The organism is Halopseudomonas aestusnigri (assembly GCF_002197985.1).
Classification (GTDB): Bacteria; Pseudomonadota; Gammaproteobacteria; order Pseudomonadales; family Pseudomonadaceae; genus Halopseudomonas; species Halopseudomonas aestusnigri.
The window spans coordinates 1-55,879 of sequence record NZ_NBYK01000001.1 but is presented as its reverse complement, the minus strand read 5'-3'; the positions used below and the strand labels follow the sequence as shown (position 1 = coordinate 55,879).

Here is a 55,879-nt window from a genome sequence, read left to right as displayed (position 1 = left end):
CTGCTCGAGACTCTCGCGGGTGCGCTTGCGGGTCATCTGCACCAGCCCCAGCTCGGTGATGCCGATGATATTGGTCTTGGCGTGATCGCGCTCCAGCTGCTTTTCCAGCGTGCGCTGAACCTGGCGCTGATGCTCCTCGTCTTCCATATCGATGAAGTCGATGATGATGATGCCGCCGAGGTTACGCAGCCGCAGCTGACGGGCAATGGCGGTCGCCGCCTCCAGATTGGTCTTGAAGATGGTTTCCTCAAGGTTGCGGTGACCCACGAAGGCGCCGGTGTTGACATCGATGGTGGTCATCGCTTCAGTCTGATCGATCACCAGATGCCCGCCGGACTTGAGCATCACCCGGCGCTCCATGGCCCGCTGAATTTCATCCTCGACACTGTAGAGGTCGAAGATCGGTCGCTCGCCCGGGTAGTGCTCCAGCAATTCTTCGACCCCAGGCATCAGCTCATGGACGAACTGCTCGACCTTCTGAAAGGTCTCCCGCGAGTCGATGCGAATCTTTTCCAGCCTGGGGTTGGCCAGATCGCGCAGGGTGCGCAGGGCCAGCGGCAAGTCTTCGTAGATAACCGAAGGGGCAGGCGCGGAGCCCATCTGCTGGCTTATCTGCTGCCACAGGCGGCGCACGTAGCGGATATCGACCAGGATATCTTCCTGCCGGGCGCCCTCGGCGGCGGTACGCAAAATATAGCCACCGGCTTCCTGAATCCCCTCCTGCTCAAGCGAGTCGGCAACCACCTGCTTGAGCCTTTCACGCTCGGCCTCGTCCTCGATTTTCAGGGAGATACCGACATGCGGTGTCCGCGGCATATAGACCAGATAGCGCGAGGGCACCGACAGATGGGTGGTCAAGCGTGCACCCTTGGTACCGATCGGATCCTTGGTAACCTGCACCACCAGCGCCTTACCCTCATGCACAAGTGCACTGATCGGCTCGACCGCCTGGCCCTCACGGTCGGAAATTTCCGAGGCGTGGATAAATGCCGCACGCTCAAGGCCAATATCGACGAACGCTGCCTGCATGCCAGGCAGCACACGAACCACCTTGCCCTTGTAGATATTGCCGACAATACCGCGGCGCTGTGTGCGCTCGATGTGGACTTCCTGCAGCACGCCGTTCTCGACCAGCGCAACGCGGGTCTCCATCGGCGTGATATTGATCAGAATTTCTTCACTCATGGGCTCTACCACTCCTGTTCTGTCACCAGAATACCGGTGATCCGAGCCCTGGAACAGCCGCGTCAGAAGCGCTGCCAGCAGGGGATGCCAAAGGATTTGAGTAACGTCGCGGTTTCCTGCAGCGGCAAACCCACCACGGCGCTGTAGCTGCCCTCGATACGCTCGACGAAAATCGCGCCCAATCCCTGAATGCCATAACTGCCTGCCTTATCAGCCGGCTCGCCGGTATCCCAGTAAGCAGCAATCTCATCAGCCTGCAACGCCCGGAAGCGGACCCGGGTATCCACTCGAACCAGCTCGATGCGTTGATCGCAACCCACTGCCACTGCGGTCATGACCAGATGCTCGGCCGCGGACAGGGCGCTCAGCATCTGCAGTGCATCGGCGCGATCAACCGGTTTGCCGAGAATCCGATCGCCCAGCACCACCGCCGTGTCGGCCGCCAGGACCACCCGCCCCGGCGCGGCCTGAATCGCGGCGCGGATCTTGTCACGGGTTACGCGTTCAACATAGTCCACCGGAGCCTCGCCCGGTCGGACCTGTTCATCAACGCTGCAGAGCAGGCGTGCTGTTGGCACCCCAATCTGTTCGAGCAGTTCGCGCCGGCGCGGGGAGCCGGAGGCCAGCAACAGTTCAGTTGACATGGAATCGCCGCCTTACCCCGCGTAACAGGGAGAAAACCCAGGGCCACAGCACTGCGCTGACCACGGCCGGGAGCAAAAACAGCAGCGTCGGCGGGCGATTGCCACTGAGGCTGTTGAGCCACAGCAGAACCATCTGGGCGATGCCAAACACCGGCAGCATCACCAGGCTCTGCTGCCATAGCGGGAAGCGCCGGATGCGCTGGTACAGCAGCAAAACCATCCAGACCACCAGTGTCATGACCAGCGCATTCTGGCCGAATAGCTGACCGAAAAGCACGTCTGACACCAGCCCGGTCAGCCACGCAGTCAGCAGACCAACCCGGTGAGGCAGCGCCATGACCCAGTAGGCCAGCACCATTGCCAGCCACATGGGCCGCCCCAGGCTGACTGGATCAGGCATCGGCATGACACTCAGCAACAGCGCTACCAGAATACTCAGGATAATGGCCAGACTAGTCTGCATTGCCTGCCTCCTCCGCTTCAGCATCCGTTGCAGATTCGACGTCCTCGGCAGCGTCCGGGGCGTCATCAGGCAACAGCTCGAGCGCCGGCAACACGTCGCCATAGCCACTTTCCGGACTGAACACCAGCAGCAGGTAACGGCTGCGGTTGAGCTGAGCCGAAGGTGTCACGCGCACCTCGGCAAAGGACTGGGCCGGGTGACGAATCACCGAATGCACCCGCCCGACCGGGTAGCCCGCCGGGAAGCGTTGCCCCAGCCCGGAGCTGACCACAATATCGCCCTCGCGCACATCGGCGGTATCACCCACAAAGCGCAGCTCGAGCCATTCGTTACGCCCGGTCCCGGCAGCCAGGGCGCGCAGACCGTTGCGATTGATTTGCACCGGCAGGCTGTGGGAGGCGTCCGTAATAAGCAGTACCCGGGCACTGTGCGGCAGCACCTCGACAACCTGTCCCATCAGACCGGTTGCATCGAGCACCGGCTGACCGAGGAAGACACCGTCAACCTCGCCCTTGTCAATCAGAATCCGCTGGGTAAAGGGGTTGGGATCGACGCCGATCAACTCGGAGACCAGCACCCGTTCGTCGACCAGAGAGGAGGAATTGAGCAATTCGCGCAGGCGCACGTTCTGCTCCGTCAGCGTTGCCAACTTCTGCAGCTTGCGCTGGGTCAGCAGCGCTTCGGCGCGCAGGCGCTCGTTCTCGGCAATCAGCTGAGCCCGACTGGTGGTCAGCTCGGTTACCGTCTGCCAGGCGCGCACCGGCATTTCAGCAGCAGAATACAGCGGTGCGACCAGCAGGCCGAGCTGGGCACGCAGCGGTTTGAGGGCATCGAAGCGGGCGTCCACCACCATCAGGGCGATGGACAGCACCGTCAGCACAACCAGGCGAACGCCGAGCGACGGTCCCTTGATGAATAGCGGTTTGATGGCAGGCTCCTCGCAGCCACAGGTTAGTTGCCGTCAGCGGCAAGCCGGACAGAGCCGGCACTCCCGTCCCGCGCGGCTTGCCACCAGCCTGATCACTCGGTCGACAGCAGATCCATGGTGTGCTGGTCCATCATTTCCAGCGCCTTGCCGCCACCGCGGGCAACGCAGGTCAGCGGATCTTCGGCGACGATCACCGGCAGACCGGTTTCCTGGGTCAGCAGCTTGTCCAGATCTCGCAGCAGCGCGCCGCCGCCGGTCAGAATCAGGCCACGCTCGGCGATATCGGAAGCCAGTTCCGGCGGCGACTGTTCCAGCGCGCTCTTGACCGCCTGAACGATGGTCGCCAGCGACTCCTGCAGCGCCTCAAGCACTTCAGTCGAATTCAGGGTAAAGCTGCGCGGCACACCCTCGGCCAGGTTACGACCGCGCACATCCACTTCCAGCGTTTCACCGCCGGGGAAAGCCACACCAATTTCCTGCTTGATACGCTCGGCAGTGGATTCACCGATCAGGCTGCCGTAGTTGCGGCGCACGTAGGTCACGATCGCCTCGTCAAAGCGGTCACCACCAACGCGGACGGACTCGGCGTAGACCACGCCGTTGAGGGAAATCAGCGCGATTTCAGTGGTACCACCACCGATGTCGACCACCATCGAGCCGCGTGCTTCTTCAACCGGCAAGCCGGCACCGATCGCCGCGGCCATCGGCTCCTCGATCAGATAGACCTCACGAGCACCTGCACCCAGAGCCGACTCACGAATGGCACGACGCTCGACCTGGGTCGATTTGCACGGAACGCAGATCAGCACGCGGGGGCTGGGCTGAATAAAGCTGTTTTCATGAACCTTGTTGATGAAGTACTGCAGCATCTTTTCACAGACGCTGAAGTCGGCAATGACACCGTCCTTCATCGGACGAATGGCCTGAATGTTACCGGGTGTACGACCAAGCATGCGCTTGGCGTCGGTACCGACGGCGACGACACTTTTCTGATTGCCCGCAGTGGTACGAATCGCGACCACAGACGGCTCGTCCAGTACAATACCGCGATCCCGGACGTAAATAAGCGTGTTGGCTGTACCCAGATCGATGGACAGATCACTGGAGAACATGCCACGAATTTTCTTGAACATGCGTTGACTAGACCCCGAAGACACGTGGGTTAATTGGAAGAAAGCACGGATAAGCCACCTGAACCCGAGCCCGGCCCTGAAAAACGAAAATATGGCCAAAGGCCTTGACTGACGGCCTTCTGCGAACTGCCTGCAGGTGACTGATCGGTACTTTCAGAAGTGTCGCAACTCTAACAATGGCGGGGTTTTTGGGCAAGGCGCGACTGTGGTAAATTCGCGCCTTTGCCCGCATTTTCCGTGGCGAACCACCAAACGGCGCCCGTCGCCAGCATACGACCGGAAATCACCGGCAACATGGAGCATACGTACATGTCCCTGGACCGCACCGATGTGGAAAAGATCGCGCATCTGGCCCGAATCGCCCTCAGCGAAGACGACATCCCGGCAACCACCGCCAAACTGTCCGGCATTCTTGAGCTGATCGACAAGATGCAGGCGGTGGATACCAGCGCCGTCGCACCGCTGGCCCATCCGCTGGAAACCACCCAGCGCCTGCGCGCCGACGAGGTAACCGAAAGCAACCAGCGCGAGGCCTACCAGGCCATTGCACCGGCCACTGAAGCCGGCCTGTATCTGGTTCCAAAGGTCATCGAATAATACTGCCGCGCCCAGACAAGAGACACATCCATGCACGAGAAAACTCTGGCCGAACTGTCACAGGCCTTGCAGAACAAGACGCTTTCCAGCGTCGAGCTGACTCAACACTACCTCAAGCGCATTGAGCAGCTTGATGGCAGCCTCAACAGCTATATCACCGTTACCGCCGAATCGGCCCTTGAGCAGGCCGCAGCAGCGGATGCCCGCATCGCCGCCGGCAACGCAGGGCCGCTGACCGGCATCCCGCTGGCGCACAAGGACCTGTTCTGTACCCAGGGCCAGCGCACCAGCTGCGGCTCGAAGATGCTCGACAACTTCATTTCGCCGTACGAATCCACCGTCACCCAGCGTTTTCTGGATGCCGGCGCGGTCAGCCTTGGCAAGACCAACCTCGACGAATTCGCCATGGGCTCATCCACTGAGTCCAGCTTCTACGGCCCGACCCGCAACCCGTGGGACACCGATCGCGTACCCGGCGGCTCCTCCGGCGGCTCCGCTGCCGCTGTTGCCGGCCGCCTGTGTGTCGCAGCAACCGGCACAGACACCGGGGGCTCGATCCGCCAGCCCGCCGGCTTCACCGCCCTGACCGGTCTGAAGCCGACCTACGGACGGGTTTCACGCTGGGGCATGGTGGCCTACGCTTCGAGCCTGGATCAAGGCGGCCCGATGGCCCGTACCGCCGAAGACTGCGCCCTGATGCTGCAGGTCATGGCCGGTTTCGACGCCAAGGATTCCACCAGCGTCGAACAGCCAGTCCCGGACTACAGCGCCAGCCTGAGCGACTCGCTCAAGGGGCTGCGCATCGGCCTGCCGAAGGAATACTTCGCCGCCGGCCTGGACGCAGCGACCAGCGACGCCATCAGCGCCGCGGTCAAGCAATTTCAGGCGCTCGGCGCCGAAGTCAGGGAAATCAGCCTGCCGAACGCCGAGCTGGCGATTCCCGCCTACTACGTCATCGCCCCCGCTGAAGCCTCCTCCAACCTGTCACGCTTTGACGGCGTGCGCTTCGGCTACCGCTGCGACCACCCGGCCGACCTGACCGACCTTTACAAGCGCTCGCGTGCAGAAGGTTTCGGCGCCGAGGTCAAGCGCCGCATCATGGTCGGCACCTACGCACTGTCGGCCGGTTACTACGATGCCTATTACCTCAAAGCCCAGAAGATCCGTCGCCTGATCAAGAACGACTTCATGGCCGCCTACGAACAGGTCGATGTGATCCTCTGCCCGACCTCGCCGACCCCGGCGTTCAAGATCGGCGAGAAGATCGACGACCCGGTCAGCCTTTACCTGACCGACATCTACACCATTACCGCCAACCTGGCCGGCGTCCCGGGCATCGCCCTGCCCGCCGGGTTTGCCAACGGTCTGCCGCTGGGCATGCAACTGCTGGGGCCCTACTTCAGCGAAGCCCGTCTGCTCAACATCGCGCACCAGTACCAGCAGGTTACCGACTGGCACCAGCGCGCTCCGGCCGGCTACTGAGAGGATTGACAGCAATGCAATGGGAAATCGTCATCGGGCTGGAAATCCACGCCCAGCTCACCACCGCGTCGAAGATCTTCTCCGGCAGCGCCACCACCTTCGGCGCCGAGCCCAACACCCAGGCCAGCCTGGTTGACCTGGGCATGCCGGGCACCCTGCCGGTGCTCAACGCCCAGGCCGTGCGCAACGCAGTCAAGTTCGGCCTGGCGATCGACGCCGAGATCGGCATGACCAACGTGTTCGCGCGCAAGAACTACTTCTACCCGGATCTGCCCAAGGGCTACCAGACCAGCCAGATGGATCACCCCATCGTCGGCAAGGGCTATCTGGACATCACCCTGGAAGACGGCACCGTCAAACGTGTTGGTGTGACCCGCGCGCACCTGGAAGAAGACGCCGGCAAGAGCCTGCACGAAGACTTCCACGGCATGAGCGGCATCGACCTCAACCGTGCCGGCACCCCGCTGCTGGAAATCGTTTCCGAGCCGGACATGCGCAGCGCCAAGGAAGCCGTCGCCTACGCCAAGACCATCCACTCGCTGGTGCGTTATCTCGGCATTTGCGACGGCAACATGGCCGAGGGCTCGCTGCGCTGCGACTGCAACGTCTCGGTGCGCCCCAAAGGCCAGACCGAGTTCGGCACCCGCTGCGAGATCAAGAACGTCAACTCGTTCCGCTTTATCGAGAAGGCGATCAACACCGAAGTCCAGCGCCAGATCGAGCTGATCGAGGATGGCGGCAAGGTGGTACAGGAAACCCGCCTGTACGATCCGAACAAGGACGAAACCCGTTCCATGCGCAGCAAGGAAGAAGCCAACGATTACCGTTACTTCCCCTGCCCTGACCTGCTGCCAGTCGTGCTGGAACCGAGCTTTATCGAAGAAGTCCGTGGCGAGCTGCCAGAACTGCCGCAGCAAAAACGCGAACGCTTCGAGAGCCAGTTCGGCCTGTCGACCTACGACGCCAGCGTCTTGAGCGCAAGCCGCGAACTAGCGGACTACTTCGAGCAGGTTCAACAGACCTGCGGCGACGCCAAGCTGGCCGCCAACTGGGTGATGGGCGAGCTGTCCAGCCTGCTCAACAAGGAAGGCCTGGAGATCGAGCAGTCGCCGGTCAGCGCTGCGCAACTCGGCGGCATGATACTGCGCATCAAGGACAACACCATCAGCGGCAAGATCGCCAAGATGGTGTTCGAGGCACTGGCTGCCGGTGAAGGCGACTCTGCCGATGAGATCATCGAAGCCAAGGGGCTCAAGCAGGTCACCGACAGCGGCGCGATCGAGGCCATGCTGGACGAGGTATTGGCAGCCAATGCAGCACAGGTCGAGCAGTACCGCGCGAGCGACGAAGCCAAGCGCGGCAAGATGTTCGGTTTCTTTGTCGGCCAGGCGATGAAGGCATCCAAGGGCAAGGCCAACCCCCAGCAGGTCAACGACCTGCTGCGCAAGAAGCTGGAAGGCTGAACCGGGAGGCGGCGGCGCGGTCATACAGGCTCCGCCGCCTAACCGGACTTCACCCCATGCTGCGCTTTCTGTTGACCGCCCTGACTGCGCTGATAACGCTGAGCGCCAGCGCCGATGCGCTAACGCTCGGCGATCCGGGCTGGACCCAAACCGGCAAGGCCTCCTACTACTCCTCACGCCTGCACGGCAAACGCACTGCCAGCGGCGAACCCTACGATGAAACCGACCTGACAGCTGCCCATCCGGCGTTGCCATTCGGCACGCTTATCAAGGTCACCAACACCTACAACGGTCTCAGTGTGGTCGTGCGAATCAATGATCGCGGCCCCTTCGTCGGCCACCGCATCATTGATGTTTCCCAACGCGCGGCAGAGCAGCTTGGCATGATCCGCGCCGGCAGCGCCCGCGTACGAATCGAGCTGCAGGACCCGGACCAGTCCAGCGACTGAGCGGAACTTTTCCCCTTCTCGTACCCTCCACTGACAGTCGACGACTGAACACGCTGGCCGAACGTCCGGCCTGTCGCACGCTCAGCGTGGCCTGTTCAGCGCCTAACTGGAGCAGCCGGTCCATCGGACCGGCGCACGCAGGACAAGGAGATCTGCATGACTGACGTCAAGCGTGGCTGGCAATCAACCGTTCTGGTTCCGGTCTTTGCCCCTGCCGTTATCGTTACCCTGCTTTTGGTGATCGGTACCATCAGCAATCCGGAGCTGGCCGGCAGCCTGTTCTCCAGCACCCTGAGCTATATCACCACCACCTTTGGCTGGTTCTATATGCTGGCCGTCGCCAGCTTTCTGCTGTTTGTGGTGCTGGTCGCCTGCAGCAGCTGGGGCAACATCCGGCTGGGGCCGGATCACGCCGAGCCGCAATACAGCTTCCCGGCCTGGTTCGCGATGCTGTTTTCGGCCGGCTACGGGATCGCCCTGCTGTTCTTTGGCGTCGCCGAGCCGGTGACCCACTTCGCCAGCCCGCCTGCCGGCGCCCCGGAAACGCTGGACGCGGCCAAGCAGGCGATGCAGATCGCCTTCTTTCACTGGGGTTTTCATATCTGGGCGATCTACGGCCTGGTCGGTCTGGTACTGGCCTACTTTGCCTTTCGGCACGGCCTGCCCCTGTCCATGCGCTCGGCCCTCTACCCGCTGATTGGCGAGCGCATTCACGGCCCCATCGGGCACGCGGTCGACGTGGTCGCCATCCTCGGCACCCTGTTTGGTATCGCCACCACCCTGGGCCTGTCGGTCGCGCAGATCAACGCCGGGCTGAACTACCTGTGGCCGAGCATTCCGGTAGCCAGCAGCGTGCAGGTGATTACCATTGCGGCAGTCACCGCTCTCGCCCTGTTTTCAGTGGTAGCCGGGCTGGACAAGGGGGTAAAGAACCTGTCGATCCTGAACATGGTGCTGGCGGTGACGCTGATGCTGTTCGTCTTTCTGGTCGGCCCATCCATCTTCATCCTCGAAGCCTTCCTGCAGAACACCGGTAGCTACCTGAACAACATTGTCGAGCGCACCTTCAACCTGCAGGCCTACACCCACAGTGACTGGATCGGCAACTGGACGCTGTTCATCTTCGGCTGGACCATCGCCTGGGCGCCCTTTGTCGGACTATTTATCGCCAAGATCAGCCGCGGCCGCACCATCCGCCAGTTCGTCTTCGGCGTCATGCTGGTACCAACCATCTTCACCTTCCTCTGGTTCTCGGTGTTTGGCGATACCGCCTTGCACCTGATCATGAACGAGGGCTACACCACGTTGATCAGCGAAGTGCAGGCAGACAAGGCGATTGCGCTGTTCAAGCTCTTCGAGCATCTGCCACTGACCAGCATCGTGTCGTTCGTCACGGTGGTGCTGATCGTCACCTTTTTCGTCACCTCATCGGACTCCGGTTCACTGGTGATCGACTCGCTGGCCTCCGGCGGCGTGCTGCAGACACCGGTATGGCAACGCGCCTTTTGGGCGATCCTGGAGGGGGTGGTTGCCGCGGTATTGCTGATCGCCGGTGGCCTGAGTGCCCTGCAGACCATGACCATCGTCACCGCCCTGCCCTTCGCCATCATCATGATCATTGCCATGCTCGGCATGTGGCGCGCGCTGGTCATCGAAGGCCACCGTGACGTCAGTCTGCTGCATCACATGCAGGTCAGCCGCTACAGCGACAACAGTCTGGCTGCCAACTGGAAGAAACGTCTGGCCAGTATCGTCAACTTTCCCGATCGCGCGGCGGTGGAGGGCTTTATCCACAACACAGCCATGCCCGCCATGCAGCGCCTGAGCCAGGCACTGGTTGCCCAGGGCTGGCCGGCAGAAGCGGCCCTGGATGCCGATAACGGCCGCGCCTATCTGCAGATCAGCAAGCCCGACCAGCTGGACTTCGTCTACGAAATACGCCTGCGCGAATACCTGCGGCCGGACTTCGCCTACCCGGAAATGCGCCGCACCGACGATGATGCTCAGCAGCATTACTATCGGGCCGAGGTCTTCCTGCGCCGCGGCGGGCAAACCTATGATGTTTATGGCTATGATGAGCAGGAAATCATTGGCGACATCCTCGACCACTTCGAAAAATACCTGCATTTTCTGCACATCTCGCCGGGCGTCCTGCCCTGGAACATGGCCGAGCACGACGAGATGCTGCAACAACCACCCACCTGAGTGGGCCGAAGGCAAAAAAAACCGGCACATGGCCGGTTTTTTTGTTCAGTCGCACAAGCCTTACTGCTGCAGCACCTGAAGAATCATCGGGTCCTGGAACACCCGAGTCAGGGCATCACTCATCACGTCGGTAACCAGCTTGGTATTGGTTTCCTGGTTAGGCGCGTAGCCAAAACGCTGCTGCAACGAGGAGCTGAAACGTCCCTGATAATTACGGTTCATATTGCTGGCTTCGGCAACGAAGGTCGCGCTGATATCCGCCTGGGTCACATAGACCGAGCTCTTCGGCGACTGATAGCGCAAATCTGCCAGATTCAGCGTCAAGCGGTTCGCATTTGGCGTGCCCTCCGGCACGACACTGAAGCCCAGTTGCCGCAGCGCCTGCTCAACCTGCTGACGAATCACCGGCAGCGCACTGTCGCTGATAGTGATGTTGCTGGAGTCGGGGTAAATGCCGCCGCGGGTTCCCAGCACCTTGTTCTGCCGGGTGTCCTGCACCTGCACACTGACCGGCTGCTGGCGGGCAACCGGGCTGAGCGGCTTGTTGATCTGGGGCTGCACTGTCAACTGCTGAGGACTGTGGGCACAGCCCACCAGCACCGCGGCCATAAGAGCCAGCAGCAACATGCCTGAACGCTTGAGCATAAGAACCTTACTCCTGCCGTCTGTCGGGATTAAAAAAGGAAAAGTGGTCGGTGCCACCTTGGACAGGCGCAGCATACTCCGGTTCCGAAAGCGCCAACAGAGGGCCAGGTGAACTGTCATCAGGCTGACATCTCGATGGGCGATGCTGCGCGCAAAGTCGCAGAGGAAAAATTGTCATGTTCGCCAATCTGTTCGCGCGCCGCCGCTATTACGCCCAGCTTGACGACCAGGGTGTCTGCGTTGCGGTGTGGGCGCTGTCGCAACAGCCGCAGCAGGGCTGCTGGGTCGAGATCAACGAGCTGCAACCACGCTGGATCGGCAAGCCGCTGCCGGCAGCTGCCCGTGTCAGCCGGCGCGAGCCCCGCGCCGGCTGGAGAATGCTGCCGGCTTAACGGGCGCCTGCTGCTTCCAGGGCCGCGACGTAGTCTTCGGCCTGCGCGTGTTCACGCACGATGGCCAGGAAGGTACGGCCATCGGCACCTACGGCATTCAGGTCGTGCCCGGCAGCCTTGAACATCACCAGAAAGCGCTCGAAATCTTCCACACGCAGGCCGCGATAGGCGCGCACCAGCAGATGCAACTCAACCGATTCGTCGCTGTTGTAGGGGCGTGCGTTCAGAAATACCGCAACCTGTTCGTCGGTCATCGGCTCACCGATCACCTTCTGCTTGTCTTTACGCATGAAACGTCCTCAGAGAGTTCAGGGCCGGCATTGTAACCATCCCCCGAGCGTCCCACCAGTTCGGGACTCAGTCCGCAGCCGGGACCGGAGCAGAATGGAGATCGGCCCAGATCAGACCGTTACCGTAGAACCGCCCCTGCACGTAATCCGTGCCGGGGCTATCGAGCATTTGCCGGATAGCGGGCAGCAGGGCCAGCGGGTAGTTGATGACGAGCAGAGCACCGTCATCGGCAAGGCGTGCGCCGCGCTGCCCACCGACGCCATCGACAAACTGCAGGCGCGCCCGCTGCACCGGCGAACTGGGCAATACGCTGCGGCCCTCCAGCAGAAGCGAGACGCTGGCCTGCGCATCATTCGGGCGAGCCCCCGGGCGCAACTCGCTGGCAACCGTCAGACTGTAGCGCTGCACCTCGAACAACACCTGCTCGGGCTTATCCTGACGCTGACCGTAAAGATCTTCCGGCAGATATTCATCGTGCGGCAGCGCCACCGGGGCAGCGGCAAGCGGCTGCACCAGCAACGCCCCCAGGGTCAGCGCAACCGCCCGACGCATCATGCCTCAGTGCCCCTTGAGGGCAAAAATGCCGGCCGCGTTGCGCCAGTAGCCCTTGTAATCCAGACCGTAACCGAAGATGTAGCGATCCTCGACATCCAGCCCGGTAAAGTCGGCACGCATGCCCGGATAGGCCTTGCGGTCGTGCTGTTTGTCGAGCAGCACAGCCGTATAAACATTCTCGGCACCGGCATCCCGGCAATACTCGACGATGGCGGCCAGGGTATGACCTTCATCCAGAATGTCATCGATGATCAGCACGGTACGGCCGACCAGTGAATGCTCGGCACGCGCCTTCCAGAACAGTTCACCACCGGACAGTTTGTTGCGATAGCGGGTCGCGTGCAGATAACCCACTTCCATCGGGAACGGCAGCTTCGGCAGCAGCTTGCCACTGATGATCAGGCCACCGTTCATGACACTGTAAACAATCGGGTTGCTGTCGCTCAGACGCGCCCTGATCTCGGCTGCCATGTTGTCCAGCGCACCCTCAACATCGGCCTCGGTAAACAGGCAATCGGCCTCTGCCATAACCTGCTTGATGTGATCCAGTTCTACCGCCATGCATGACCTCCGCCGGTCCCGGTATGGAAAAAGGGGCGAAAAATACCCATGTCGCCGCGAAAGCACAAGTATAGAGACGGTTTTCCGACAGACGAGCCCCTGCTGTCAACGCCAATGCTGTGCCATAATTGCCGCGCCCTTCCACGCAAGAGAGAAGTTCCAGCATGAACGTGAAAGAAATCCGCCATCCTTTGATACGACACAAACTGGGCCTGATGCGCCGCAGTGACATCAGCACCAAGAATTTTCGTGAGCTTGCGCAGGAAGTTGCCGCGCTGCTGACCTACGAAGCAACCCAGGACATGGCGGTCGAGACCCACACCATACAAGGCTGGTGTGGCGATGTGGAAGTGGAAAAACTGAGCGGCAAGAAAGTTACCGTGGTGCCGATTCTGCGCGCCGGTCTCGGTATGCTGGACGGCGTACTCAGCCTGGTGCCCAGCGCCAAGGTCAGCGTCATCGGTCTGGCCCGCAACGAGGAAACCCTCGAAGCCGACACCTATCTGGAAAAATTGGTCGGCGAGCTGAACCAGCGTATGGCGCTGATCATCGACCCGATGCTGGCCACCGGCGGCTCCATGGTGGCTACCATCGACATGCTGAAGAAGGCCGGCGCGCGCGAGATTCGTGCCCTGGTACTGGTAGCAGCGCCCGAGGGAATCCAGCGCGTCAACGACGCCCATCCCGACGTGCAGATCTACACCGCATCGGTGGATCAGCGTCTGAACGAGCACGGCTACATCATCCCGGGCCTGGGCGATGCCGGCGACAAGATTTTTGGCACCAAGCAGAAGGATATCGTTTGATGGAAGGCGTTCAGACCCACGGCTGGCGCACTGCGCTGGCAGGTTCCCAGATGCTGTTTGTAGCCTTCGGCGCACTGGTGCTGATGCCGTTGATTACCGGCATGAACCCCAGCGTTGCCCTGTTTACCGCCGGTATCGGCACCCTGTTGTTCCAATTCACCACCCGCCGGCAGATTCCAATCTTCCTGGCCTCCAGCTTCGCCTTCATCGCTCCGATCATGTATAGCAACCAGACCTGGGGCTTGCCCGCCACACTCGGCGGTCTGGTCGCCGCCGGCGTGGTCTATATCCTGCTCAGCCTGCTGGTACGCCTGTGGGGCCCAGGCTTCATTCAGCGCCTGCTGCCACCGGTTGTGGTAGGACCGGTGATCATGGTCATTGGTCTCGGCCTGGCGTCGGTTGCGGTCAACATGGCCATGGGCAAGGCCGGAGACGGCAGCGCGCAGCTGGTCGAATACAACACCGCCATTCTGATTGCCGGCGCATCGCTGGTCACCACCATCATCGTGGCCGTGTTCGCCAAGGGCATTTTCCGTCTGGTACCCATTCTGGCCGGCGTATTGGTCGGCTATGCCCTGTCCTGGCTGCTGGGCGTCACCGACTTCACCCAGGTTGCCGCAGCGCCCTGGCTGGCGGTGCCGGATTTTGTTACCCCCGAATTCCAGCTGGCCGCCATACTGTTCATGATCCCGGTAGCCATTGCTCCGGCCATTGAGCACATCGGTGACGTGCTCGCCATCGGCGGGGTAACCGGCAAGAACTATCTGGAAAAGCCCGGCCTGCAGAACACGCTGCTCGGCGACGGTATCGCTACCTCGGCAGCAGCGTTCTTCGGTGGCCCGCCCAACACCACCTACTCTGAAGTAACCGGCGCGGTCATGCTGACCCGCAACTTCAACCCCAATGTGATGATCTGGGCAGCGGTGTTTGCCATCGTCCTGGCCTTTATCGACAAGTTTGGTGCAATCCTGCTGGGCATGCCGGTACCGGTCATGGGCGGTATTCTCTGCCTGCTGTTCGGCTCCATCGCAGTGGTCGGCCTCAACACCCTGGTACGCCATCAGGTTGACCTGTCCCAGGCCCGCAACCTGTGCATCGTCTCGGTGACACTGGTGTTCGGTATCGGCGGCATGGTGATCGGCAACGACAGCTTCAGCCTGCAGGGCATCAGCCTGTGCGGCGTGGTTGCCATCCTGCTCAACCTGATCCTGCCCAAGGCCGACGAAGCAGCACCTGCTGCTCACTGATCAGCCTCAACGACGCCAGCAGAGCGCATCTGCTGGTGTCCGTTGCCCCGCCTGATTCAGACTGTAGGAGGCGCAGACGTCTCCGGCCATGATCCCCCCCGCTTCGGCCACCGCCGTCAGCACAAAGGTTTGCGCCTGCCGCTGCACCGCCAGTCGATATACGGCGCGTCCACGGACCGGACTCTGTCCATGCAGCCCAGTCACCTCCCCCTGATCATAGCGCCCGCCGCTGGCGTAAAGACGCTCGAGCCGCTGCGCATTCTCCATCAGTAACGCGCTCACCTCGACGCGCTGCGCCTTGCGCACGTGATTGAGATAGGACGGATAGGCGAGGCTGGCCAACAGGCCGGCCACAACCAGCGCAATCAGAAGCTCAAGCAGGCTGAAGCCGCACGGAGCCTTCATTGCAGTTGCCGCCAGTGGATACGGGTCAGTTGGCACTGCCCCTGCGCCAGCAACTCGGTCACACCGGCACTGCCCGCCACCCGATAGCGCTCGCCCTCGCACCCGGCCGTCTGCAGCGGCTCTGTGATCTGCCCGCGTATCATCTGCAACCCGAGCGGCAAACCGATATCCAGAAACAGGCCGGCGGCAGGCGGGTCGTCATCATCCACTCGCCGATCATGATTACTGTCCAGGGTGGCTTGGGGCGGCATGGCACCGTCATCCAGGGTCAGCATCATCAACCAGCCGCCCGCCGTCGAAACACAGGGATCACTATGCTGCGTTTGTGATATCACCGTGGTAAACACAACCCGGCCACCCTGCACCATCGCCGGGGAAATAACCCGCTCCGCTGATTGTGCGCCAACCGACAGCGGCAGATACCAGCCCGCCTTGAAACGCCAGTCCACGGACTCGCCGGAGGCCTGCCGCACGCCGGACTGCGAACCGCCCAGCAGCCGCTGAGCATGCAAATCGCGGGGGGACAGGGTTTGCCCCGGCTCGGCGGGCTGGCGGCGCACCGCATAAAATGCCTGCTCCTCAGTGCTGCCGGGATCACTTACATCCAGCAGTCGACCGCTCCCTATCAACAGCAAATCGGCACGAGCCGCTGCGCTGTAGGACAGGACCGGCGCCGCCGTCAGCGGCTGGCCGGGCTCCGCACGAAACAGGGGGGCGCCCTGATTGCCGATCTGCCAGTCAGTCGGATCATCCGCCGAGAGATCGAACTGCCAGAGCTGGCCATGCAGGTCGCCACCATAAGCGGCGACAGGACGTCCCTGACTGTCACGTTCCAGCATCAGCGCCGACAGACCATTGTCACTGCCAAGGCCCGAACGAGCGGGCAGATCAAGCTGGCGAACCAGCTCGCCGCTCAGCGCATCAATCACCAGCAGTGCCGCCTGCCCGCCAGCGCTGCCGTAACCGTTCCCGGTCAGCAGCAGATCACCGCTGTCGCGATCCAGTAACAGAGGTTCAGCGTAAACATGACCGAGCGCGGCCCACTCCGGCTCGCTGGCATCATGCTCCCAAAGCGCCTCAGGGTAGGTTTGCCCCGGCGCCTCAGCAAACAGTCGCAACATGATCAGCCCCCGACCACCGGCGCCAAGCCCCGCAGCAGCGAGCGTGTGCCAGTCACCATCATGCTGCAGATCAGCCAGCGCAATGCGTCCGTCAACACCTGCGCGATGGGATTGTGACGCAGGATAATCCACTGCAGCCCAGGCTCGCAGTGAGGGCAACAACGCGCCCGCGAAATAGCTGAAGAGGCGCTCGCCCCCAACCCCGATCACATGCAGGAAGCCGTCGTTGCTGCCCATCAGCAGCAGATCGCCAAGCTGTGCCCGCTCGCCTAAATAGTCCGCGTAGCCGCCATCCGCTGAGGTGTTCAAGGGCGCCCCGGCCGGCAGCAGGACCGGCCCGTAGCGTCCGGGATCGCCAAGCAGGCTCTGCCGTAAGCGCAGGCCGGCAACCGGCTCGCCACGCAACCAGTTCAGCATCTGCTGGCCGCCGCCTGCCGAATCGCCAAGCAAATCCGTCGCCATCTCCTCCAGCAGCTGCCGCTGCTCTCTCCCCAGAGCAGCATAGGTTGCCTCATCCAGCGCCAGTGCGCCCGCCGAGCCGGCTTCCCGCCGCCAGGTCTGCAGTCGGCCGCGCGGAGCGTCGCGGGCGTAGGCCTGCTCAGTGCTCCAGTGGAGCTGCGCTGGCGCTCCGGCAGCACCAAGGGTCCGGAGCTGGACCTCACCACCAGCACCGTCCGCTGACTGGTAAATGTGCAGCAGCAGCGCCTCATCAACCTCGCTATCGGAAGACGTCAGATCCAGTCTCTGACTCAACAGCAGACGCGGCTCCGACGATTCGCTGATCATCTGGGTCAACGCAACCCCGAGTTCGCCTGCGTCCTCAACCGTCCGATACAACCCACCGCCAGCCAGTGCTGCAGAGCGCAATCTTACGTCGTCGATGGCAAACCCCAGCACATGGGTACGCAGGGACTGACGCGGGTAAAGCGGGTCATCCCAACTCGCACCGGCGGCATCCTGGCCGCCGCTGCGCAGATCCAGATCGCGGGCAAAGGCAGCCATATCATCGAGGTAGAAGGTGCTGCCAGGCTGATGCAACGGCTCACCATTTGCATCGTTGTCGGCATTGCCGTCCCAGTCGGGCAACCCGTAACGGCCACCCGAAGCAGACAGCAGGGCGGCCGGATCCTGATCCCCCGAGGTAGGGAACTGGCTGTCGTAGGTGGGCAAGCCATCGGTAATCAGCAGCGCAGCGCTTGGCTGGCAGCGCCACTGAAGGGGGCTGCTGTAGGCAGCCTGCGCGGGGTTGTAAAACGAGTCCATGCCACGCAGGTAGCGGCTGATTTCGTAATGGGTTTCCGCCAGTGGCGTCCAGGTATAGAGGTCAGGATTGGTGCCGGTGTCAGGTGCCAGAGCGTCCAGAGCCTGCTCCAGCCGGCGCAGATGCTCCTCACCGGCAATGCCGGGCGAGATACCAGCCACCTCAACCAGCAACCGGCCGCCTGCCGTGTCCCGCGCAGCATCGATACCGCTGGACGAATTGAACGCAAACAGACCAAAACGCGTGTTGCGCTGCTGATGCAGCAGTCGCCGCACCGCCTCGCGGGCCACCTGCAAACGGCTCTGCTCACCCATCATGGTCATCGCCATGCTGCTGGAGCTGTCGAGCAGGATAACCACGTTGGCCGGTACCGCCGCTTGCGCCCTGTACGCCCGGCTCATAGGCTCAAAGCCGGCAGCAGGAGCACTCAGAAGCAGGCCGAAAACAACCCCGGCAAAGCTGCTGCTAGCGTAAGGTATAGGCATAGATCGCCTCCAGTTGCCGGCGGCTGCGCCCCAGCCTTGCGTCGACCTGAAGCCGGTAAACACGGCTTTCGCCGCTTACCGCCAGCTGAGCAGGCATACGGCTGGTACCCAACCACTCAATCCGGTAACGAACATTTTCCGCACCAGCAGACTGCCGCCGGCGCCAGCCATCCTCGTCCGGATTCGGCACGGAGGTACACTGCATTCCGTCACAGGGCTGCGCAGGGACCTCAAGCACGCCTGTGGCCAGCTCGCTCTCAAGCTCGCGCATGGCGCTTTCCGCCGCCTGAAAACACCGTGCCGCCACCATCAGATTGGCCGCCTGTTGCTGCTGAATACGGGCCGAACTGCTCGCCGCCAACGCACCGATTGTCAGGGCCAGCAGACAGATCAGAGTAATGGGCAGCACACTGCCCGACTGCCGGCTATTCATTGACGAACCCATCCGGCCGATTGCGCAGACGCGTGACCTGGCGAAATACCTGCCCGCGACCAGAGTCCACACTCACATCAGAGGCGCCAGGCTGCAGCGCCAGCTCGATACGCACACTGCGCAGACGCGCCTGCTCAGCGCTGCTGAGCAGGCCCTGATAGTGCCCCGATACACCCGCGGCGCCGATATTCTCGGCCAGTGCAAACCCCGGTTCGAAGCGTGCAACGCGCTCGATCAGCGTTTCAAAGTTGCCGACACCATTGACCCGAACCTGAATTCGCTCTCCCTGTTGCCGGTAGTCGAGCTGACGCAGCGGCACCAGCCAGTCTCCCGGCAGGACCGTCAGGGGCTGCTCCTCGCCCAGACTGACCCGCTGCCGGCAGTCGCCCGCCAGCAGCCAGCGTGCGCCATAATCGGCGGCTCGAACCGTTTGTGGTGTCTCAAAGACAGGCTGCACAGGTAAACCGGTAATCAGCGTCAGCACTCCCTGCTCAAAACGCACCGGCCGGGCCAGCACGTCCGGCAGTCCTCCCGGTAACGCCTGCTCCAGATCCAGACAGCCGTAACTGCCACTGGCCCGCAGGTCACGGGACAGGCGCCCCAGCACATAGCGTGCGTCTTCCTGCATGCGCGCACTCTGCTGCTGCCACAACCAGGTTTGCCGGCTGCTTGCAAGGTACTGGACCAGCGCCAGCACCAGCGTCAAACCGAGCAGCATCGCGACCATCAGTTCAACCAGACCGAACCCGCGCACAGATCCCGTCATGCCCCACCGCCCATCTGCACGGCGAGCACCAGTTCATCGTCCGTGCTGCCCTCGATGCGCGCCTGTGACCAACTGACACGCACGCTCACGGCCTTGCCATCCACCGTTATCCGCGCGCGTCCCTGCGGCAACTGACAGGTCACGCTACTGGCGAAGTCGATCCGATCCTGTTCCAGCACCGACAGCGGCGGGTCGAATTCCTCTGCGCACTCGCCAGCGATGCTGCCGGCGTAAAGCGCGCGCTGATCGGGATTGGCACGCATGCGCTCCAGCAGATCGGTTACCAGCAGGGCCGCCTGGGCACGATAGGCGCTGTCCTGGGTGTAGCGCAGGGCATTGAGCTGAAGCGCCGCGGCCCCAAGCACGCCCAGAGCAACCAGCAGCAGGGCAATCAGGACTTCAATGAGAGAAAAGCCGCGCTGGCCGCCGGCAGCGGCAGCGGCAGCGGCAGCGGCAGCGCGAGAGTGGTAAGCCATGACGGCTGAATCCTTGAGCCAAATCCATTTGGCGGATCTGCCGGACTGCAGCTACGCGGCGAACGTCATCCGTTGACGGCCCCATCCTAGGATGATCAACCCGCAACAACCTCACCCCTATGGGTGAGCCAGGCCCGTCTGGTGTGATCGCTATAACATCCCGTCAGGGATTGACCTGACGTTGTGGCCGACCGGAAACAAAGCTGTGCAGATTGGCTTCCAGCTGCCCGACGATACGTTGACGGGCCTCCCGACTGCCCCAGGCGCTGTGCGGGGTGACGACCAGATTCGGTATGCTGTTATCCAGCAACGGGTTTCCGTTTACCGGCGGCTCAACCGTCAGGACATCGCAGGCGGCGCCAGCCAGCTGGCCATCGCGCAAGGCGGCGGCAAGCGCCTTCTCGTTTACCAGGCCTCCGCGTCCGGTGTTGATCAGCAGGCTGCCGGGCTTCATCAGGGCAAGTTCAGCTTCACCTATCAGATCGCGGGTTTGCTCGGTCAGCGGACAATGCAGGCTCAGCACATCGATCTGCGGCAGCAAATCGGTGATTGCAGAACGTCCGCTGCGCTCGCGGCCGGGCAAGGAGCCAACCAGCACGTTCATGCCAAACGCCTCGGCCAGACGACCTACCGCCTGCCCCAGTTCGCCATAACCCAGAATGCCCAGCGTTCGCCCTGCCAGCTCGCCGATCGGGTAATCCAGCAGGCAAAACTGCTGGCTGCGCTGCCACGCACCGTCACGCACCGCCTGACGGTAGGACTCGAATCGGGTGATCAGCACCAGCATCAGCATCAATGTGTGCTGCGCTACCGCCGGCGTGCCGTAAGCCTGGCAATTGCAGACCACGATACCCAGCTCCCGCGCCGCCTGCAGGTCGACATTATTGGTGCCGGTTGCGGCGATCAGGATCAGCTTCAGCTGCGGGTTGGCCTGCATCATTGCCCGGTCAATCACCACCTTGTTGGTAATGACGACCTGCCTCCCCGCAAGCCGTTCGGCCGTCTGCTGCGGGCTGGTCCGGGGGTAGCTGGTGAAGGATGCGCAGGCTTGCTCCAGTGCTGTCAGGTCAAGATCGCCCAGATCCAGCGTGGCGCGGTCGAGAAAGACTGTAGAGAGTTCGTGTTGCATCTTGACTGTACCTGTCTGCTGGCGCGTTGGACGGGTAAACTCAACGCTCCAAGGAGAACGCCCATGTACCTGAATGAGTTTCTGCTGGTGGCGCTGGTCCACCTGCTGGCGGTGATCAGCCCAGGCCCTGACTTTGCCGTCGTCATCCGCAACAGCGTCAGCGCAGGCCACCGCATTGGCCTGTATACGGCAACAGGCATTGGTCTCGGCATCTTTGTGCACGTAGCCTATTCGCTGTTGGGCATTGGCCTGATTGTGTCGCAGTCGGTGTGGCTGTTCAATCTGATGAAGCTGCTGGCGGCGGCGTACCTGCTCTATATCGGCTTTCGCGCCCTGCAGGCCAAGCCGGCTACGGCGGACAGCGCATTGTCCGAGACCAGCCGTTTATCGGCACGACAGGCATTCGTCCAGGGCTTCATTACCAACGGCTTGAACCCCAAGGCCACCCTGTTCTTCCTGTCCCTGTTCACGGCAGTCATCAGCCACGACACGCCGTTGCTGGTGCAGGCGGGCTACGGGGTTTATCTGGCGTTCGCGACCGGCGCCTGGTTCTGTCTGGTCGCCATGCTGTTCAGTCGAGAGGTCGTACGCCGTACCTTCAATCGGTTGGGCCACTGGTTTGACCGGCTGATGGGAGGTGTGCTGATCGGGCTTGGACTGCATCTGGCCCTGTCACAGTGGCTGAAGCGCGACTAGCGCGCCTCGCCACTGCCAGACTGGGGCCACCGCCAGCTCAGGCCAGCGCAGGCGTCTCACGCGCCCAGTCGGCCAGCACGTCGATCCACTGCGGCTGATCGTTGAGACAGGGGATCAGTACCAGCTCCTCGCCACCCGCTGCAATAAACTGCTCACGGGCGCGGTCACCGATCTCCTCCAGGGTTTCGATGCAGTCGGCAACAAAGGCCGGACAGGCCACCAGCAGGCGCTTGACGCCCTGTGCGGCCAACTCGTCAATACGCGCTTCAGTGTAGGGCTCAATCCACTTGTCACGCCCCAGTCTGGACTGGAAGGCCTGTGACCACTGCGCCGATTCCAGCCCCAAGGCAGCCGCCAGTTCCCGGCTGACATGGCTGCAGTGGGCCCGATAGCAGGTTGCCGTGGCTGCAGACGCCCGTTCGCAACAATCGCCGCTGGCCAGACAATGGGAGCCGGTCGGGTCAGCCTTGCGCAAGTGCCGCTCCGGCAGGCCGTGGTAGCTGAGCAACAGATGATCAAATCCCTCTGCCAAATAAGGCTGCACCGACTGCGCCAGCGCGGCGATGTACTCCGGCCGGTTATAGAATGCCGGCACCACGTTGAGCTTGAGGTCCAGCCCGTGTTTGGCGATCACCCGCTTGGCCTCTTCAACCGAAGTGGTGATGGTGCTGTCGGCATGTTGCGGATACTGCGGCATGAACAGCACCTCGCGCACGCCTGGCCGCTGTGCCAGCGCCAGCAGCCCCTGCTCGATCGAGGGCTCACCATAGCGCATCGCCAGTTCGACCGGCATGTCGAGCCGCTGCTGCAGTGCCTGCTGCACCCGACGACTGATGACCACCAGCGGTGAACCCTCATCCCACCAGATGGAGGCATAGGCGTGCGCAGATGCCTTGGGCCGGGTAGCCAGAATCAGGCTGACCAACAGGCGCCGCAGCGGCCAGGGCAGGTCAACGACATAGGGATCCATCAGAAACTGGTTCAGATAACGCTTCACATCGGCGACCTGGGTGCTGCTCGGCGAGCCCAGGTTAACCAGCAGTACCCCACGATCAGACATCAATTCACTCCAGCAGAGAAAAACAAAGAAGGGACACTCCGCTCACTGCAGGACATCCGCCAGAGCGGTCTCCAGATGACGGAACCTAAAACAGAACCCGGCTTCCTGCGCTCGCGCCGGCACCACGCGCTGACCAGTCAGCAACAGCCGTGACATTTCCCCCAGCACCAGCTTCAGCGCCACTCCCGGCACGGGCAGAATGGTCGGCCGCCCGAGCACCTTACCCAGCGTTTTGGTGAACTCCAGGTTACTCACCGGGTTGGGCGCAGTGCCGTTATAGACGCCGCGGCAGTCCGGCGATTCCATCAGCCACTGCAGCATCGCCTCGATATCCTGATGGTGAATCCAGGACATGTACTGCTCCCCCGAACCAAGCCGACCACCCAGTCCCAGGCTGAAAGGCAAGCGCATGCGCTGCAAAAACCCGCCATCCGGTGCAACGACAAGACCAATGCGCAGCACACACACACGAATACCGTATGAGCCCGCGCGCTTGGCAGCCTGCTCCCATGCATCACACAACGTGTGGGTATATTCTACCTGCGGCGCACTGGCTTCCGTCAGCAATTGATCTGCGCCATCGCCATACCAGCCAATGGCCGATGCACTGACCAGCACCTGCGGCCGCTGGCTCCGCGCGCCCAGCCAGCGCACCAGCTCCTCAGTCAGAGACACCCGGCTTTCCCAGAGCAAGGCCTTGCGCGCCTGGGTCCAGGGCCGGTCGGCAACGGGTGCGCCGGCCAGATTGATCACCGCATCCAGCGCCTCCTGGTCCAGCTGATCCAGGCTCGCGATGCCACGCACCGCCTCGCCGCACAAGGCCGGGACCTGGGCCGGACGCCGGCTCCACACCACCAGTTCGTGGCCAGCCTCAAGCAACTGGCGGCACAACCGGCGACCGATCAGCCCTGTCGCTCCAGTCAGCAATACCTTCATCTTCGACCTCCCCGCCGCACCCGGCTCAGTTGGTACCCCGGCACGGACATCCGCACGGCAGGGGTACTATCGACGAAAACAGCATGACACACGCTATCCTCGAACGGCCCACAATGCTATACAAATGAAAAAACTTGTATAGCCTTTTGCACAAGTTTGCCTATCATCGATCACGAACCCCAAACCAGGATCCAGTATGTCCCTACCTACCAGCGTAGCCATAATCGGCGCCGGCATGGCCGGTATCAGTGCCGCCCGTGCACTCGACGAAGCCGGTATCACCGTTGAGCTGTTCGACAAAAGCCGCGGTACCGGCGGCCGCATGACCAGCAAGCGAACCGATCATGGCGAGTTCGACATCGGCACCCAGTATTTCACCGCACGCCACCATGCATTCCGCGCCGAGGTTGAGTCCTGGCACGAAAAGGGATGGGTAGCGCGCTGGCAACCCCGCCTGTGTCGCATCGATGAACAGGGTATCCACCCCTCTGACGACGAGCAGGACCGCTATGTTGGCAGCCCGCGGATGACCGCCCTCAGCCGCGGGTTGCTGGGCAACCTGACGCTGCACGGTTCGGTGCGCATTACCAGGCTAGAGCAGCACGATCAGAGCTGGATGCTGATTGACAGCGAAGAGGGCCAATACGGGCCGTTCGACCGGGTCATAGTCGCAACCCCGGCACCGCAGGCCGCGCCGCTGCTGGCCGCCGCACCGCAGCTGGCCCGCGCCGCCGAACAGATGGCCATGGAACCGGGCTGGGCAGTCTCAATCGGCTTCGACCAACCGCTGAACATCGATGTGGATGCCGCCTTTGTGCGCACCGGCCCGCTCGACTGGATTTGCGCCAACCACAGTAAGCCTGGACGCGCCGAAAACTGTAACTGGGTATTGCAGTCCACGCCGCAATGGGCGCAGCAGCATCTCGATACGCCTCCGGCCGAGGTTGCCGGCCTGTTGCTGCACGCACTGGGCGAAGCTTTGCAGACGCCGTTGCCCCCTGCGCAACTGCTGCAGGCCCACCGCTGGCTATACGCGCGGCCCGCCGAGGACTGCGACTGGGGCGCGCTGGCGGCACCCGATCTCGGGCTTTATGCCTGCGGCGACTGGTGTCTGGCAGGACGGTTGGAGGGTGCGTGGCTGAGCGGTCGCCATGCAGCTCAAGCGGTATTGGGCCACCACTGATCAGTGGCAGACCGTTCGTCAGCAGAATCCACTGACGGACGGTCAATAAACTTGTACAAAAATACTTGAATCGGGCTTATCCTTGTACAAACAGAAAATTGTTGTACAGGAGAGCAGCCATGCAACCCACATCCAGTGCACGCATCCCAGTCGGTATCAGCCAATGTCTGATTGGCGATCCCGTCCGCTTCAACGCCGGCCACAAGCATTCACGTCTGTGCACTGATCAACTGGGCGCCCTCTTTGATCTGCGACCGGTTTGCCCGGAAGTGGCCATAGGTCTGGGCACACCGCGCAAGCCTATCCGGCTGGTCGGCGACCCCACGGCTCCCCGTGCCGTTGGCACGGTTAACCGTGACATGGATGTTACCGAGGCACTGCAACACTACGCCGACGAAGTTCACGCGGGCAGCAATGAGCTGTGCGGCTTTATCGTCATGCAGAAATCCCCTAGCTGCGGCATGGAACGCGTCAAGGTTTATGAAGAAAACGGCCACCCCGCATCAGCGACCGGCCAGGGCGTTTTCACCGCTCGCCTCATGCAGCACAACCCGCTGCTCCCGGTGGAAGAGGAAGGCCGCCTCCAAGACCCGGTACTGCGCGAGAACTTCGTCAACCGTGTAATCGTCTACGCTGACTGGCAACAGTTGCTTCGCGACGGCCTTAGCGCCAGCAACCTGCTGGCTTTTCACGCCAAACACAAATACCTGCTGATGGCCCACCAGGCACCCGGCTACAAGCGCATGGGTCAACTGCTGGCCAACCCGGGGAAGGGCGAGCAATTGGAACAGACTGCAACAGCATACTTCAGCGAATTGATGACGGCGCTGCGTCGCCCGGCCAGCCGTCGCGGCCACAGCAACGTGCTGCAGCACGTTGCCGGCCACTTCAAGCGGGTGCTCAACCCGCCGGAAAAAGCCGAGCTGCAGCAACTGATTGTGCGTTATCGCAACGGCGTGGTGCCGCTGGTGGTACCCATGACCCTGCTGCAACACCATTTGCTGCGTCACCCGGACCCCTATCTGCTGCAACAGGCCTATCTGCAGCCGCACCCACCTGAGCTGAGCCTGCGCAACGCCATTTAGTAAAACCAGCAAAGCGGGGCGGAAGTCCGACCCGACCGACAGGAGAGTGATTTGAGCAACAACCTGCAACTGTGCTGGCTCCGCGCCGACTTGCGCATTACCGACAACCAGGCGCTCTGGCATGCCAGCCAGAGCGGACCGGTGGTGGCGGTTTTTATCGTCACCGCCAACGACTGGCGCGCCCATGACGACGCGCCAGTCAAGGTCGACTTCTGGCGCCGCAACCTGCAGGCGCTGGCCGCTGAGCTGTCACAACGGCATATCCCGCTGCAGATTCTGCACGCCGACGCCTGGAGCGACTGCCCGACACTGCTGCTGGAGCTGGCCCGCAAGACCGGTGCCGGCGCCCTGCACTTCAATGATGAGTATGGTGTTCACGAACAACAGCGTGACGACGCCGTCAGCGAGGCCTTTGCCGCTGCCGGCCTGACCTGTCAGCGCCATACCGACCAACTGCTGTTCGCGCCGGGCAGTCTGACCACTCAAAGTGGCGGCATGTACAAGGTCTACAGCCAGTTCCGTCGTCAGGCCTACACCCGACTGCACCAGCAACTGCCCAGCCTGCTACCGGCACCCGCCGAGCAGGTGCCGCTGACACTGCAGAGTACGTCGATACCCGAGCACTTCGGCGACTTTGCTCCTGCCGAACCCGCGCTGCAGCAACGCTGGCCGGCTGGCGAGCGGGCTGCAGCAGAGCGCCTGCAGCTATTCTGCAATCAGCTCATCGACGACTACGCAGAAGATCGCAACCGTCCTGATCTGGACGCCACCAGCCGGTTGTCGCCCTATCTGGCCGCTGGCGTACTGTCGCCCCGTCAGTGCCTGCACGCAGCGCTGCAGGCCAACGGAGGCGAGTTCGACACAGGCAGCAGTGGTGCCGTGAGCTGGATCAACGAACTGCTCTGGCGTGAGTTCTACAAACATATTCTGGTGTGCTATCCGCACGTTTCGCGCCACCGCGCGTTCAAGCCGGAGACCGAAAACGTCGCCTGGCGCGACGATCCGCAGGGCCTGGCCGCCTGGAAGGAAGGCCGAACCGGTATTCCGCTGGTCGATGCGGCCATGCGCCAGTTGCTTGCCACCGGCTGGATGCACAACCGACTGCGCATGGTCAGCGCCATGTTCCTGACCAAGAATCTGCTGATCGACTGGCGCGAAGGCGAGCGCTGGTTCATGCAGCACCTGATCGACGGCGACCTCGCCGCCAACAACGGCGGCTGGCAGTGGAGCGCATCGACCGGCACCGACGCGGCCCCCTACTTCAGAGTGTTCAATCCGGTCAGCCAGTCCGAGAAGTTCGATCCCGATGGCAGTTTCATCCGTGAATGGGTCCCGGAGCTGGCGCACCTGCCAGCCAGCCAGATACACCTGCCGCCCGCCGCTGACCTGTTTTCTGCCACCGCCTATCCGCGTCCGATTGTGGACCTGCGCAGCAGCCGCCAGCGCGCAATCGACGCCTTCCGTAATGCAGGAGAGACGGCATGATTGACCGCAGCCTGATCGCCAATTTTGCCCAACGGTTCGCCGCCATCGACCGCGACAACCTGGATATTCTGGAGCAGATTTACCACTCGGAGGTCCACTTCAGCGACCCGATCCACGACGTCTTCGGGCTCGCTGCCTTGCATGGCTACTGCGCCAATCTCTATGAAAACGTCAGCGCCCTGCACTTCGATTTCACCCAGCTGAGCCCGATCGACGACGAGCAGGCGCTGCTGTGCTGGACCATGACCTATCGCCACCCCAGGCTGGCCGGCGGCCGTCCCATCCAGGTACCCGGCGTCAGCCAGGTCTGGTTTCGCGAGGGCAAGGCCTACCGACATATCGACCACTACGACGCCGGCGCCCTGCTGTACGAGCATGTGCCGGTGCTTGGCACGCTGATCCGATGGCTGAAGAGGCGAATGACATGAACCTGCAACGCAGAATCTGGCTCACCGGCGCGTCCAGCGGTATCGGCCTGGCACTGGCGGAACTGCTGGCGGCCGAGGGCCACCGTCTGGCCTTGACCGCACGCCGACGTGAACCCTTGCTCGAACTGGCAGCCCGTTACCCGGGACAAATACTGGTCATCACGGCCGACCTGACCGACCGCGATGCGATTGGAGAAATCGCAGAACAGATCGACGCGGCCTGGGGCGCTCTGGACTGGGCCATTCTCAATGCGGGGGCCTGTGAATACATGGAGCTGCCCGCGTTTTCCGCCAGCCTGGTCGAGCGGGTCATGCAGGTTAACGTGCTGGCGACCGCCAACTGCATCGAAGCCGCCCTGCCCCTGCTGCGCCGTGGAACCCAGCCACGTCTGGTTGCGGTTGGCAGCAGCGTCACCTATCTGCCGCTGCCCCGCGCCGAAGCCTATGGTGCGTCCAAGGCCGCTCTGCGCTACCTGATGCAATCGCTGGAGCTCGATCTGGTCGACGAAGGGATCGCCACCACCCTGGTCAGCCCCGGATTCGTCGAGACGCCCATGACAGCCAACAACGATTTCCCGATGCCCATGCAACTGACCAGCGCCCGGGCCGCCCAGCGCATCCTGATCGGGCTGGAACGGGGCAAACGCGAAATCCGCTTCCCCGGTCCATTTATTGCCATTCTTCGTCTGGTGGCAGCGCTGCCAGGCTGGCTGCGCGTTGCGCTGACCAAACGCAAGACCGGAGCAGCCTCACAACATCAGGAGACCAACTAATGCGCATTGCAATTGTCGGCAGCGGTATTGCCGGCCTGGTATCGGCCTATCTGCTGTCCCGGCGTCACGAAGTCACGGTGTTTGAGGCCGGCGACTGGATCGGCGGCCATACCCACACCGTCGATGTCGAAATCGACCAGCAGCGTCACGCCATCGATACCGGGTTCATCGTCTTCAACGATTGGACCTATCCCAACTTCATCCGCCTGCTTGAACAGCTTGGTGTTGAGTCCCAGCCGACGGAAATGAGCTTCTCCGTCTGCGATCCGCGCAGCGGCCTGGAATACAACGGCAACAATCTCAACACCCTGTTCGCCCAGCGCAGCAACCTGCTGTCACCCGGTTTTCTGCGCATGCTGATGGATATCCTGCGCTTCAACCGTGAAGCCATCGCGGACCTCGAGGCAGGCGGCCTGCATGGCCAGATGACGCTCGGCGACTACCTGCAGCAGCAGCGCTACAGCCAACGCTTCATTGACCATTACATCGTGCCCATGGGCTCGGCGATCTGGTCGATGTCGCTGAAGGAGATGCTGAGTTTCCCACTCGCCTTCTTCATCCGTTTCTTTCACAACCACGGCCTGCTGTCGGTGAATGATCGCCCGCAATGGCGGGTTATCAAGGGCGGCTCACGCAGCTACATCCCGGCTCTGAGCAAGCCCTTTGCCGACAACATTCGGCTTGATTGCCCGGTGCAGCGCATTCGCCGTGACGAGACAGGCGTTACCGTGCTCAGCCGCCAGGGAGAGGAACGCTTCGACCGGATTGTACTGGCCTGCCACAGCGATCAGGCCCTGAAGTTGCTGGAGCAACCCAGCCCCGAGGAGCAGGCGATTCTCGGCGACATTCGCTATGCCGACAACGACGTCGTGCTGCACACCGACACCCGCCTGCTGCCCAGCCGCAGGCTGGCCTGGGCCAGCTGGAACTATCGACTTGGCGGCGACCCGGAGCAACCTGCAGCGCTGACCTACAATATGAATATCCTGCAGGGTCTTGATGCCTCGCGCACCTTCTGCGTCAGCCTTAACCAGACCGATCAGATTGACCCTGCACAGATACTCGGCCGCTTTACCTACGCGCACCCGCAGTTCAGCGTGGCCGCCAGCGCGGCGCAAAAGCAGTGGCAGACGCTGCTGGGCAAGCAGCACACATTCTTCTGTGGCGCCTGGTGGGCCAACGGTTTTCACGAGGATGGCGTCGTCAGCGCACTGCGCGTGGCGTCGCACTTTGGCGAGGTACTCTGATGGCACTGCAAAGTGCTCTGTACAGCGGGTTGCTCCAGCATCGACGGCATCAGCCGCGCGCGCATCAATTCCGTTATCGCAGCAGCCTGCTGTTGCTTGATCTCGACGAGCAGCAGCAGGTATTCGGCCTCAGCCAGCTCTGGTCGGGCCGCTGGTGGTCACCCATGCGTTTTCGTGAAAGCGACTACCTGCGCGCCGAACGCCAGCCGGGAGAATCCCTGAAAGCCTGTGCCCAGCGTCTGATCAGGGATCACCTGCAACTGGAGCTCAACGGTGCCGTGCAACTGCTGACCCAGGTTCGCAGCTTCGGCATGCTGTTCAATCCCGCCTCGTTCTTCTATTGCTACGACCAACAGGGCGCACTGCGCGCCATCATCTGCGAAGTGACCAACACGCCCTGGGGCGAACACTTCTGTTACGTCCTGGAAGCCGATCCGAGCCAACAGCAGCAGCAATTTACCCTGCACAAACGCTTCCACGTATCGCCGTTTCTGCCGCTGCAGGCCGACTATCACATGCGCTTCAACCGGCCCGGCGAGCGGGTGCAGGTGCAGATTGCCCACCAGCAGGGCGATCAGCGCCTGTTCGATGCCACCCTCAGCCTGCAACGCAAGCCGCTGAGCACTGCCCTGCTGCGCCGCGAGGCCCTTTCGTTTCCGTTTATGGTGCTGCGTACCCTGACCGGCATCTACTGGCAGGCCCTGCGCCTGCTGATCAAACGTATTCCGCTGTTTGACCATTCGCCCACCAGCCAATCGGTCGCAGCGCACCCATTGCGCCCCGTCAAGGAGTCCCGACATGAAACCGAGCAGATCTGAACTAACCTGCAACAGCGACTACCGCGAGCGCAGCGGCTGGCTGCAACGCCTCTGCCGTCAGGCAGTGCTGCGCCAGCTGCAGGCCATCAAGCGCGGCACATTGCGGCTGCAGACCGATGATGAGGAACTCAACTTTGGCCTACCTGACAGTGACGGGCTGCACGCAGAAATTCGTCTGCATGACCCGGCCGCCTGGACCCAAATCGCCTGCAACGGCAGCGTAGGTGCCGGTGAAGCCTACTTCAACGGCTACTGGAGCAGCCCCGACCTGACCGCCGTGACCCGTCTGTTTGTCCGCAACCTGGACGTCCTGGATGCCATGGAGACCGGGCTGGCCCGGCTTGGACAACCTGCCCTGAAGTGGCTGCACCGCCTTAACCGCAACAGCCTCAAGGGATCACGCCGCAACATCAGCGCCCACTACGATCTGGGCAACGAGCTGTTCTCGCGTCTGCTGGACGACAGCATGATGTACTCGGCGGCAATCTTCCCGCCGGACAGCGACGATCTGCACCAGGCCCAACTCAACAAGCTGGATCGGATCTGCCGCAAGCTGGAGCTGAGCCCAGACGATCACCTGCTGGAAATCGGCACCGGTTGGGGCAGCATGGCAATCTACGCCGCCCAGCACTATGGCTGCCGGGTAACGACCACTACGCTGTCGCAGGAGCAGTTCAACCATACCGAGCAGCATATCCGCGATGCCGGCCTGCAGGACCGCATTACCCTGCTGCTCAAGGACTACCGCGAGCTGGAGGGTCAGTACGACAAACTCGTTTCGATCGAGATGATCGAGGCGGTCGGTCACGAATACTTTGCCACCTACTTCAAGGCCTGCGCCGCGTTGCTCAAACCCGATGGACTGATGCTGCTGCAAGCCATCACCATGCGCGACCAGCGCTACGAGCAGGCACGTCGCAGCGTCGACTTTATCCAGCGTTATATCTTCCCGGGCGGTTCGCTGCCGTCAGTGAGCCTGATCGGGGAACTGACCCGCCGCCACACCGACCTGGCAATGCTGCATCTGGAGGACATTGGCCTGCACTACGCCCGTACCCTGCGCCACTGGCACCATAACCTGCAGCGCTACCGTGGAGAGCTGGCACAACTCGGGTATGATGACGTCTTTTTCCGGCTCTGGGAGTTCTACCTCTGCTACTGCGAGGGTGGCTTCCGCGAGCGCGGTATCGGCACAGCGCAGATTCTGCTCGCCAAGCCCGACGCCCGCCCCGCCGAGAGCACCTGCGTCATAGGAGCCTGACATGCCTGACCGCCGCCTGATCGCCAACGCCGTGCTGTTCCAGCTCAGCTGGCTTGCCTGCGTACTGGGCGGCAACAGCTACTGGCTGACAGTGCCGGCGGTCGCATTGCTGATCCACTTTTTCTGGGTGAGCAGCTGGGCAGCCGAAGGCAAACTGGTGGTATCAGTGATGCTGGCAGGGGCTGCGCTCGACTCCTTCCTGCTGCAGCTGGGGGTATTCACCTTTGTCGGCCAGGAGCTGCTGGCGCCGCTCTGGCTGGTCATGCTCTGGGCGATGCTGGCCACAACGCTCAATCACAGCCTGGGCTGGACCGCCCGCCCGATCTGGCGAGCCGCCCTGCTGGGTGCCATAGGCGGTCCGCTGAGCTACGTAGCCGGTGCAGAGCTGGCGGGCGTCGGCCTGCCATTGGGGGAGCGCAACAGCGCACTGCTGCTGGCCGCCATCTGGGCGCTGGTCATGCCACTGCTGCACGGCTTTGCCCATCTGTACCGGGAACAATATCGCGTACAGCAGCTGGCCAGACGCCGCTCCGGCGCCTGAGCCGCAGACCTACAGCGGGTAGCGGAAATACACCGCCGATTTATTGATGCCCGAATTGGGCTGTTTGATACCCGCGTTGGAGTAGTGATACCAGCGCACGCCCAGCTCGGCACCGGATGCAAAGCGCAGGCCGGCACCAATACGGTCTTCGAACTGGAACTTTGAACCCAGATCTCGGCGATCAGCCAGATTGGTCTCGGTAAAGACCGCAGGCCCGATGCCGCCCTCAATAAACGGCGTCACCGCGCTGTTACCGGGGAAATTCAGCGTGAATACCGGAGTCAGACTGATGGTTTCGGCATCCAGACCACTCCAGTGGGTGTAGCCGGCATCCCAGAAACCGGTCAGCACCGCGCCGCCGCCATCGCTCTGCCACAGGGTGCGCCCGAAATCGAACTGCACTCCCACGCGCCACACATTGGTCGACTCACTGCTGTCACCGCCTTCTACGGTGATGCCATCCAGCGCAAACACTGAAGGGCTGAGGGTCATGGCCGCAAATACGGTACCGATGATCAAACCTGAACGTCTCATGGCGTTTTCTTCCTTATGTCGTCAACACGTACCGTCTGATAGACAGATTTATAGCTGATAGTTCGCCACCACGCCTCAAACCGGCAGCTTGGACACGGCACCGGCGCTGCCCCACAACACCGGCAGCACTGCTGCCATCAGCTGTGGATCACCACTGCTCCAGAAGCGTACATTGCCTGTACCATCAGAGGCCTGGCGGCCGCTTTCGTTGAGTCTGGCCTGCAGCTGACGCGCTACCGCCTCGCCGGTATCGACCAGTTGCACGCCCGCCGGCAGACACTCCCGCAACACCGGTTTGAGAAAGGGATAATGGGTACAACCGAGGATCAGAGTGTCGCACCCGGCCTGCAGCAGGGGATCGACATAGCGTTTCAGCAGCGCGCGTACCTCAGGCCCCTGGAGCTCGCCCCGCTCGACGCACTCGACAAGCCCCGGGCAGGGCTGAGTCAACACCTGTACATCGCGGGCAAAGCGGTCCAGCAAGGCCGCGAACTTGGCGCTCTGCAATGTACCGGTGGTCGCCAGCACGCCGACCTTGCCGTTGCGGGTAGCCGCTGCTGCCGGCTTGACCGCAGGCTCCATGCCTATGATCGGCATGTCGAAAGTGCTGCGTAATTCGTTGACCGCAGCGGCGGTGGCCGTATTGCAAGCCAGCACCAGAGCACGGGCACCCTGTCCGATCAGAAACTCGGCAATCCGCAGGCTCCGCTCGCGAATCATCTCCGGCGGCTTTTCACCATAGGGCACGTAGCCACTGTCGGCGACATACAGCAGATTCTCGCAAGGCATCAGACGGCGAATTTCGTGCAATACCGACAGCCCGCCCACACCGGAGTCGAACACACCAATGGGCGCACTCATGCAGCCGCTCCGCAGCAACTGCAACCCGGGTCCCGGCGCACACGCAGCTCTCGGAAGCGACTGTCGAGGGCATCAATCAGCAACAGGCGTCCAACCAGCGGCTTGCCAAACCCGGCCAGCAGCTTGAGCGCCTCCAGCGCCTGCAGGCTACCGACCAGGCCAACCAGCGGACCGACTACACCGGCTTCGCTGCAGCTGAGCGCCTGCTCGTCGCCATCACCGTACAGGCACTGATAGCAGGGGCTGTCGTCACGGCGCGGATCAAACACACTGAGCTGGCCTTCCAGCCGAATCGCCGCGCCCGACACCAGCGGCTTGCCGAGCCTGACACAGGCAGCATTGACCGCGTGGCGCGTGGCGAAGTTGTCGGAGCAGTCAAGCACCAGATCGACGTCGGCCACTGCGGCCAGCAATGCATCATCAGCCAGCGCGACCGGCAGCGTGCGGCAATGCACCTGCGGATTGATCGCGGCGACGCGCTCTGCTGCCGACGCAACCTTGTCACGACCGATGTCGGCCGCGTGATGAATAATCTGCCGCTGCAGGTTGCTCAGATCAACCTGATCCAGGTCTGCCAGCACCAGCTCACCAACGCCGGCAGCCGCCAGATACAGCGCAACCGGCGAGCCCAGCCCGCCAACGCCGACAATCAGCACCCGGCTGTCGAGCAGCCGCTGCTGACCGCCAATATCGATCTGCGGCAGCAGAATCTGCCGGCTGTAACGCAGCAGTTGCTGATCATCCACGCCATTGTCCTCCGGTTACCCGTTGCTGACCGCCAAGATCGCGCCAGCTTTGAACCTGTTCAAACCCTCTGTCGCGCAGCAACTGCGCGACCGCATCAGCCTGCTGCCAGCCGTGCTCAAACAGCAACCAGCCAGTGGCCTGCAGATGCGCCGGCGCGAGCTGCACCAACGTGCGAATATCATCCAGCCCGTCGGCACCGCTGACCAGCGCACTGTCCGGCTCAAAACGCACATCGCCCTGCTGCAGATGAGGATCATCGGCAGCAATGTAAGGCGGGTTGGAGACAATCAGATCAAAGCACCGGCCCGCCAGTGCAGTGAACCAGTCACTCTGTTCAAAACAGGCATTACCGATCTGCAGACGCTCGGCGTTGCGCCGGGCCAGCGCGACGGCCTCGGCGACCCGGTCCACCCCGGTCACTTGCCAGTCAGGGCGCTCGACCGCCAGCGCCAGCGCGATCGCACCGGTGCCGGTGCCGAGATCCAGAACCTCGGCATGACCCTGCGGCCCTAGTTCCAGCGCAACCTCAACCAGCCGTTCGGTGTCCGGGCGCGGAATCAGGGTGCGGTTGCTGACCTCCAACTGCAGACTCCAGAAGCCCTGTTCACCGAGCAGATAGGCAATCGGCACACCGCTGCGACGCTGGCTCAGCAGCTGTTCGAAGCGGCGCAGTTGCTCGGCATCGGGTCGGCGTTCAGGCCAGGTGCGCAGATAGGTACGGGGCTTGCCGATGGCATGGCAGAGCAGCAGCTCGGCATCCAGCCGAGCGGTGTCCGAGTCTGGCAGTTCGGCGCTGGCCAGCACCTCGGCCAGGGTCGGCGTCATGCCGTCTCCAGCGCCGCCAGTTGGTCGGCCTGATATTCGCGCAGCAGCGGCTCGATGACGTTGTCGAGGTTGCCGGCAATCACCTCGTCAAGGCTGTACAGCGTCAGATTGATGCGATGGTCGGTCACCCGGCCCTGGGGGAAGTTGTAGGTGCGAATCCGCTCGGAGCGGTCCCCGGAGCCGACCAGCGAACGGCGGGTGTCGGACAGCTCCTTTTCCTGCGCTTCGCGCTGCTGGTTGACCAGTTTGGCCTGCAGCAGGCTCATGGCGCGGGCGCGGTTCTTGTGCTGCGAACGCTCATCCTGACACTCGACCACGATGCCGGTCGGCAAGTGGGTCAGGCGGATGGCCGAATCGGTCTTGTTGACGTGCTGCCCGCCGGCACCCGAGGCGCGGTAGGTATCGACCCGTAGATCCGCCGGGTTGATCTCGATTGCGGCTTGCTCATCCATCTCCGGCAGGATGGCAACGGTACAGGCAGAGGTATGAATCCGGCCCTGGGATTCGGTTTCCGGCACACGTTGCACGCGATGCGCACCGGACTCGAACTTGAGTTTGGCGTAGACCGACTGGCCTTCGACCCGGGCGATCACCTCCTTGTAGCCACCGTGCTCACCGGGGTTTTCCGACAGCACCTCTACCCGCCAGCCCTGACGCTCGGCGTAACGGCTGTACATGCGAAACAGGTCACCGGAGAAAATCGCCGCCTCGTCGCCACCGGTTCCAGCGCGAATTTCGAGGAATACGTTGCGATCGTCGTTAGGGTCCTTCGGCAACAGCAGGCGATTGAGCTCTTCCTCCAGCTCGGCCAACTGGGCGGAGCTGCTCTGCAGATCTTCTTCGGCCATGGCGCGTAAGTCAGGATCACTGTCTTTCAACAGGCTGCGCGCCTCTTCGATATCACCCTGCACCCGACGCCACTGCTCGTAGCATTTGACCGTACCCTCGAGTTCGGCGTACTCCTTGGAGTAAGCCCGGAAGCGGGTCTGATCGCTGATGACCTCGGCGTCGCTGAGCAGCGCAGACAGCTCCTCGAAGCGTTCACCAAGGGAGTCCAGCCGATTCAACAGGGATGCTTTCATGAGTCGCCTTGTACCGTGGTATTGCGGTTGCCCGGGGCGCTGTCACCCAGGGCAAAGAGTTCCTGCGCCAGCGCCAGCGCTTCGATCCGCCCCTGCGCTGTCATCTGCTTGAGCTGCACACTGGGTTCGTGCAGCAGCTTGTTGGTCAGCAGGCGAGCCATTTCGGTCATCACCTGCTCGGGATCGGCACCGCGCTGCAACTTGGCCAGCGCTTTGTGCAGCTCCTGATCGCGCGCCTGCTCCGCCTTCTGCCGGTAGCTGCGCACCACATCCACCGCCGCCAGCGCCCGCAGACGCTGCATGAACTCGCCGGTGCCCAGCTCGATCAGCCGTTCGGCGGCCTCGGCTGCGCCCTGACGCGAGCGCATGTTCTCTTCGATCACCTCGTGCAGGTCGTCGACGGTATAGAGGTACACGTCGGCCAAACTGCCAACTTCCGGTTCGATGTCGCGCGGCACAGCAATATCGACCATGAACATGGGTTTGTGCCGACGCTGCTTGAGCGCCCGCTCGACCGCGCCTTTGCCGAGGATCGGCAGCGGGCTGGCGGTTGAGCTGATCACCACATCACATTCGGCGAGAATATCGGGAATCTGGGTCAGCACGATGGCCTGGCCGCCCAGCGGCTCACTCAGCAGTTCAGCCCGCTGCAGAGTTCGGTTGGCAACGATAATCCGGCCAACGCCCTGTTCAAACAGGTGACGGGCAACCAGCGCGATGGTCTCGCCAGCACCGATCAACAGCGCGGTGCTGCGGCGCAGGTCGGCAAAGATCTGACGGGCAAGACTGACTGCGGCAAAGGCCACCGACACCGGATTCTCGCCAATTGCGGTGTCCGTTCGCACCTGTTTGGCCATGTTGAAGGTGCTCTGGAACAAGCGATCCAGATACGGGCCAAGCGTGCCGGCAGTACGCGCGGCCTGCCAGGCATCCTTCATCTGGCCGAGAATCTGCGGCTCGCCCAGTACCATGGAGTCAAGCCCGGCGGCTACCCGCATCATATGGTTAACCGCACCGGCATCCTGATGCAGGTAGCTGGAACGGCGCAGCTCTTCCGCGGTCATACCATGAAAGCGGGCGACCCATTCGACCAGACGATCCGCGTCGAGCTGCTCCTGAGCACAGTAAAGCTCGGTGCGATTGCAGGTAGAAAGAATGGCAACCTCGTCAGCACCGGCCTCGGCACGCAGACGCTGCAGTGCATCGGGCAATTGCTCGGGTGAGAAGGACACGCGCTCGCGTACTTCAACCCCTGCGGTCCGATGATTGATGCCCAGTGCGATAAAACCCATGATGCCTCGTATTGCGAGAACGGAGCTGCTGCCAAACGTGCGATTGTCCTATGTTAAGTCAAGCCAATCAATCACGGCATGGCGAACGGTTACTCGACGCTCAGCGTCAGGATGCCGCACAGCCACCTTTCATGGCGCCCACTGGGTTTGTCCCCACGCCTGTGTCATGATTCCCCAATGCCGCGCCGGACGCCGTCCTCCGCCCGGATCGGCCCACCGTTTCGCACGAGATCCGATATGAAGGCTACACTCATTCCGTCCTTGCCAGCACTGCTGTTCGCAGGCCTGCTGCTCGGTGGCTGCAGCACACTGGATCAGGCCGGCACGCCTGCCGACAGCACGCCCCAAAAGCCGGAGACGGCAAGCCAGCCGGAGCCGACGGTCTACGGCCAGTTCCGCCAGGACACTCTGTTTGATCTGCTGACCGCCGAAATCGCAGGCCAGCGCAACCGCTTCGATATCGCACTCGACAACTATCTGAAACAGGCTCGCAGCACCCGTGATCCCGGGGTTACCGAGCGCGCCGTCCGCGTTGCAGAGTTTCTGAGCAATGAGCAGGCCGCCAACGAAATGACCCAGCTCTGGGTCGAGATCGCCCCGCAGGATCCGGAAGCCCTGCGCTCGGCCGCCATTCACCTGGCCCGTGCTGGCCGACATGAACAGGCCATGGACATGATGCAGCGCGCGCTGGACCTGCATGGCGAAACCCATTTTGATTTTCTCGCGCTGGCGGCCGCCCAAACCGACCCCCAGACCCGCAACGCCCTGCTGACCAGCCTCCGCCAAATGCAGGAACGTCACCCGGACAACGCGCAACTGGTATTTGCCCGTGCCCTGCTTCTGCAGCAGGCCGACCGCCCCGAAGACGCCCTGCAACTGCTGGAGGAACAACCGCGAGGTAATGAGGTACCACCAATCATCCTGCTGCACAGCCGACTACTCGCCGAGCAGGACCCGGATCGGGCAGAGGCCTTGCTGTACGACAGCCTCGAGCGCTTTCCCGACGAGGTTCGATTGCGCCTGATGCTGGCTCGACTGCTTGTCAGCAAAGGTAATTTCAGGGATGCCCGCGTGCAGTATATGAAGCTTGCTGCCGACAACCCGGACGACGCCGACCTGCAGTTATCACTCGGCCTGATCGAGTTGGAACTAGAGCAGGCGCAAGACGCCGTCATTCACCTGCAGCACACGCTTCAGCTTGCACCCGGCAACAATACCGCGCGCTATCACCTGGGTAATGCCTATCTGGCGGCTGGCCGCACGGATGATGCACTGCTCACCTGGCAAAGCATCGACAGTGGCAATGAACTGCTGACATCCCGTGTGCAAATCGCTCGCCTGCTGCTTGAGCAAAACCGCATAAAGGCACTGCAGGCGCAATTTCAGCAGGACAGGGACCAGCATCCGCAACACGGTATGACACTGTTCCAGATAGAAATAGAAGCCTTGATGCCGGACCATCCCGAGCTGGCAATGGCACAGGTTAACGCAGCCCTGCAGGCCTACCCGCAGGACAGCGGCCTGCTCTATAGTCGCGCCATGCTGCACGAGCAGTTGGGCAACCTGCGCGGCCTGCAAGAGGACCTTGGCAGCATCATCGAACAGGAACCGAACAACGCGATGGCGCTCAACGCCCTGGGCTATACGCTCGCCGACCACAATATCGAGCTGGATCGTGCCCTGTCGCTGATCACCCGCGCTGCCGAACTGGCACCGGACGACCCGGCAATCAAGGATAGTCTGGGCTGGGTTCACTACCGCCTGGGCAATCTGGAGCTGGCCGAGACGCTGCTGCGTGAAGCCTACGACGCCTTCCCTGACCAGGAGGTAGCGGCGCACCTGGGCGAAGTGCTCTGGCGCCAAGGCAAAGAACGCCAAGCACGCAGGATCTGGCGAGAAGCCCTCAAGCTGGACCCGCAAAGCCCACTCATTCCTGAAACCCGCGAACGCCTGGAAGCCGAATAAGACATGTCCGTGCTGCGCCTGCCTCTTTTGTTCTGCCTGCTGTTAACCCTGGCCGCCTGCGGCAGCCTGCATCAACGCGAAACCATCGAGTTTGGCGGCGACCAGAACGCCTGGAAAACCCACCGAGCACAACTGGAGCCGTTGGACCGCTGGATCCTGCAAGGCAAGATCGGCATCCGCAGCCCGCAAGAGTCGGGCAGCGGCACGCTGTTCTGGCTGCAGCGCCAAACCTACTACGATATCCGCCTGTCAGGCCCTCTGGGGCGCGGAGCTACCCGCATTCAGGGCGACCGCAACAGCACCACGCTGGAGGTAGCCGGCCGGCCGACCGTCTCCGCCAGTTCGGCTGAAGACCTGGTCGCCGAACAGATAGGCTGGCACTTGCCGGTCGACCAGTTGCTCTGGTGGGTGCGCGGCCTGCCCGCACCCGATTCAGCCAGCCGCCTGCAGCTGGACAGCCAAAGCCGGCTGGGCCGTCTCAGCCAGAGCGGCTGGACAGTCGAATACAGCCGTTACCAGCAAGTTGACGGACTGGAACTTCCCCAACGTCTGCAGATATCAGGTCACGATCTGCTGCTGACGCTGGTCATCACCGACTGGAAACCCGGCATCACCGAATGAACACCGCGACACTCAGCCTGCCCGCACCGGCCAAACTGAATCTGTTCCTGCATGTTACCGGCCAGCGCGACGACGGCTACCACACACTGCAAACCCTGTTTCAGTTTCTCGACTACGGCGACACCCTGCATTTCAGCAGCCGCAGCGACGGCAAAATTGCCTTGCTGAGTAACCTGCCGGGCGTGGATGCGGAGGATAACTTGATCGTCCGCGCCGCGCGCCTGCTGAAAGAGGCTAGCGGTACACCGCTGGGTGCTGACATCAAACTGGACAAGGTTCTGCCCATGGGTGGCGGTATCGGTGGCGGCAGTTCAGACGCGGCTACCACCCTGCTTGGCCTCAACCACCTGTGGCAAACCGGCTTGAGCATCGACCAACTGGCCGAGCTGGGTATCCGTTTGGGCGCTGACGTCCCCGTCTTTGTCCGAGGGCATGCCGCCTGGGCCGAAGGAGTGGGCGAGCAATTGACCCCGGTAGAACTGGAAGAGCCCTGGTTCCTGGTAGTGGCGCCGGACTGCCCTGTCAGCACCGCTGAAATTTTTTCCGATGAGAGGTTGACGCGAAACTCATCGCCCATTACATTAGCGGCCTTCGTCGCAGGCGGTGGTCGGAATGACTGTCTGCCGGTCGTTACAACGCGTTACACTGAAATTCGTAACACGTTGATCTTGCTAAACAAATATTGTGAGGCTAAGATGACCGGGACTGGCAGTTGCTTGTTTGGGGCCTTCCCAAACGAACGCGAAGCTGATAAAGTTCGCGCCCGGTTGCCAGCCACACTGCGAAGTTTTGTAGCAAGAGGTTGTAACGTTTCTCCGTTACACCGCGAACTGCAAAAGCAAGCATGACGGATGCAGCCGTGCATCCGGACAGATACAGGGGCGTCGCCAAGCGGTAAGGCAGCAGGTTTTGATCCTGCCATGCGTTGGTTCGAATCCAGCCGCCCCTGCCATTTTTCTCTCCGGCAGCAATCAACTACAGAATTGTTCAAGTCTGGCTGGTTGAGGCCGATTCGGCATTCCCGCAGACCTGAATTCTCCACCTAGCCACTACCCACAAAAGGTATTGCTGCGTGTCCAAGATGATGGTTTTCACGGGGAACGCCAACCCCGATCTGGCACGGCGCGTCGTGCGTCAACTGCACATCCCGTTGGGCGACGCTACCGTCGGCCGATTCAGCGACGGTGAAGTCAACGTCGAGCTGAACGAAAACGTACGCGGCAAGGACGTCTTCATCCTGCAACCCACCTGCGCCCCGACCAACGACAATCTGATGGAACTGATCGTCATGGCTGATGCCCTGCGTCGTTCCTCAGCCTCGCGAATCACCGCAGTGGTCCCCTACTTCGGTTATGCCCGCCAGGATCGCCGCCCGCGCTCGGCACGCGTTGCCATCAGCGCCAAGGTTGTCGCGGACATGCTCGACACCGTAGGCGTTGACCGCCTGCTGACCGTTGACCTGCACGCAGACCAGATCCAGGGCTTCTTCGATATCCCCGTCGACAACATTTACGGTTCGCCGGTGCTGATTGACGATATCCAGGATCAGCGCTTCGAGAATCTGATGATAGTCTCCCCGGACATCGGTGGCGTCGTGCGCGCCCGCGCCGTTGCCAAGAGCCTCGGTGTCGATCTTGCCATCATCGACAAGCGTCGCCCCAAGGCCAACCAGTCCGAAGTGATGCATATCATCGGCGACGTAGAAGGCCGCACCTGCGTACTGGTCGACGACATGGTCGACACCGCCGGGACTCTCTGCCATGCCGCCAAGGCACTGAAGGATCATGGCGCCGCGCAGGTATTTGCCTATTGCACGCACCCGATCCTGTCCGGCAAGGCAATCGAGAACATTACCAATTCCGTGCTGGACGAGCTGGTGGTGACCAACACCATCCCGCTGACCCCGGCCGCTGCTGCCTGCGAGCGCATTCGCCAGCTGGACATGGCCCCGATTGTGGCCGAGGCCATGCGCCGTATCAGCAACGAAGAATCCATCAGCGCGATGTTCCGTTAAGGTACGAACGCTGATTTAACAGCCCGCAAGGGCATCACCCATCACCCGATGCGTTGGTCGCAAATGCCCGGGTGAGTTAGCAAGGAGACTACAATGGTCGACTTCACTCTTAATGCGAAAGCGCGTACTGACCTGGGGAAAGGTGCGAGCCGCCGCCTGCGTCGTAACGCTGATCTGGTTCCCGCCATCGTTTACGGTGGTGACAAGGCTCCTCAGAACGTTGCTCTGGAAGCACGCGAACTGAAGAAAGCCCTGGAAAACGAAGCTTTCTACTCCCACGTCATCAGCCTGTCCATCGACGGCAAGAAAGAAGACGTGCTGCTGAAAGCACTGCAGCGTCACCCGGCCAAGCCGGTAATCATGCACGCTGACTTCCTGCGCGTTGTTGCCGGCCACGAAGTGACCGTCAACGTTCCGCTGCACTTCGTTAACGAAGACAGCTGTGCAGGCGTCAAGAAAGGCGGCGTTATCTCCCACACCATGACTGAAGTGGAAGTTCACTGCCTGCCGAAAGATCTGCCTGAGTTCATCGAAGTCGACATGGCTGCCGTTGAACTGGATCAGATCGTCCACCTGTCTGACCTGAAGCTGCCGAAAGGCGTTGCTATCACCGCTCTGGCTCAGGGCGCTGATCACAACCTGCCGGTTGCCAACGTCCACGCTGCTCGCGTTGCTGCTGACGCGCCGGCTGAAGGCGAGGAGTCCGCGGAGTAATCTCCCGCACGACTCTGAAGAGGGCGCCCGTTGTGACGCAGGGAATCAAGTTGATCGCTGGACTGGGAAATCCTGGCCCGGAATACGAACTGACCCGCCACAACGCTGGCGCCCTTTTTATTGAGCGTCTGGCCGCACGGCACAACACCAGCCTGCGTCCGGAGAGCAAGTTTTTTGGCCTGACGGCACGCATCAGCGTGAACGGTCAGGACGTTCGCCTGTTGATACCCACTACCTTTATGAACCGCAGCGGTCAGGCCGTCGCCGCGCTGGCGAGCTTCTATCGCATTGCACCAGAAGAAATTCTGATCGCCCACGACGAGCTGGATTTACCCCCGGGCGTGGTCAAGTGCAAGAAAGGTGGCGGACACGGCGGACACAACGGTCTGCGCGACATCATCGCCAAACTGGGCAACAACAACGGCTTTCACCGCCTGCGACTGGGTATCGGCCACCCCGGCCACAGTTCACAGGTGACCGGCTTTGTACTGGGCCGCGCGCCCCGCGCCGAGCAGGATGCGCTGGATGCCTGCATCGACGAAGCCATCGGCGAACTGCCGGGCATGGTCGAAGGCAACTGGACCGCCGTCATGCAACGCCTGCACAGCTTCAAGGCCTGAATCTCATTACGCCGAACCAACGGCAGAGGACAACACCATGGGTTTTAACTGCGGCATCGTCGGACTGCCCAACGTCGGCAAATCCACCCTGTTCAATGCACTGACCAAAGCCGGTATCGGTGCCGAAAACTTCCCCTTCTGCACCATTGAACCGAACAGCGGCGTGGTACCCATGCCTGATGCCCGCCTGGATGCCCTGGCCGCCATCGTCAAGCCCGAGCGCGTCATTCCGACCAGCATGGAGTTCGTCGATATCGCCGGCCTGGTGGAAGGCGCCTCCAAAGGTGAAGGTCTGGGCAACAAATTCCTCGCCAATATCCGCGAGACCGATGCCATTGCCCACGTGGTGCGCTGCTTTGAAGATGACAACGTCATCCACGTTTCCAACAGCGTCAACCCGCGCCGCGACATCGAGACCATTGATCTGGAGCTGATCTTCGCCGACCTGGAGAGCTGCGAAAAGCAACTGCAGCGCGTTGCCCGCAACGCCAAGGGTGGCGACAAGGAAGCCCTGGCACAGAAGGCGCTGCTTGAGCAGCTGATTCCGCACTTTGAAGAAGGCAAGCCCGCCCGCTCGCTGCTGAAAAACCTCAGCCCGGAAGAGCGCCAGCTGGCCAAGGGTTTCCACCTGCTGACCAACAAGCCGGTGATGTATATCGCCAACGTCTCCGAAGAAGGCTTCGAGAACAACCCGCATCTTGACGTGGTGCGCGAGATAGCCGCGGAAGAAGGCGCGGTCGTGGTTCCGGTCTGCAACAAGATCGAAGCCGAAATCGCCGAACTGGATGACGACGAGGAAAAGCAGATGTTCCTCGAAACCATGGGCATGGAAGAACCGGGCCTGAACCGAGTAATCCGTGCCGGCTACGAGCTGCTGGGCCTGCAGACCTACTTCACCGCCGGGGTGAAGGAAGTACGCGCCTGGACCGTCAAGATAGGCGCCACCGCACCGCAGGCCGCCGCCGTCATCCACACCGACTTCGAGAAGGGCTTTATCCGTGCCGAAGTCGTCGCCTATAACGACTTCATTCAGTACAACGGCGAAAGCGGTGCCAAGGAAGCCGGCAAATGGCGCCTGGAAGGCAAGGAATACATCGTCAAGGATGGCGACGTAATGCACTTCCGTTTCAACGTCTGACCTCTCCGGCAGTCGAAGGCCCCGCACGCAACCGCGTCTGGGGCCTTTTTGTTTGATCAACCTCCCCTCGTTCGGTGCAAAGGACTGACACCGAGACCGATGCAGTCAGCCGCAGTCCGTTCACGCCCCACCCATACGATTCCCGTGCCATACTCCCAGTGCTCCATGTTGTTGCGAGAATCCCATGCGCTTACGCAAGAAAACGCTGTTTGTTTCACTACTGACGGCCCTGTTTGCCTACACCCTGATTGGCGCCCTGCTGCTGCCCGCGATCATCCTGCACGTCGCCAACCAGCAGCTGAATCGGTTCGCCACGGTGCCAGCCAAACTGGAGCGCGTCGAGTTCAACCCGTTCAGCTTCGAAGCAACCCTCTGGAATTTGCATATCGGTGCGCCTGATGTGCCGCAGATCGCTTTTCGCCGTGCCTACGCCAACCTGCAGCTCGACAGCCTCTGGCATGGCGCCCTGCATCTGTCCGACGTTGAATTGGAGCGCGCATACGTCGATGCCCGCCTTGATGCCGAGGGTCGGCTGAACCTTCTGCAGCTATTTGATCTGCCAGCATCGGAGCCCCGGGAACCGGACCCGAACGCCCAACCGTTCCCGGTCCTGGTCGACCGCATTGCCCTGATCAGTAACAGCGCAAACTTCCAGGATCTGCGCCCCTCCGAGGCCGTGGAGTTTGCCTATGACGCCATCTCGCTCGAGCTGCACAACCTCAGCACGCTGCCCGACAACCAGGGCAACCTCAGGCTGACGGCCTCCGGCCCCTATGGCGCGACCCTTGATTGGGATGGCCGGCTCAGCCTGTCACCTCTGCGCGCCAGCGGCCGCATCAGCTTGCACGCTGCAGAACTGCAGACCGTCTGGCCTTACGTGCATGAGCGCTTGCCGCTATTGCTGCAAAGCGGCGCAATCAGCGCCAGCACCGACTATCACATCGACCTGTCCGAGCGCACCGATGTTCGCCTGAACAACGCACGCCTTAATCTCGACAGCCTGATCATCGACAACAACGACAAGCCCCTGCTGCGCGTCCCGTCATTGAGCATCAACGACGGCTCGCTCGACCTCGCGTCCCGCCAGGCCCGCCTTGGCAGCATCCAGAGTCAGGGGCTGGAGGCCTGGGCTGCCCGTCTGGAAAATGGTCAGATTGATCTGCTTGCACTGCTTCCCAAGCCACCAACCGAAGACGCGCCGTCAACTGACCAAGACGCAGCACCAGCCGCCTCCGCCAGCACTGAAGACGCAGAGACCGAAGCAACCCGGCCGCAACAGGCACCACAACCGACATGGCAGTTACAGGTCGCCCAGGCAGACCTCAGCGGCTACCAGCTGCATCTGCAGGACCGCCTGCCCGATACCGACGTCAATCTGGAGCTCGCGCCGCTCAGCATCAGCATCAGCGACTTTGACAGCGCAGCCTCAACACCTTTCAGGCTCCAATTGCAGACTGGCGTGAACGGCGACGGCAACCTGAGTGCCGCCGGCGAGGTAAATCTGCGTCCGCTGTCAGCCAGCCTCGACATTGCCAGCCGAGATATCAACCTCCAGCTCGCCCGCGCCTACGTGGAACCACTGGTGGATATACAGTTGCGCAGCGGCCTGATGGATGGCGACCTGAAGCTGCAGCTGCGGGGCACCTCTCCCCTTGACCTGGCCATCACCGGCGAGGCCAGCGTCAGCCAACTGCATGTGGTGGACTCTGACCGCAAGCGGGATCTGCTGAAATGGCAACAGCTGCAGGTCACCGGCATCAACTATCGGGGCGAAAGCCTGAGCATCGAACGCATCAGCCTGCAACGCCCCTACGTGCGTTTCATCGTCAACGAGAACCTGACCACCAACTTCAGCGATCTGATCGTCAAGCAACCCGGCCAGCCGGAACCCGGCACGCCGGCCAGCGACAAGCCGCCAATGGCACTGCGCATTGGCGGTATAGATATCCATGACGGCTCCGCCAACTTTGCCGACTTCAGCCTTACCCCCAACTTTGCCACCGCAATGGGCCAGCTGAACGGCCAGATCAGCACCATCGACAATCAACGCCCGCTGGTTGCCAATGTCGATATCAGCGGCCGCGTAGACCGCTATGCGCCCGTCACCATCAAGGGCGGGCTCACACCCTTTGATCCGCTCAACAGCCTCGATATCGCTACCCGCTTCCGCAACGTCGAGCTGACGACCCTGACCCCCTACTCCGGCAAGTTCGCCGGCTACCGCATACGCAAGGGGCGCATGAACCTGGACCTGGAATACCGCATCCAGCAAGGACAGCTGAATGCCCAGAACAAACTGCTCCTGGAGGGCCTGCAACTGGGAGAGAAAGTCGACAGCCCGGACGCAGTCGACCTGCCCGTGCGTCTGGCTGTGGCCCTGCTGAAGGACACCAACGGCAACATTGACCTGTCGATCCCCGTATCGGGCGATCTCAACAACCCCGAATTCAGCGTTATGCCGCTGGTCTGGCAAACCCTGCGCAACCTGCTGTTGCGGGCAACACAGGCGCCGTTCAAATTCATCGCCGGACTGGTATCCGGAGACCAGGCGGACATCAGCCAGATCAGCTTCGCGGCCGGCAGCGCCGAGCTCGATGGCACCGCGCAAAGCGCTCTGGATACCCTCGCTCAGGCCTTGCAGGAACGCCCTGCCCTGATTCTTGAAGTCCAGGGACGCAGCGCCATCGAGCAGGACGGCCCTCCTCTGGCGGCCGAGCGACTGGAGACCGAGTATCAGCGACTGCAATATCAGATTCTGCAAAACAGCGGCAAGAAACTGCCCGCCGACCCCAGTGAGCTTGTTGTCGAAGAAGAGGACAAGCCAATTCTGCTGGAGGCCATTTACCGCACCCAACTGAAACAACAGCCGCCGACCGACTGGGCCGAACTTGAACCCGAAGAGCGCACCACCCGACTGCGCCAGGCCGTGCTCACGCACTGGCGAGCCAGTCAACTGATGCTGCGTCGACTGGCCCAGCTCCGAGCCAGCAACATCAAGGGCTACCTGACCGAGCGCGCGGGAATGCAGGCAGAACGGGTATTCCAGATCGACGTCAGCATTACCGGGGACAGCGGCGAAGAAAACGTCAGCGTCCCCATGCTGCTCGACAGCAACTGAGTCGGAACAGCACAACCCGCTCTTTGCATTGGCGTCGGTTAAATAATTGAAAAGGCAGATAAAAAAGTTTTGGAAAGAGGGTTGACAACATTTGCGCAGAAATGAATAATGCGCGCCTCGGATGGCTACATAGCTCAGTTGGTTAGAGCACAGCATTCATAATGCTGGTGTCCCAGGTTCAAGTCCCGGTGTAGCCACCAACTTTTTCAAAGGCTTAGCTTCGGCTAGGCCTTTTTTTATGTCTTTTCGTCCGACCTATCGCCTTACAGTCTGCTGATAACGCCGTCGGCGATGATCTCTGTGGTGCGATCGGCAAAATCAACTGCGCCCGCCTCGACCAGAAACCCCTCAACCGCCGCATCCAGTCGAGCAGCCAGTTCTGGTTGTTGCCAGTGATATCTCAGCAGTAAGGCCGCGCTCAGCAGAGCCGCAATAGGGTTGGCCCGACCGGTTCCGACGATATCCGGTGCGCTGCCGTGTACCGGTTCGGCAAGGGCAATGCTCTGCCCCCAGTTGAGCGACGGCGCCATGCCAAGCCCACCTGACCAGTAACAGGCCAGATCGGACAGGATGTCACCAAACAGATTGGTGGTAGCCAGCACATCGAAGCTTTCCGGCGACTCGACCAGCTGCAGTGCCGCAACGTCTACCAGTCGCTCGTCTACCTGAGCCTCCCAGCCGTGCGCGGCGAGCACCTGACGACAGGTGTCGCGAAACAGCCCACAGGTTAGCAGCAGCACATTGGCCTTGTGGGCCAGTGTCACCCTGTGGGCGCTTCGCTGTTCGGCCACCTCGACGATTCGCGCAGCAAACTGTTCGCAGGCCACTCGGCTGATCTGTCGCTCGGCAATCGCAATGCCTTCGCTCTCCATGTGCTCGCGACCAACGTACAGCCCTTCGCTGTTCTCCCGCAGGATAAGCATGTCGATACCGCTGCGGGGCGAGATGACTGGCCAGCTGCGCACCGGGCGCAGGTTGCAGTTCAGGCCGAGCTGTTGGCGCAGGGTGAGAATGGCGCTGCGATACCCAGCAACCTTGCGCGCCGGTGATGAGACAGCGCCAAACAGCCCGGCACCGCTCGCTCGCAGACTCTCCAGCGTGGCTTCCGGAACAGACGAGCCGCTACGCTGAAAGCACTCCCATCCAGCATCAGCCGCGTGCGTCTGCAGACCGGGCAACAGTCGCCTGAGCGCAGAAACGGCAACCGGTATGACCTCGTGACCAATCCCGTCGCCAGGAATAACACACAGCTGCATCAGGCTTTCCGTCCCTGCCAGGTCGCAAGCAACAGGCCGACAAACGTCAGCGCACCGCCAACCAGGTGATAGGCGTGCAACTGCTCGTCCAGCAGCAGGATGCCGAGCAGCGAGGCGAATATCGGCATCAGATAACTGAACAGTGATGCTGTTGCCGGCCCCAACACGCGCACGCCGTGGTTCCAGGCGGAGTAGGCAACCAGCGACGCCATTACGGCGGTGTAGCCAATCGCGCCGAATGCCTGAGGCGACCAGGGCATGCCACCGTGCGCATTCAACTCCCAAAGATAGAACGGCAACAGCAGTGGTACACCGCACAGCAGCATGGCCGCCAGCAAGGTGAACCCGGGCACCGGAACCGGCCAGCGCCGCAGCAGAACCGAGTACAGGCCCCAGGCTAGCACCGCCAGCACCATAATCAGGTCGCCCCGATTAAAGCCGATCTGCAGCAATTGCCAAGGTTTTCCAGCGCTGAGAATCAGCAACAAGCCGAGAAATGACAGTAATGTGCCAAGCAGCGTCAGCCGTGTCGGCCACTGCCGCAGTAATACGACAGACCAGATAAAGGCAGCGACCGGCAAGCCTGTGTTGACCAGCGTAATGTTGATCGCGGTGGTGCTTTGCGCGGCCAGGTACAGCAGAGTGTTGTAGGAGGAGATACTCAGCGCCGCAAGTATCGCGATCTGTTTCCAATGCACTGAGAGCAGATCGCGGTGCCGATACAGGCTCGGCAAGGTGAATGGCAGCAACAACAGCAGCGCGGTCAACCAGCGCCAGAAGGACAGCCCGATTGGCGGTAGCATCCCGGCACTGGCACGCGCCACCAGTGCATTACCAGCCCAGGCCAGCGTGCAGATCACCAGGCCGACAATGGCGCCGTTACGACGTGCGTTGGACATAGTCAGTCAATCAGTGAGCAGGCCATGACCAGCGCGTCTTCACGCCCACCCACTGCCGGATAGTAGTTCTTGCGCCGACCAATTTCGTTAAAGCCGTAACGCTCGTATAGTCGCGCTGCACTCTGGTTGGATTCGCGCACTTCGAGGAACGTGACCTCGGCATCACGCGCCTTGGCCTGCTGCATCAAGTGATCAAGTAACGCCAGACCATAGCCGTTGCCCTGACTCTCGGGCTTGATGGTGATGTTGAGCAAATGCGACTCGCCGGCAGCAGCCGAGAGCACGCCGTGCCCAACCTGCTGCTGCCCGCTGAAAGCGAGCCAGCACTCGTGCCCCGAACGAATGCAATCCAAAAAAATGCCGCGCGTCCAGGGATGGCTGAATGCGGCAAACTCGACCGCCAGCACCGCATCCAGATCCGACTCCTGCATGCGGCGAAAGGACAACGTACTCATGACTTCTCCTGCCAGCGCGATCGCACACGGCGTAACAACGTCCACAACGCCGCTTTTTCCTGCGGGCGCTTGAGCAGGCTGTCGAGGCTGGGCGCAAACCACACGGGCGGCAAGCCGTCGACAGATTCTTCGCAACCGAGCAACGCATCAGCCTGGGTCAGATCGGTTTCAACAAGCAGGGTATTCATAACACCAAAGCAGCCGACCGAAACGATCTGCTGTGACTCCAGCCGAGCCTGCAAGAAGGCCAGCAACCCGCGATTAGCCGCAGCAGCACTGCGGTCGAGTTGCGGGTTACGGTTGAGCGGCCAGCGAAAATCAGCGACCAGTGTCGGGCGGTCCGGGAGTTGTACCGAACGCAAAATGTCCTGCAACAGGATGAAGCCGGGCATCGCGCTTTCCAGCCCTGGCTCGGGTGTTTCAATCAGCAGCATGCACGGACCGGATTGCCAGAGCTGCAGGTAGAACGCCGCGACCGGCTCCGCCGCGGGGCCTTTCTTCACCGGCTCGGGGACCGGCGCCGGCGGAGCAGGAACAGGAGCTGGCGCGACTGTCGGTCTGACTGGCCTTGGCACCTCGACGCGCGGCGCGGCGGTGGCTCGCTCGACAGGTGCAGCAATACCCTCCGCCGCGGACACCTCTGGCTCCGGCAACAGCAGCGCGGGCGCACGCGCAGGCACCGCCGCAAGCGGTTTGCGCGGCATCCAGTTGGTAACGCCCAGAGCCTCCAGGTAAGCGAGGCGAGTCGCTTCGTACATCAAACGTCTGCCGCTTGCGGATGAGCCCGGTAAGCGCCTTCGCGCATGAGATTCAGCGCATTGATATACGCCTTGGCGGACGCCACTACGATATCGGTGTCAGCACCGTTACCGTTGACGATTCGCCCGGCCTTTTCAAGCCGCACCGTTACCTCGCCCTGAGAGTCGGTACCCTGGGTAATCGCGTTAACCGAATACAGCTGCAGGCTGGCTTGCGACCCGACAATCTGCTCGATCGCCTTGAACGTTGCATCCACCGGCCCGGAGCCTTCTGCGCTTGAGGTCTTCTCTACGCCATCCACAGTCAGCTGCACCGTCGCAACCGGAATCTCACCCATGCACGAGGTCACCGCCAGGTGGACCAGGCGAATGTGCTCTTCCACTTCGGTCAGGGTATCGGTTACCAGGGCCTGCAGGTCTTCGTCGAAGATTTCGTGCTTGCGATCGGCCAGTTGCTTGAACCGGGCGAAGGCCGCGTTCAGCGCCTCACCACTGAGTTCAATACCCAGCTCCTCAAGCCGTGAACGGAACGCGTTACGGCCTGACAATTTGCCAAGTGACAATTTGTTGGTATGCCAGCCAACCGACTGCGCACTCATGATTTCGTAGGTTTCCCGATGCTTGAGTACCCCGTCCTGATGGATGCCGGACTCATGGGCAAAGGCGTTGGCACCTACGATTGCTTTGTTCGGCTGCACCGGAAAGCCAGTAATACCGGAAACCAGGCGCGACGCCGCAAGGATGTTCTCGGTTTGGATGCGGGTCTCAACGTTAAGCAGGTCCTTACGGGTCTTGATCGCCATGACGATCTCTTCCAGCGCAGCGTTGCCGGCCCGCTCGCCAAGACCGTTGATGGTGCATTCGACCTGGCGCGCGCCCGCGGTTACCGCCGCCAGCGAGTTGGCCACCGCAAGGCCAAGATCATTGTGGCAATGAACAGAGAAGATCGCCTTGTCGGCGTTCGGCACCCGGGTGATGATCTGGCGGATAGTGTCGGCAAACTGATGCGGGATGGCGTAGCCAACCGTATCGGGGATATTGATGGTGCGCGCGCCCGCGTCGATGGCGGCCTCGATGATGCGGCAGAGGAAGTCGATCTCCGAGCGCCCCGCATCCTCGCAGGAAAACTCGACATCCGGGCAGAGATTGCGCGCACGCTTGACCGCACGCACCGCCTGCTCAACCACCTGATCCGGCGGCAGACGCAGCTTGTGCTGCATGTGAATCGGACTGGTAGCGATAAAGGTATGGATACGACCGGAATTGGCGCCGGCCAGTGCCTCGGCCGCGCGGTCGATATCGGCATCCATGGCTCGGGACAGACTGCACACGATACTGTCCTGAATGGTATCGGCGATCAGTTTGACCGCCTCAAAGTCACCGGGACTGGCGATTGCAAAACCGGCCTCGATGACATCGACGCGCAGCTTCTCCAGCGCACGAGCAATGCGCAGCTTCTCGTCCTTGGTCATGGACGCGCCGGGGCTCTGCTCCCCGTCACGCAGTGTGGTATCGAAGATGATTACCTGATTCTGTGTCATACCTGCAGCCCTCTCCCGTGGTCACGTCATCGCGTTACCCTTAGTCGGTAACTATACCCGATCCACACCCATCGGCGGGACGCCGACTAAGCGCTGTTTATTGCCTGCTAACACGAGAGTGCAGTTTGATTCCCCTTGGCCCCGCCGCGACCTATGCTGCGAACATGCCCAAATACAACAGTCGGTGCGCTCCCCGAGTTAACGCGCCGACAATAACAGGAGACTGGATGCATGTTTGATCGTCATTTTGCAGTATGGCCGGAGCAGGTACCCCGCGAGCTGGAGCTGCCCGCAACCAACCTGTATCACAACATCACCGTCTCGGCCCTGCGCTATCCGGAGCACCCGGCCATTCATTACTACGGCACCGATATCAGCTATCGCCAACTGCAGGATGAGACCGAGCGCCTGGCTGGTTACCTGCAAAAGGCCGGCGTGCAGGCTGGCGATCGGGTGCTGCTCTATATGCAGAACAGCCCGCAGTACATCATCGGCTACTTCGCAATTCTGCGGGCAAACGCCGTGGTCGTGCCCGTCAATCCGATGAACCGTACCGCCGAGCTGGCCTATCTGATCGAAGATACCCAGGCTCCGGTCGCACTCTGTGCCCAGGAACTGAGCGAGTTTGTGGTCCCCCACATTAGCAACAGCAGTCTGCGTGAGGTGATTGTCAGCGCCTACAGCGAGTACGTTAAGGAGCCAACCGACCTGCCGCTGCCAGAAGCCGTTACTGAACCGGCGACCGTCGATACAGCCGAAAGCGTAACCCGCTGGCAGCATGCGCTCAACGCACGCCTGCAGCCCGGTCCGCTAACAGCAGGACCAGAGGATCTGTGCGTCATTCCCTACAGTTCCGGCACGACCGGCAATCCGAAGGGCTGCGTGCACACCCATCACAGTGTCATGGCAACCACCGTTTATGGCGCAGCCTGGGTCAACACCCAGCACAGCTGTATTCACCTGGTATCGGTGCCGATGTTCCATGTGACCGGCATGCAATCATGCATGAATTCGACGCTGTATGCCGGCGGCACACTGGTCGTCATGACCCGCTGGGACCGCAAGGTCGCTGCCACCCTGATCGAGCGACTGAAGATCAATACCTGGCGCAACATCTCGACCATGGTCGTCGACATGCTGTCTGACCCTGATATCGACAAGTACGACATCAGCTCGCTCACCGGCATTGGTGGTGGTGGTGCAGCCATGCCGGCAGCAGTGGCGGCCAAACTCAAAGAGAAAACCGGCCTTACCTACATGGAAGGTTACGGCCTATCCGAAACAATCGCTGCTACGCACGTCAACCCGCCTTTGGCGTGCAAGCCACAGTGCCTGGGCATTCCCTTCATCGGTGTCGACTCACGCGTCATTGACGTGGAAACGCTAAAGGAAGTGGAGCCCGGTGTCACCGGGGAGATCATCATGCGCGGCGAGCAGATTTTCCAGGGCTACTGGAACCGCCCCGACGCCACCGAAGAGGCGTTTATTGAACTCGACGGTCATCGCTTCTTCCGCTCCGGTGATCTGGGTTACTACGACGAAGAGGGTTACTTCTTCCTAGTTGACCGCGTCAAACGCATGATCAACGCATCCGGCTTCAAGGTATGGCCTGCGGAAGTTGAATCCTTGATGTACGCCCATCCGGCAATCCAGGAAGTCTGTGTCATCTCTGCGCCGCACGAGCGCCGAGGCGAGACAGTCAAGGCCATCGTGGTACTCGCGGCTGGCAAGGAAAACACCAGCGAGCAGGACATCATGAGTTGGTGCCATGAGAATATGGCGGCGTACAAATGCCCACAAATGGTCTCCTTTGCTGACAGCATCCCCAAGTCACCAACAGGCAAGCTGATGTGGCGTCACCTGCAGGACCTGGAGTGGGGTCGCGCCTGATCGCCTCTGATCGCCGCCATAACAAAAGAGCGCCCAAGGGTGCTCTTTTGTTATGGCATGAACAATCATCCCTTCGTCGCGACACCTTCATACAGAAAAGTCATCGGCCGTGGCCCCTTGATGTAACCGGTTTCAATCTCTTCGATGGAAAAACCCGCATCACCTATCAATGCTGGGATATCCCTATCAAGGTGGCAACCGCCTGCGAATGGCTTCCACCATGGAGTAAGGCGATGCTGCCACCGCTGAACACCAGGTTCAGGAGCCAAACCGTGTTCACAAAACAACAGTTTTCCACCATCACGTAGTACGCGGCGCATTTCCCGCAACGCGGGCAAGGGGTCAGCAATGCTGCAGAGCGTGAAGGTCATGACGATAGTGTCGAAGCAACGGTCGTCGGCGTGTATTCCTCGTACATCGACAGCCACCATGTCGACAGGGAAATCCACGTCAGCGCTGCGTCGCTGCGCCAACGCCTGCATCTGTGCTGCCGGGTCCACACCAATAAGTCGCGTAACCCTGGCCGGGTCGTAGTAGCGCAGATTGAGCCCGGTACCGATGCCAATCTCCAGCACCTCGCCGTGCGCTCGGGGCACCAATCGCGCGCGCCGCGCCATAACATCCCCCATGCCGCAGGCAGTGTCGATCAATCTTGGTAGAACATAACGATCGTATAGGCCCATATTCCCTCCCAGGCGTCACTGCTGCAGCTTAGCACCCGGCAGGCGAAATAAAGAGGAAGGAACGGTAGCACGACAGCGATAAGAAGGACTGCAATGGGCGATGCCAAACAATCACCCGAAAGCTGGAGGCAGCCAGAAAAATAAAACAGCTGCAAAAAAGGTAAACCGGCCGAAACGTGAGCCTGCTTATATGCGTCGAGCAGGCAATATTTCCGCCCGCACAAAGAAGAA

Annotated in this window: 56 protein-coding genes and 2 tRNA genes (1 of these 58 cut by a window edge); 29 read left to right on the top strand and 29 right to left on the bottom strand. The window is 61.7% G+C overall.

The features are described 5' to 3' along the window. The 5 genes from rng to B7O88_RS00270 form a co-directional block, all read right to left on the bottom strand. A protein-coding gene (gene rng, locus B7O88_RS00290) for a ribonuclease G (RefSeq protein ID WP_088273185.1) crosses the window boundary here: on the bottom strand, positions 1-1,185 show its 5' portion. The gene continues 273 nt to the left of window position 1, outside the view; 1,185 of the gene's 1,458 nt are visible here — the first part of the coding sequence; its start codon is at positions 1,183-1,185; its stop codon lies off the left edge, out of view. A gap of 62 nt (positions 1,186-1,247) precedes the next feature. After that, positions 1,248-1,829 carry a Maf family protein gene (locus tag B7O88_RS00285; RefSeq protein WP_088273184.1) on the bottom strand — a complete coding sequence of 194 codons (582 nt, stop codon included), beginning with the start codon at positions 1,827-1,829 and terminating at the stop codon, positions 1,248-1,250. Then, the gene (gene mreD, locus B7O88_RS00280; RefSeq protein ID WP_088273183.1) at positions 1,819-2,292 is read right to left on the bottom strand and encodes a rod shape-determining protein MreD; all 474 of its coding nucleotides are present in this window, start codon (positions 2,290-2,292) and stop codon (positions 1,819-1,821) included. The genes B7O88_RS00285 and mreD overlap by 11 nt, the downstream gene beginning before the upstream one ends. Continuing rightward, on the bottom strand, positions 2,282-3,172 hold the full coding sequence (mreC, locus tag B7O88_RS00275) for a rod shape-determining protein MreC (protein WP_235005693.1): 891 nt from the start codon (positions 3,170-3,172) through the stop codon (positions 2,282-2,284). Before mreC ends, mreD begins: the two co-directional genes overlap by 11 nt. Positions 3,173-3,312: 140 nt before the next feature. Further along, on the bottom strand, positions 3,313-4,353 hold the full coding sequence (locus B7O88_RS00270; RefSeq protein ID WP_088273181.1) for a rod shape-determining protein: 1,041 nt from the start codon (positions 4,351-4,353) through the stop codon (positions 3,313-3,315). Between the two features lie 309 nt (positions 4,354-4,662). Here B7O88_RS00270 and gatC point away from each other — a divergent pair, with 309 nt between their 5' ends. From gatC to B7O88_RS00245, 5 genes are all read left to right on the top strand, one after another. Beyond that, positions 4,663-4,950 (top strand): Asp-tRNA(Asn)/Glu-tRNA(Gln) amidotransferase subunit GatC, encoded by a 288-nt coding sequence (gene gatC / locus B7O88_RS00265; protein ID WP_088273180.1) that lies wholly within the window; start codon positions 4,663-4,665, stop codon positions 4,948-4,950. Positions 4,951-4,980: 30 nt separating this feature from the next. Continuing rightward, positions 4,981-6,432: an Asp-tRNA(Asn)/Glu-tRNA(Gln) amidotransferase subunit GatA gene (gene gatA, locus B7O88_RS00260; protein ID WP_088273179.1), complete on the top strand. Its 1,452-nt coding sequence runs from the start codon at positions 4,981-4,983 to the stop codon at positions 6,430-6,432. A 14-nt stretch (positions 6,433-6,446) separates the two neighbouring features. Then, complete coding sequence (gene gatB, locus B7O88_RS00255) at positions 6,447-7,895, top strand: Asp-tRNA(Asn)/Glu-tRNA(Gln) amidotransferase subunit GatB (RefSeq protein WP_088273178.1); 1,449 nt, start codon at positions 6,447-6,449, stop codon at positions 7,893-7,895. Between the two features lie 59 nt (positions 7,896-7,954). After that, positions 7,955-8,344 carry a septal ring lytic transglycosylase RlpA family protein gene (locus B7O88_RS00250; RefSeq protein ID WP_412779054.1) on the top strand — a complete coding sequence of 130 codons (390 nt, stop codon included), beginning with the start codon at positions 7,955-7,957 and terminating at the stop codon, positions 8,342-8,344. A 156-nt stretch (positions 8,345-8,500) separates the two neighbouring features. Then, complete coding sequence (locus tag B7O88_RS00245) at positions 8,501-10,549, top strand: BCCT family transporter (protein ID WP_088273176.1); 2,049 nt, start codon at positions 8,501-8,503, stop codon at positions 10,547-10,549. Between the two features lie 60 nt (positions 10,550-10,609). Here the strand turns inward: B7O88_RS00245 and B7O88_RS00240 are convergent, their stop codons facing one another. Beyond that, entirely contained in the window at positions 10,610-11,194 is a 585-nt protein-coding gene (locus tag B7O88_RS00240; RefSeq protein ID WP_088273175.1) for a YajG family lipoprotein, read from the bottom strand. Between the two features lie 176 nt (positions 11,195-11,370). On the opposite strand from B7O88_RS00240, the gene B7O88_RS00235 reads away from it, so the two are divergent. Further along, entirely contained in the window at positions 11,371-11,586 is a 216-nt protein-coding gene (locus B7O88_RS00235) for a hypothetical protein (RefSeq protein WP_088273174.1), read from the top strand. Here the strand turns inward: B7O88_RS00235 and B7O88_RS00230 are convergent. The 3 genes from B7O88_RS00230 to B7O88_RS00220 form a co-directional block, all read right to left on the bottom strand. Continuing rightward, positions 11,583-11,876 carry a PA4642 family protein gene (locus B7O88_RS00230; RefSeq protein WP_088273173.1) on the bottom strand — a complete coding sequence of 98 codons (294 nt, stop codon included), beginning with the start codon at positions 11,874-11,876 and terminating at the stop codon, positions 11,583-11,585. The genes B7O88_RS00235 and B7O88_RS00230 overlap by 4 nt on opposite strands. A 67-nt stretch (positions 11,877-11,943) precedes the next feature. Continuing rightward, complete coding sequence (locus tag B7O88_RS00225; protein ID WP_088273172.1) at positions 11,944-12,432, bottom strand: hypothetical protein; 489 nt, start codon at positions 12,430-12,432, stop codon at positions 11,944-11,946. Between the two features lie 3 nt (positions 12,433-12,435). Continuing rightward, positions 12,436-12,993 (bottom strand): hypoxanthine-guanine phosphoribosyltransferase, encoded by a 558-nt coding sequence (locus B7O88_RS00220; RefSeq protein WP_088273171.1) that lies wholly within the window; start codon positions 12,991-12,993, stop codon positions 12,436-12,438. 164 nt (positions 12,994-13,157) lie between these two features. Here B7O88_RS00220 and upp point away from each other — a divergent pair, with 164 nt between their 5' ends. Both upp and B7O88_RS00210 read left to right on the top strand, forming a co-directional pair. Then, on the top strand, positions 13,158-13,799 hold the full coding sequence (gene upp / locus B7O88_RS00215) for a uracil phosphoribosyltransferase (RefSeq protein ID WP_088273170.1): 642 nt from the start codon (positions 13,158-13,160) through the stop codon (positions 13,797-13,799). After that, entirely contained in the window at positions 13,799-15,046 is a 1,248-nt protein-coding gene (locus B7O88_RS00210; RefSeq protein WP_088273169.1) for a uracil-xanthine permease family protein, read from the top strand. The genes upp and B7O88_RS00210 overlap by 1 nt, the downstream gene beginning before the upstream one ends. A 6-nt stretch (positions 15,047-15,052) precedes the next feature. Here the strand turns inward: B7O88_RS00210 and B7O88_RS00205 are convergent, their stop codons facing one another. The 6 genes from B7O88_RS00205 to B7O88_RS00180 form a co-directional block, all read right to left on the bottom strand. Next, positions 15,053-15,451: a type IV pilin protein gene (locus B7O88_RS00205; protein ID WP_088273892.1), complete on the bottom strand. Its 399-nt coding sequence runs from the start codon at positions 15,449-15,451 to the stop codon at positions 15,053-15,055. Beyond that, positions 15,448-18,318, bottom strand: a complete 2,871-nt coding sequence (locus B7O88_RS00200; RefSeq protein WP_088273168.1) for a pilus assembly protein — start codon at positions 18,316-18,318, stop codon at positions 15,448-15,450. Before B7O88_RS00200 ends, B7O88_RS00205 begins: the two co-directional genes overlap by 4 nt. Beyond that, positions 18,299-18,751: a pilus assembly PilX family protein gene (locus B7O88_RS00195; protein ID WP_088273167.1), complete on the bottom strand. Its 453-nt coding sequence runs from the start codon at positions 18,749-18,751 to the stop codon at positions 18,299-18,301. Before B7O88_RS00195 ends, B7O88_RS00200 begins: the two co-directional genes overlap by 20 nt. Continuing rightward, positions 18,744-19,517, bottom strand: coding sequence for a PilW family protein (locus B7O88_RS00190; protein WP_140418549.1), 774 nt, complete (start codon positions 19,515-19,517; stop codon positions 18,744-18,746). Before B7O88_RS00190 ends, B7O88_RS00195 begins: the two co-directional genes overlap by 8 nt. Further along, the gene (pilV, locus tag B7O88_RS00185) at positions 19,514-19,993 is read right to left on the bottom strand and encodes a type IV pilus modification protein PilV (RefSeq protein ID WP_088273165.1); all 480 of its coding nucleotides are present in this window, start codon (positions 19,991-19,993) and stop codon (positions 19,514-19,516) included. Before pilV ends, B7O88_RS00190 begins: the two co-directional genes overlap by 4 nt. Positions 19,994-20,156: 163 nt before the next feature. After that, positions 20,157-21,122 (bottom strand): 2-hydroxyacid dehydrogenase, encoded by a 966-nt coding sequence (locus B7O88_RS00180; RefSeq protein ID WP_088273164.1) that lies wholly within the window; start codon positions 21,120-21,122, stop codon positions 20,157-20,159. Positions 21,123-21,185: 63 nt separating this feature from the next. Between B7O88_RS00180 and B7O88_RS00175 the strand changes: the two genes are divergently transcribed. Further along, a complete protein-coding gene (locus B7O88_RS00175; RefSeq protein ID WP_088273163.1) occupies positions 21,186-21,818 on the top strand; it encodes a LysE family translocator in 633 nt (210 codons plus the stop codon). A gap of 37 nt (positions 21,819-21,855) precedes the next feature. Here the strand turns inward: B7O88_RS00175 and hemH are convergent, their stop codons facing one another. Continuing rightward, complete coding sequence (gene hemH, locus B7O88_RS00170) at positions 21,856-22,878, bottom strand: ferrochelatase (protein ID WP_088273162.1); 1,023 nt, start codon at positions 22,876-22,878, stop codon at positions 21,856-21,858. Positions 22,879-22,920: 42 nt separating this feature from the next. Further along, on the bottom strand, positions 22,921-23,814 hold the full coding sequence (locus B7O88_RS00165; protein WP_088273161.1) for a TIGR01777 family oxidoreductase: 894 nt from the start codon (positions 23,812-23,814) through the stop codon (positions 22,921-22,923). A gap of 196 nt (positions 23,815-24,010) precedes the next feature. Here B7O88_RS00165 and B7O88_RS00160 point away from each other — a divergent pair, with 196 nt between their 5' ends. The 9 genes from B7O88_RS00160 to B7O88_RS00120 all read left to right on the top strand — a co-directional run bounded on the left by B7O88_RS00160 (position 24,011) and on the right by B7O88_RS00120 (position 32,635). Beyond that, the gene (locus B7O88_RS00160) at positions 24,011-24,997 is read left to right on the top strand and encodes an NAD(P)/FAD-dependent oxidoreductase (protein WP_088273160.1); all 987 of its coding nucleotides are present in this window, start codon (positions 24,011-24,013) and stop codon (positions 24,995-24,997) included. 119 nt (positions 24,998-25,116) lie between these two features. Continuing rightward, a complete protein-coding gene (locus tag B7O88_RS00155; protein WP_088273159.1) occupies positions 25,117-26,082 on the top strand; it encodes a YbgA family protein in 966 nt (321 codons plus the stop codon). Between the two features lie 63 nt (positions 26,083-26,145). Further along, complete coding sequence (gene phrB, locus B7O88_RS00150) at positions 26,146-27,567, top strand: deoxyribodipyrimidine photo-lyase (protein ID WP_088273891.1); 1,422 nt, start codon at positions 26,146-26,148, stop codon at positions 27,565-27,567. Further along, positions 27,564-27,995 carry a nuclear transport factor 2 family protein gene (locus B7O88_RS00145; protein WP_088273158.1) on the top strand — a complete coding sequence of 144 codons (432 nt, stop codon included), beginning with the start codon at positions 27,564-27,566 and terminating at the stop codon, positions 27,993-27,995. Before phrB ends, B7O88_RS00145 begins: the two co-directional genes overlap by 4 nt. After that, on the top strand, positions 27,992-28,768 hold the full coding sequence (locus tag B7O88_RS00140; RefSeq protein ID WP_088273157.1) for an SDR family NAD(P)-dependent oxidoreductase: 777 nt from the start codon (positions 27,992-27,994) through the stop codon (positions 28,766-28,768). Before B7O88_RS00145 ends, B7O88_RS00140 begins: the two co-directional genes overlap by 4 nt. Continuing rightward, the gene (locus B7O88_RS00135; protein ID WP_088273156.1) at positions 28,768-30,015 is read left to right on the top strand and encodes an NAD(P)/FAD-dependent oxidoreductase; all 1,248 of its coding nucleotides are present in this window, start codon (positions 28,768-28,770) and stop codon (positions 30,013-30,015) included. The genes B7O88_RS00140 and B7O88_RS00135 overlap by 1 nt, the downstream gene beginning before the upstream one ends. Positions 30,016-30,020: 5 nt before the next feature. After that, positions 30,021-30,833 carry a DUF1365 domain-containing protein gene (locus tag B7O88_RS00130; protein ID WP_088273890.1) on the top strand — a complete coding sequence of 271 codons (813 nt, stop codon included), beginning with the start codon at positions 30,021-30,023 and terminating at the stop codon, positions 30,831-30,833. Further along, entirely contained in the window at positions 30,814-32,094 is a 1,281-nt protein-coding gene (locus B7O88_RS00125) for an SAM-dependent methyltransferase (RefSeq protein ID WP_088273155.1), read from the top strand. The genes B7O88_RS00130 and B7O88_RS00125 overlap by 20 nt, the downstream gene beginning before the upstream one ends. A 1-nt stretch (position 32,095) precedes the next feature. Next, positions 32,096-32,635: a DUF2878 domain-containing protein gene (locus B7O88_RS00120; RefSeq protein ID WP_088273154.1), complete on the top strand. Its 540-nt coding sequence runs from the start codon at positions 32,096-32,098 to the stop codon at positions 32,633-32,635. Positions 32,636-32,644: 9 nt separating this feature from the next. Here the strand turns inward: B7O88_RS00120 and B7O88_RS00115 are convergent, their stop codons facing one another. The 6 genes from B7O88_RS00115 to hemA all read right to left on the bottom strand — a co-directional run bounded on the left by B7O88_RS00115 (position 32,645) and on the right by hemA (position 37,976). Further along, positions 32,645-33,169, bottom strand: coding sequence for an acyloxyacyl hydrolase (locus B7O88_RS00115; protein ID WP_088273153.1), 525 nt, complete (start codon positions 33,167-33,169; stop codon positions 32,645-32,647). A gap of 75 nt (positions 33,170-33,244) precedes the next feature. Continuing rightward, entirely contained in the window at positions 33,245-34,030 is a 786-nt protein-coding gene (gene murI / locus B7O88_RS00110) for a glutamate racemase (protein ID WP_088273152.1), read from the bottom strand. After that, positions 34,027-34,776 carry a molybdopterin-synthase adenylyltransferase MoeB gene (gene moeB / locus B7O88_RS00105; protein WP_088273151.1) on the bottom strand — a complete coding sequence of 250 codons (750 nt, stop codon included), beginning with the start codon at positions 34,774-34,776 and terminating at the stop codon, positions 34,027-34,029. The genes murI and moeB overlap by 4 nt, the downstream gene beginning before the upstream one ends. Next, the gene (prmC, locus tag B7O88_RS00100; protein WP_088273150.1) at positions 34,769-35,602 is read right to left on the bottom strand and encodes a peptide chain release factor N(5)-glutamine methyltransferase; all 834 of its coding nucleotides are present in this window, start codon (positions 35,600-35,602) and stop codon (positions 34,769-34,771) included. The genes moeB and prmC overlap by 8 nt, the downstream gene beginning before the upstream one ends. Next, positions 35,599-36,684: a peptide chain release factor 1 gene (gene prfA, locus B7O88_RS00095; protein WP_088273149.1), complete on the bottom strand. Its 1,086-nt coding sequence runs from the start codon at positions 36,682-36,684 to the stop codon at positions 35,599-35,601. Before prfA ends, prmC begins: the two co-directional genes overlap by 4 nt. Beyond that, on the bottom strand, positions 36,681-37,976 hold the full coding sequence (hemA, locus tag B7O88_RS00090; protein WP_088273148.1) for a glutamyl-tRNA reductase: 1,296 nt from the start codon (positions 37,974-37,976) through the stop codon (positions 36,681-36,683). The genes prfA and hemA overlap by 4 nt, the downstream gene beginning before the upstream one ends. Positions 37,977-38,213: 237 nt before the next feature. On the opposite strand from hemA, the gene B7O88_RS00085 reads away from it, so the two are divergent. The 10 genes from B7O88_RS00085 to B7O88_RS00040 all read left to right on the top strand — a co-directional run bounded on the left by B7O88_RS00085 (position 38,214) and on the right by B7O88_RS00040 (position 48,366). Continuing rightward, entirely contained in the window at positions 38,214-39,941 is a 1,728-nt protein-coding gene (locus tag B7O88_RS00085; RefSeq protein WP_160003116.1) for a tetratricopeptide repeat protein, read from the top strand. Positions 39,942-39,944: 3 nt separating this feature from the next. Further along, the gene (gene lolB / locus B7O88_RS00080; RefSeq protein ID WP_088273146.1) at positions 39,945-40,562 is read left to right on the top strand and encodes a lipoprotein insertase outer membrane protein LolB; all 618 of its coding nucleotides are present in this window, start codon (positions 39,945-39,947) and stop codon (positions 40,560-40,562) included. Further along, positions 40,559-41,410, top strand: coding sequence for a 4-(cytidine 5'-diphospho)-2-C-methyl-D-erythritol kinase (gene ispE, locus B7O88_RS00075; protein WP_088273145.1), 852 nt, complete (start codon positions 40,559-40,561; stop codon positions 41,408-41,410). Before lolB ends, ispE begins: the two co-directional genes overlap by 4 nt. Before the next feature lie 29 nt (positions 41,411-41,439). Continuing rightward, positions 41,440-41,514, top strand: a tRNA-Gln gene (locus tag B7O88_RS00070). Positions 41,515-41,634: 120 nt separating this feature from the next. Beyond that, a complete protein-coding gene (locus tag B7O88_RS00065; RefSeq protein WP_088273144.1) occupies positions 41,635-42,576 on the top strand; it encodes a ribose-phosphate pyrophosphokinase in 942 nt (313 codons plus the stop codon). A 93-nt stretch (positions 42,577-42,669) separates the two neighbouring features. Further along, complete coding sequence (locus B7O88_RS00060) at positions 42,670-43,290, top strand: 50S ribosomal protein L25/general stress protein Ctc (protein WP_088273143.1); 621 nt, start codon at positions 42,670-42,672, stop codon at positions 43,288-43,290. A gap of 44 nt (positions 43,291-43,334) precedes the next feature. Beyond that, entirely contained in the window at positions 43,335-43,910 is a 576-nt protein-coding gene (gene pth, locus B7O88_RS00055; RefSeq protein WP_088273889.1) for an aminoacyl-tRNA hydrolase, read from the top strand. 37 nt (positions 43,911-43,947) lie between these two features. Beyond that, entirely contained in the window at positions 43,948-45,048 is a 1,101-nt protein-coding gene (ychF, locus tag B7O88_RS00050; protein WP_088273142.1) for a redox-regulated ATPase YchF, read from the top strand. Between the two features lie 184 nt (positions 45,049-45,232). Beyond that, positions 45,233-48,166: a DUF748 domain-containing protein gene (locus B7O88_RS00045; protein ID WP_088273141.1), complete on the top strand. Its 2,934-nt coding sequence runs from the start codon at positions 45,233-45,235 to the stop codon at positions 48,164-48,166. Between the two features lie 123 nt (positions 48,167-48,289). Then, positions 48,290-48,366 (top strand) — tRNA-Met (locus tag B7O88_RS00040). 63 nt (positions 48,367-48,429) lie between these two features. On the opposite strand, the gene B7O88_RS00035 is transcribed toward B7O88_RS00040, so the two are convergent. From B7O88_RS00035 to B7O88_RS00015, 5 genes are read right to left on the bottom strand one after another with little or no spacing between them, the layout of a single operon-like run. After that, the gene (locus B7O88_RS00035; RefSeq protein ID WP_235005691.1) at positions 48,430-49,422 is read right to left on the bottom strand and encodes an isocitrate/isopropylmalate family dehydrogenase; all 993 of its coding nucleotides are present in this window, start codon (positions 49,420-49,422) and stop codon (positions 48,430-48,432) included. Continuing rightward, positions 49,422-50,321: a DMT family transporter gene (locus B7O88_RS00030; protein WP_088273140.1), complete on the bottom strand. Its 900-nt coding sequence runs from the start codon at positions 50,319-50,321 to the stop codon at positions 49,422-49,424. Before B7O88_RS00030 ends, B7O88_RS00035 begins: the two co-directional genes overlap by 1 nt. Before the next feature lie 2 nt (positions 50,322-50,323). Then, on the bottom strand, positions 50,324-50,776 hold the full coding sequence (gene rimI / locus B7O88_RS00025) for a ribosomal protein S18-alanine N-acetyltransferase (protein ID WP_088273139.1): 453 nt from the start codon (positions 50,774-50,776) through the stop codon (positions 50,324-50,326). Next, positions 50,773-51,534, bottom strand: coding sequence for a hypothetical protein (locus B7O88_RS00020; protein WP_088273138.1), 762 nt, complete (start codon positions 51,532-51,534; stop codon positions 50,773-50,775). Before B7O88_RS00020 ends, rimI begins: the two co-directional genes overlap by 4 nt. Further along, entirely contained in the window at positions 51,534-53,075 is a 1,542-nt protein-coding gene (locus B7O88_RS00015) for a 2-isopropylmalate synthase (protein ID WP_088273137.1), read from the bottom strand. The genes B7O88_RS00020 and B7O88_RS00015 overlap by 1 nt, the downstream gene beginning before the upstream one ends. A 231-nt stretch (positions 53,076-53,306) precedes the next feature. Between B7O88_RS00015 and B7O88_RS00010 the strand changes: the two genes are divergently transcribed. Then, entirely contained in the window at positions 53,307-54,965 is a 1,659-nt protein-coding gene (locus B7O88_RS00010) for a long-chain-fatty-acid--CoA ligase (RefSeq protein WP_088273136.1), read from the top strand. 65 nt (positions 54,966-55,030) lie between these two features. On the opposite strand, the gene B7O88_RS00005 is transcribed toward B7O88_RS00010, so the two are convergent. Then, entirely contained in the window at positions 55,031-55,648 is a 618-nt protein-coding gene (locus B7O88_RS00005; RefSeq protein ID WP_088273135.1) for a class I SAM-dependent methyltransferase, read from the bottom strand. Between the last annotated feature and the right edge of the window lie 231 nt (positions 55,649-55,879).

Excerpts from the sequence above, each read along its gene's own strand:
- B7O88_RS00210 (WP_088273169.1), top strand. The coding sequence starts at position 13,799 with ATGGAAGGCGTTCAGACCCACGGCTGGCGCACTGCGCTGGCAGGTTCC.
- B7O88_RS00085 (WP_160003116.1), top strand. The coding sequence starts at position 38,214 with ATGAAGGCTACACTCATTCCGTCCTTGCCAGCACTGCTGTTCGCAGGC.
- B7O88_RS00190 (WP_140418549.1), bottom strand. The coding sequence starts at position 19,517 with ATGACGGGATCTGTGCGCGGGTTCGGTCTGGTTGAACTGATGGTCGCG.
- B7O88_RS00230 (WP_088273173.1), bottom strand. The coding sequence starts at position 11,876 with ATGCGTAAAGACAAGCAGAAGGTGATCGGTGAGCCGATGACCGACGAA.
- hemH (WP_088273162.1), bottom strand. The coding sequence starts at position 22,878 with ATGTCTGATCGTGGGGTACTGCTGGTTAACCTGGGCTCGCCGAGCAGC.
- B7O88_RS00030 (WP_088273140.1), bottom strand. The coding sequence starts at position 50,321 with ATGTCCAACGCACGTCGTAACGGCGCCATTGTCGGCCTGGTGATCTGC.
- B7O88_RS00015 (WP_088273137.1), bottom strand. The coding sequence starts at position 53,075 with ATGACACAGAATCAGGTAATCATCTTCGATACCACACTGCGTGACGGG.
- B7O88_RS00140 (WP_088273157.1), top strand. The coding sequence starts at position 27,992 with ATGAACCTGCAACGCAGAATCTGGCTCACCGGCGCGTCCAGCGGTATC.
- B7O88_RS00010 (WP_088273136.1), top strand. The coding sequence starts at position 53,307 with ATGTTTGATCGTCATTTTGCAGTATGGCCGGAGCAGGTACCCCGCGAG.
- hemA (WP_088273148.1), bottom strand. The coding sequence starts at position 37,976 with ATGGGTTTTATCGCACTGGGCATCAATCATCGGACCGCAGGGGTTGAA.
- B7O88_RS00205 (WP_088273892.1), bottom strand. The coding sequence starts at position 15,451 with ATGAAGGCTCCGTGCGGCTTCAGCCTGCTTGAGCTTCTGATTGCGCTG.
- B7O88_RS00160 (WP_088273160.1), top strand. The coding sequence starts at position 24,011 with ATGTCCCTACCTACCAGCGTAGCCATAATCGGCGCCGGCATGGCCGGT.
- B7O88_RS00115 (WP_088273153.1), bottom strand. The coding sequence starts at position 33,169 with ATGAGACGTTCAGGTTTGATCATCGGTACCGTATTTGCGGCCATGACC.
- B7O88_RS00060 (WP_088273143.1), top strand. The coding sequence starts at position 42,670 with ATGGTCGACTTCACTCTTAATGCGAAAGCGCGTACTGACCTGGGGAAA.
- gatC (WP_088273180.1), top strand. The coding sequence starts at position 4,663 with ATGTCCCTGGACCGCACCGATGTGGAAAAGATCGCGCATCTGGCCCGA.
- upp (WP_088273170.1), top strand. The coding sequence starts at position 13,158 with ATGAACGTGAAAGAAATCCGCCATCCTTTGATACGACACAAACTGGGC.
- B7O88_RS00020 (WP_088273138.1), bottom strand. The coding sequence starts at position 51,534 with ATGTACGAAGCGACTCGCCTCGCTTACCTGGAGGCTCTGGGCGTTACC.
- B7O88_RS00235 (WP_088273174.1), top strand. The coding sequence starts at position 11,371 with ATGTTCGCCAATCTGTTCGCGCGCCGCCGCTATTACGCCCAGCTTGAC.
- B7O88_RS00005 (WP_088273135.1), bottom strand. The coding sequence starts at position 55,648 with ATGGGCCTATACGATCGTTATGTTCTACCAAGATTGATCGACACTGCC.
- B7O88_RS00220 (WP_088273171.1), bottom strand. The coding sequence starts at position 12,993 with ATGGCGGTAGAACTGGATCACATCAAGCAGGTTATGGCAGAGGCCGAT.
- ychF (WP_088273142.1), top strand. The coding sequence starts at position 43,948 with ATGGGTTTTAACTGCGGCATCGTCGGACTGCCCAACGTCGGCAAATCC.
- ispE (WP_088273145.1), top strand. The coding sequence starts at position 40,559 with ATGAACACCGCGACACTCAGCCTGCCCGCACCGGCCAAACTGAATCTG.
- B7O88_RS00240 (WP_088273175.1), bottom strand. The coding sequence starts at position 11,194 with ATGCTCAAGCGTTCAGGCATGTTGCTGCTGGCTCTTATGGCCGCGGTG.
- rimI (WP_088273139.1), bottom strand. The coding sequence starts at position 50,776 with ATGAGTACGTTGTCCTTTCGCCGCATGCAGGAGTCGGATCTGGATGCG.
- gatB (WP_088273178.1), top strand. The coding sequence starts at position 6,447 with ATGCAATGGGAAATCGTCATCGGGCTGGAAATCCACGCCCAGCTCACC.
- B7O88_RS00270 (WP_088273181.1), bottom strand. The coding sequence starts at position 4,353 with ATGTTCAAGAAAATTCGTGGCATGTTCTCCAGTGATCTGTCCATCGAT.
- prmC (WP_088273150.1), bottom strand. The coding sequence starts at position 35,602 with ATGACGCCGACCCTGGCCGAGGTGCTGGCCAGCGCCGAACTGCCAGAC.
- B7O88_RS00165 (WP_088273161.1), bottom strand. The coding sequence starts at position 23,814 with ATGAAGGTATTGCTGACTGGAGCGACAGGGCTGATCGGTCGCCGGTTG.
- B7O88_RS00120 (WP_088273154.1), top strand. The coding sequence starts at position 32,096 with ATGCCTGACCGCCGCCTGATCGCCAACGCCGTGCTGTTCCAGCTCAGC.
- B7O88_RS00200 (WP_088273168.1), bottom strand. The coding sequence starts at position 18,318 with ATGCCTATACCTTACGCTAGCAGCAGCTTTGCCGGGGTTGTTTTCGGC.
- prfA (WP_088273149.1), bottom strand. The coding sequence starts at position 36,684 with ATGAAAGCATCCCTGTTGAATCGGCTGGACTCCCTTGGTGAACGCTTC.
- B7O88_RS00285 (WP_088273184.1), bottom strand. The coding sequence starts at position 1,829 with ATGTCAACTGAACTGTTGCTGGCCTCCGGCTCCCCGCGCCGGCGCGAA.
- B7O88_RS00180 (WP_088273164.1), bottom strand. The coding sequence starts at position 21,122 with ATGCAACACGAACTCTCTACAGTCTTTCTCGACCGCGCCACGCTGGAT.
- lolB (WP_088273146.1), top strand. The coding sequence starts at position 39,945 with ATGTCCGTGCTGCGCCTGCCTCTTTTGTTCTGCCTGCTGTTAACCCTG.
- B7O88_RS00195 (WP_088273167.1), bottom strand. The coding sequence starts at position 18,751 with ATGAATAGCCGGCAGTCGGGCAGTGTGCTGCCCATTACTCTGATCTGT.
- murI (WP_088273152.1), bottom strand. The coding sequence starts at position 34,030 with ATGAGTGCGCCCATTGGTGTGTTCGACTCCGGTGTGGGCGGGCTGTCG.
- gatA (WP_088273179.1), top strand. The coding sequence starts at position 4,981 with ATGCACGAGAAAACTCTGGCCGAACTGTCACAGGCCTTGCAGAACAAG.
- mreD (WP_088273183.1), bottom strand. The coding sequence starts at position 2,292 with ATGCAGACTAGTCTGGCCATTATCCTGAGTATTCTGGTAGCGCTGTTG.
- B7O88_RS00225 (WP_088273172.1), bottom strand. The coding sequence starts at position 12,432 with ATGATGCGTCGGGCGGTTGCGCTGACCCTGGGGGCGTTGCTGGTGCAG.
- B7O88_RS00245 (WP_088273176.1), top strand. The coding sequence starts at position 8,501 with ATGACTGACGTCAAGCGTGGCTGGCAATCAACCGTTCTGGTTCCGGTC.
- B7O88_RS00035 (WP_235005691.1), bottom strand. The coding sequence starts at position 49,422 with ATGCAGCTGTGTGTTATTCCTGGCGACGGGATTGGTCACGAGGTCATA.
- B7O88_RS00125 (WP_088273155.1), top strand. The coding sequence starts at position 30,814 with ATGAAACCGAGCAGATCTGAACTAACCTGCAACAGCGACTACCGCGAG.
- B7O88_RS00155 (WP_088273159.1), top strand. The coding sequence starts at position 25,117 with ATGCAACCCACATCCAGTGCACGCATCCCAGTCGGTATCAGCCAATGT.
- B7O88_RS00045 (WP_088273141.1), top strand. The coding sequence starts at position 45,233 with ATGCGCTTACGCAAGAAAACGCTGTTTGTTTCACTACTGACGGCCCTG.
- pilV (WP_088273165.1), bottom strand. The coding sequence starts at position 19,993 with ATGGCTTACCACTCTCGCGCTGCCGCTGCCGCTGCCGCTGCCGCTGCC.
- B7O88_RS00145 (WP_088273158.1), top strand. The coding sequence starts at position 27,564 with ATGATTGACCGCAGCCTGATCGCCAATTTTGCCCAACGGTTCGCCGCC.
- B7O88_RS00175 (WP_088273163.1), top strand. The coding sequence starts at position 21,186 with ATGTACCTGAATGAGTTTCTGCTGGTGGCGCTGGTCCACCTGCTGGCG.
- B7O88_RS00135 (WP_088273156.1), top strand. The coding sequence starts at position 28,768 with ATGCGCATTGCAATTGTCGGCAGCGGTATTGCCGGCCTGGTATCGGCC.